At 40.4% G+C, this 47,049-nt stretch carries 37 protein-coding genes and 2 pseudogenes; 5 read left to right on the forward strand and 34 right to left on the reverse strand.

Translation table 11 applies throughout. The features are described from left to right. The 5 genes from WYK_RS14470 to WYK_RS24960 form a co-directional block, all read right to left on the reverse strand. Positions 1–3,272, reverse strand: a 3,272-nt coding sequence (locus WYK_RS14470) for a hypothetical protein (RefSeq protein ID WP_040375189.1), incomplete at its 3' end; no start/stop codon positions are given. A 593-nt stretch (positions 3,273–3,865) separates the two neighbouring features. After that, positions 3,866–5,878 (reverse strand): penicillin-binding transpeptidase domain-containing protein, encoded by a 2,013-nt coding sequence (locus WYK_RS14475; protein WP_040375190.1) that lies wholly within the window; start codon positions 5,876–5,878, stop codon positions 3,866–3,868. Between the two features lie 121 nt (positions 5,879–5,999). Further along, entirely contained in the window at positions 6,000–7,463 is a 1,464-nt protein-coding gene (locus WYK_RS14480; protein WP_051387538.1) for a hypothetical protein, read from the reverse strand. Positions 7,464–8,128: 665 nt separating this feature from the next. Further along, the gene (locus WYK_RS14485) at positions 8,129–8,428 is read right to left on the reverse strand and encodes a hypothetical protein (RefSeq protein WP_040375191.1); all 300 of its coding nucleotides are present in this window, start codon (positions 8,426–8,428) and stop codon (positions 8,129–8,131) included. A gap of 238 nt (positions 8,429–8,666) precedes the next feature. Next, a complete protein-coding gene (locus tag WYK_RS24960; RefSeq protein WP_161629139.1) occupies positions 8,667–8,822 on the reverse strand; it encodes a hypothetical protein in 156 nt (51 codons plus the stop codon). Positions 8,823–9,016: 194 nt separating this feature from the next. Here WYK_RS24960 and WYK_RS14490 point away from each other — a divergent pair, with 194 nt between their 5' ends. From WYK_RS14490 to WYK_RS14500, 3 genes are all read left to right on the forward strand, one after another. After that, positions 9,017–9,940, forward strand: a complete 924-nt coding sequence (locus WYK_RS14490) for a helix-turn-helix domain-containing protein (RefSeq protein ID WP_040375192.1) — start codon at positions 9,017–9,019, stop codon at positions 9,938–9,940. A gap of 413 nt (positions 9,941–10,353) precedes the next feature. Further along, on the forward strand, positions 10,354–11,973 hold the full coding sequence (locus WYK_RS14495; protein ID WP_040375193.1) for a hypothetical protein: 1,620 nt from the start codon (positions 10,354–10,356) through the stop codon (positions 11,971–11,973). Beyond that, positions 11,963–14,959, forward strand: coding sequence for a DEAD/DEAH box helicase (locus WYK_RS14500; protein ID WP_040375194.1), 2,997 nt, complete (start codon positions 11,963–11,965; stop codon positions 14,957–14,959). Before WYK_RS14495 ends, WYK_RS14500 begins: the two co-directional genes overlap by 11 nt. A gap of 108 nt (positions 14,960–15,067) precedes the next feature. Here the strand turns inward: WYK_RS14500 and WYK_RS14505 are convergent, their stop codons facing one another. From WYK_RS14505 to ssb, 8 genes and pseudogenes are all read right to left on the reverse strand, one after another. After that, entirely contained in the window at positions 15,068–18,811 is a 3,744-nt protein-coding gene (locus WYK_RS14505; RefSeq protein ID WP_040375195.1) for a S8 family serine peptidase, read from the reverse strand. A gap of 206 nt (positions 18,812–19,017) precedes the next feature. Then, positions 19,018–19,919, reverse strand: a pseudogene (locus WYK_RS14510) (ABC transporter permease). Positions 19,920–19,930: 11 nt separating this feature from the next. Next, positions 19,931–20,935, reverse strand: a complete 1,005-nt coding sequence (locus tag WYK_RS14515) for an ABC transporter permease (RefSeq protein WP_040375196.1) — start codon at positions 20,933–20,935, stop codon at positions 19,931–19,933. 95 nt (positions 20,936–21,030) lie between these two features. Beyond that, positions 21,031–22,653, reverse strand: coding sequence for an ABC transporter substrate-binding protein (locus tag WYK_RS14520; protein ID WP_040375197.1), 1,623 nt, complete (start codon positions 22,651–22,653; stop codon positions 21,031–21,033). A gap of 53 nt (positions 22,654–22,706) precedes the next feature. Continuing rightward, positions 22,707–23,675 carry an ABC transporter ATP-binding protein gene (locus WYK_RS14525; RefSeq protein WP_040375198.1) on the reverse strand — a complete coding sequence of 323 codons (969 nt, stop codon included), beginning with the start codon at positions 23,673–23,675 and terminating at the stop codon, positions 22,707–22,709. Then, on the reverse strand, positions 23,656–24,660 hold the full coding sequence (locus WYK_RS14530; RefSeq protein WP_040375199.1) for an ABC transporter ATP-binding protein: 1,005 nt from the start codon (positions 24,658–24,660) through the stop codon (positions 23,656–23,658). The genes WYK_RS14525 and WYK_RS14530 overlap by 20 nt, the downstream gene beginning before the upstream one ends. 276 nt (positions 24,661–24,936) lie before the next feature. Further along, positions 24,937–25,248, reverse strand: a complete 312-nt coding sequence (locus WYK_RS14535; protein ID WP_040375200.1) for a hypothetical protein — start codon at positions 25,246–25,248, stop codon at positions 24,937–24,939. A gap of 15 nt (positions 25,249–25,263) precedes the next feature. Continuing rightward, complete coding sequence (gene ssb, locus WYK_RS14540; RefSeq protein ID WP_040375201.1) at positions 25,264–25,626, reverse strand: single-stranded DNA-binding protein; 363 nt, start codon at positions 25,624–25,626, stop codon at positions 25,264–25,266. 268 nt (positions 25,627–25,894) lie between these two features. Between ssb and WYK_RS14545 the strand changes: the two genes are divergently transcribed. Further along, the gene (locus tag WYK_RS14545; protein WP_040375202.1) at positions 25,895–26,335 is read left to right on the forward strand and encodes a YwpF family protein; all 441 of its coding nucleotides are present in this window, start codon (positions 25,895–25,897) and stop codon (positions 26,333–26,335) included. Positions 26,336–26,369: 34 nt separating this feature from the next. Here the strand turns inward: WYK_RS14545 and WYK_RS14550 are convergent, their stop codons facing one another. The 8 genes from WYK_RS14550 to WYK_RS14585 form a co-directional block, all read right to left on the reverse strand. After that, entirely contained in the window at positions 26,370–26,642 is a 273-nt protein-coding gene (locus WYK_RS14550) for a hypothetical protein (protein ID WP_040375203.1), read from the reverse strand. Between the two features lie 715 nt (positions 26,643–27,357). After that, positions 27,358–27,789 (reverse strand): 3-hydroxyacyl-ACP dehydratase FabZ, encoded by a 432-nt coding sequence (gene fabZ, locus WYK_RS14555; RefSeq protein WP_040375204.1) that lies wholly within the window; start codon positions 27,787–27,789, stop codon positions 27,358–27,360. A gap of 95 nt (positions 27,790–27,884) precedes the next feature. Then, on the reverse strand, positions 27,885–28,154 hold the full coding sequence (locus WYK_RS14560) for a DNA-directed RNA polymerase subunit beta (RefSeq protein ID WP_326238830.1): 270 nt from the start codon (positions 28,152–28,154) through the stop codon (positions 27,885–27,887). 36 nt (positions 28,155–28,190) lie between these two features. After that, positions 28,191–29,027, reverse strand: a complete 837-nt coding sequence (locus tag WYK_RS14565; RefSeq protein WP_040375206.1) for a flagellar hook-basal body protein — start codon at positions 29,025–29,027, stop codon at positions 28,191–28,193. 33 nt (positions 29,028–29,060) lie between these two features. After that, entirely contained in the window at positions 29,061–29,894 is an 834-nt protein-coding gene (locus tag WYK_RS14570) for a flagellar hook-basal body protein (protein ID WP_040375207.1), read from the reverse strand. Between the two features lie 312 nt (positions 29,895–30,206). Then, positions 30,207–31,208 carry a rod shape-determining protein gene (gene mreB, locus WYK_RS14575; RefSeq protein ID WP_040375208.1) on the reverse strand — a complete coding sequence of 334 codons (1,002 nt, stop codon included), beginning with the start codon at positions 31,206–31,208 and terminating at the stop codon, positions 30,207–30,209. A 366-nt stretch (positions 31,209–31,574) separates the two neighbouring features. After that, entirely contained in the window at positions 31,575–31,847 is a 273-nt protein-coding gene (gene spoIIID, locus WYK_RS14580; RefSeq protein ID WP_040375209.1) for a sporulation transcriptional regulator SpoIIID, read from the reverse strand. Positions 31,848–32,357: 510 nt separating this feature from the next. Further along, positions 32,358–33,200: a M23 family metallopeptidase gene (locus WYK_RS14585; RefSeq protein WP_040375210.1), complete on the reverse strand. Its 843-nt coding sequence runs from the start codon at positions 33,198–33,200 to the stop codon at positions 32,358–32,360. Positions 33,201–33,408: 208 nt separating this feature from the next. Between WYK_RS14585 and WYK_RS14590 the strand changes: the two genes are divergently transcribed. Next, positions 33,409–33,846, forward strand: a complete 438-nt coding sequence (locus WYK_RS14590; protein WP_040375211.1) for a VanZ family protein — start codon at positions 33,409–33,411, stop codon at positions 33,844–33,846. Between the two features lie 50 nt (positions 33,847–33,896). On the opposite strand, the gene spoIID is transcribed toward WYK_RS14590, so the two are convergent. The 13 genes and pseudogenes from spoIID to WYK_RS14655 form a co-directional block, all read right to left on the reverse strand. Further along, positions 33,897–34,931 (reverse strand): stage II sporulation protein D, encoded by a 1,035-nt coding sequence (gene spoIID / locus WYK_RS14595; RefSeq protein WP_040375212.1) that lies wholly within the window; start codon positions 34,929–34,931, stop codon positions 33,897–33,899. Positions 34,932–35,145: 214 nt separating this feature from the next. Further along, complete coding sequence (gene murA / locus WYK_RS14600) at positions 35,146–36,444, reverse strand: UDP-N-acetylglucosamine 1-carboxyvinyltransferase (protein WP_040375213.1); 1,299 nt, start codon at positions 36,442–36,444, stop codon at positions 35,146–35,148. Positions 36,445–36,476: 32 nt separating this feature from the next. Further along, entirely contained in the window at positions 36,477–37,229 is a 753-nt protein-coding gene (locus WYK_RS14605; protein WP_040375214.1) for a YwmB family TATA-box binding protein, read from the reverse strand. Between the two features lie 164 nt (positions 37,230–37,393). Continuing rightward, entirely contained in the window at positions 37,394–37,633 is a 240-nt protein-coding gene (locus WYK_RS14610; RefSeq protein ID WP_040375215.1) for a DUF1146 family protein, read from the reverse strand. Between the two features lie 231 nt (positions 37,634–37,864). After that, positions 37,865–39,379: an NADH-quinone oxidoreductase subunit NuoN gene (nuoN, locus tag WYK_RS14615; protein WP_040375216.1), complete on the reverse strand. Its 1,515-nt coding sequence runs from the start codon at positions 39,377–39,379 to the stop codon at positions 37,865–37,867. 6 nt (positions 39,380–39,385) lie between these two features. Continuing rightward, positions 39,386–40,900 carry an NADH-quinone oxidoreductase subunit M gene (locus tag WYK_RS14620; RefSeq protein WP_040375217.1) on the reverse strand — a complete coding sequence of 505 codons (1,515 nt, stop codon included), beginning with the start codon at positions 40,898–40,900 and terminating at the stop codon, positions 39,386–39,388. Beyond that, positions 40,897–42,765, reverse strand: a complete 1,869-nt coding sequence (nuoL, locus tag WYK_RS14625) for an NADH-quinone oxidoreductase subunit L (RefSeq protein WP_040375218.1) — start codon at positions 42,763–42,765, stop codon at positions 40,897–40,899. The genes WYK_RS14620 and nuoL overlap by 4 nt, the downstream gene beginning before the upstream one ends. A gap of 32 nt (positions 42,766–42,797) precedes the next feature. After that, positions 42,798–43,112, reverse strand: a complete 315-nt coding sequence (gene nuoK / locus WYK_RS14630) for an NADH-quinone oxidoreductase subunit NuoK (RefSeq protein WP_040375219.1) — start codon at positions 43,110–43,112, stop codon at positions 42,798–42,800. Next, positions 43,109–43,635 (reverse strand): annotated as a pseudogene (locus WYK_RS14635) (NADH-quinone oxidoreductase subunit J). The gene nuoK and the pseudogene WYK_RS14635 overlap by 4 nt, the downstream one beginning before the upstream one ends. Next, the gene (gene nuoI / locus WYK_RS14640; RefSeq protein WP_040375220.1) at positions 43,632–44,054 is read right to left on the reverse strand and encodes an NADH-quinone oxidoreductase subunit NuoI; all 423 of its coding nucleotides are present in this window, start codon (positions 44,052–44,054) and stop codon (positions 43,632–43,634) included. Before nuoI ends, WYK_RS14635 begins: the two are co-directional and overlap by 4 nt. Positions 44,055–44,112: 58 nt before the next feature. Next, entirely contained in the window at positions 44,113–45,123 is a 1,011-nt protein-coding gene (nuoH, locus tag WYK_RS14645) for an NADH-quinone oxidoreductase subunit NuoH (RefSeq protein WP_040375221.1), read from the reverse strand. After that, on the reverse strand, positions 45,123–46,223 hold the full coding sequence (locus tag WYK_RS14650) for an NADH-quinone oxidoreductase subunit D (protein WP_040375222.1): 1,101 nt from the start codon (positions 46,221–46,223) through the stop codon (positions 45,123–45,125). Before WYK_RS14650 ends, nuoH begins: the two co-directional genes overlap by 1 nt. Positions 46,224–46,226: 3 nt before the next feature. Next, a partial coding sequence (locus tag WYK_RS14655) for an NADH-quinone oxidoreductase subunit C (RefSeq protein WP_040375223.1) occupies positions 46,227–47,049 on the reverse strand: 823 nt, incomplete at its 5' end.

The following is a 47,049-nucleotide window of genomic DNA, read 5'->3' on the forward strand; positions in this document are numbered from 1 at the left end:
AAAGTTAATTTTTTACCGCCATCAGATAAATTTGAACTTGCAGGTGTCACTGACGTTCCATCTACACTTAGACCAAGTGATCCACCAGGTGTTGCTGTAACTGCTTCTGAAAAAGTTATTACTAACTTAGGAGCTTGTTGTGTAACTTCATTAACTCCACCAGTTAAAGTAATATCAGCTCCTATTAAACCAGTAGCTAAAGTTGTTGTAGCAGTTGCAGGAGTTGCAGTAGATACGAAGCTAGCTTTTAATTGGGCTTGTGTTACTCCATCAATTGCAGTTATTACTTCTCCAATTGTAGATTTGACCGAACCATCAATTAAATTATTAGCAGCATCTACTGTTAATACTTTAGTTGTCGTATCATATGAAGCTTTGATTGCATCATTTGTTTTATCTGTATCTGTTATTTTTACTTTAACATCATTGAATGCAACACCATTATTTGGTGCAGTTACAGTAAATGTATCAGTAGCACTAACAGTATGATTTCCTTTAGCCTTTACTCCTGTAACACCCGTAACACCTTCAGTATATTCAGATTGCGCTGTAACCTTAGTCGCAAGGATACTAGACACAGCTGTTGTAAAAGCAGTATCTAATTGAGTTTGTGTATATCCAGTGCCTGGACGTTTATCTAAAACTTCTTTAGCAACAAGAAGTCGATCAGATGTTGAAAGAGGAGCTAGTTTTGCCGCATACGTTGGATTAGCTAATAGAGCTTCTACAGCAACATCATCCTTTGTTGCAGCATTGATGCGATCAAGTGTAGATGCTTGACCAATAAATTGTATTGTAGCAGCTTTAACTGGTAAAATTCCATTTGCACCTGATACATTTACACTAACAGTGCCTGGTGAACTTGCATTAACTTTAATTATCGCTTTACCATTTGCATCTGCTTTTGTTGAATAAGTTTTAGTATTTCCAAGATTTTGTCTTTCCTGTAAAATAGTTCCATCTGCATTTTTAACTACTACTACATTGCCAAATGTAGAAGTGACATCGAATGTTACATCATATTCAGTGCTTGCAGCATATGGGAAACCATTTTGATCTAAAGATTGGTAAGTAATTGTTGCATCTGTGTCTGCATTTGTGCTTGTAATTGCTGCTCCAGCATCGTTTGTAACAGAAAGTACTGCATTTTTAACGTTAGCAGCCGTGAAGTAAGTTACTTCAGCAACAGTTTGAACATCTGCTTTGTCGAGTGAAACAGTAGTACCAGAAGTATTTAAGAATACAGTTGGTTTTACGAATGTATCAGTTCCTGAACCAGCTACTCGGAAAGTGACTTTACCATCTTTCCCTACTACTAGTGCTTTTTCATCGCCTGCACCCACTGTTGTGAAGTTACTTTGTCCAGTTGAGAATAGAACACTACCTTTAATATTACCCGGTTCAAAAGCAACATATGCTTTTGTTCCTTCAGGAGCTAATTTACCATCTTTATCTGTTACAGTAACTGTATAGGTACGACCACCAATTGAAGTTGCATTGTATGCTAATGAAGCATTTGATTTAATTGGAGCAGCGTTAGTTACACCTTCAGCTACTACCTTAAGACCAAGTACGTTAACTAATGAGAACTTAACAGTTGGTGCAACTGCTTGTAAATCCGCAGAAGAATATTCAGTAGTAGTACTAATGTTACTTGGTAAATATACGATAGGTGTTGCAGATAAACTAGCACCGTAAATTGTGAATGTACCTTCTCCATCTTTATCAGTTGTAACAGTAGCTACTTTATGACCTCCAGTAGTAGTTTCGTAAGGAGTTATAAAGTCACGCGTTGCTGCATCAAACACTTTAATATCTGTAATTTTATCTGGAGTTACATCTAGATTTTCTTTGATAGCAATATAATAAGTAGAGTTAGCTTTACCAGTTACCTTATATGACTTTTTAGTATCATTAGCCAAGTCATTACCTGCAGTAATTTCTTGAACTGCTAGAGATTTTGTGAAATATACAGTTGCTGTTGAGTACACTGAACGATTACCAGTTGCGTATACAATTACATTGTCGTCGACTGCACTGTAACGAGTGTAAGAGTAAGTAACTTGACCGTTTACATCAGTATATACTTCATCAGTAAGTGCTCCATTTAAACCACCAGATACTGATGCTGGAACGTTTACAGTTACAGGAATACCAGCTTTAGATTGGCCTTCTGGAACGGTTACTGTAGCTTTAACTGTTACTTCTTTACCAATTGTTCCTTGAATAGAAGGTGTAGTCACTTTAATAGCTGTTGGAATGACTGCAGATACACCTTTGAATGTTCCAACTTTAATTGCACCAGATTTAATTGTATATTCTTTAGCGCCTTCTTGAGTAGAAGTTGTTAGAACAACTGTTTTGCTGTCTGTTTGTTTTACAACAGCACTAGAGATTGTTAAGCCTTCGATCGAGTATTTAAGTGCATTAACATTTTCAACTGCTTTTTTGTATGTTACTTCAACAGTTGTAGCGTTAAGTGCAGTGATTGAACTTACTTCATCAGTTATGCCTGCTTTTGCATTGTTTTTGTATGCAGCGTCAAGCAGGTTTTTCACTAGTGGAGTATTGCGTTTGTCTCCAGTAGCTAATTTATCAACTGTTGGTTTTGTAGCAGCAATAATTGAAAGAGCTCTTTCTAGATTTGTTACGGTCAGGTTGCCGTTTTCAATCTCTTTGTACGCATTGTATACTTTTAGCTCATCTGCAACTGTTGCAGCTTTTGCCAGTGCTGGTACGTGGTATTTAGCAACTAGAACTTTACGTGTGCTTGGTCCGTAAACCGCTTTGACAGCTTTTTCGAATGTAGCAGCAGTTTTTACTAGTGCAGCTTCTGCAGCTTTTACGTCTTTCGCTTTGCCTGAAGCAACTGCTTTATCTAGTGTTTTCTTAGCTGCGTTAAGGTTAACGTCAATTGCTTTCACATAACCTTGAGCGCGAGTAAGTAAGTATTTTTTAGCATTTAATTTCTTAGTGAATGCTGCTTTTTGGCTCTTCGTTCCGCCATCTTTAGCAATTGCTGCTACAGCTGCATCGTATGCTGCTTCTGCATTTGTAGTCAATTGACGAATTTTAGCAGTAGCTGGAATCTTGCCTTCAAGACCTGGTTTATGATAGCCATCATAAGCAGCAGCCATTTTAGAAATTGCTGTGTTTACCACTGTGTTCACGTTAGTTGTTTTAACTGCAGCTTGTGCTGGTGCAACGGCTACGAAGCCTGAGGCCGCGATTGCTGAAGCTGTTGCGATTTTAATTGCTTTCTTTTTGTTCATTGAGTAATAGTTCCTCCTTCGAATATCTAAAAGTAGTGCATCAGATCAACACGCTTCTCAAAAAACGTGAATTCCGATGGCTTACAAAACTAACAACCTTTGTACCACGTACAACCAAACTCTACAAAACTATGTAGATATGACTGTCTTACTCTAGTGCTAAATACATACAAATAATGATTTCGTATAAATTACCAAATCATTACTGTAAATCAATAATAATACATTAATTCGTTAATTTCCAGTTTTTTATTCAAAATTTTCCCTTTTTATTAAATAAATATTACCAATTCGTTCTATAAAACGATTAAAATGTTCTCATTTATTACATTTATTTAATTTATTTGTTATTTTATAATAATAGGTTTAAGTAGGTTAATAGTATTAGATTCCTTCCTGGTACGTTTTATCCAGTTTTTACCTAGTAGCTTTATTATGCAAAAACACCTTTTACTCAAGATATCAATATGCATGGAATAAATGTGAACGTTTCCCTATAACGACAGTAATTATTTATTTGTCGAAATATTCTGATATTTATTTATAAAAAAGACACCAGCTTCTTCGCTGATGTCTTCCTTCTATTATAATAGTTATTCCTTAAAGTACTTTTTCCAAACTGGTTTCATCTTATCTACTACAAAGTGGCTGCCGCCTCTTCCTTTGACGTCTTCCATCATCCAAGACATCAGTAATTGGGGATTCTCGGTATTGACTCCGACGAACCAGCCGTTTTCAGTTCCGTTGCTGCCTTTGTTTAGTTTGGTTTCGGCTGTTCCTGTTTTCCCAGCAATCGCAACCTCAAGGTCATCGAGTGTATGACCTGATCCTTTCGGGTGCTGAACGACCTGTTCTAGCATGGTTAACATGCTCGCTGCTTGCTTTTCAGAAACCACATTTTTCTTCCATACTTGGCTTTTCTTTTCCCCATCCAATAAAACAGGTGAAATCATATTTCCTTGGTTCACATAGGTTGAATAGGTAAGTGCTAAGTGAAGCGTACTCATTTGAATCTGGCCTTGGCCATACCCGCTGTCAGCTAAACGACCTTCACTGCTGATTGTACCGATCCCAGACTTAGTAATTGGGTAGTCATAGGGAATCGTTTCTTCGAAGCCAAAATCCTTCAGCCCTTTTGTAAACTTAGCTGTACCCAGATTTAATGCTTTTTGAGCAAAGTAAATATTATCTGAATAGATCATTCCGTCCGTCATATTGATATCCTTGCCAGGTGTCGCCACACGAGTAATGGAATGATCTTTCCAATTTGATTTTTTCCATGAAGTTCCTGAAATCTTGATTGCTTGCTTTGGATCCACGCCATTTTTCATTGCGATTGATCCTGTCAATGCTTTAATCGTCGAACCTGGAGCGTAAACAGAGCTAAAGCGATTAAGCAATGGCTTGTCTGGATTTTCTTCCCATGCCTTCTGCGTACTGTTTGAAATACCTAGAATGTATTGATTGGGATCAAATGATGGACTGCTCATCAGCGCCAAGGTCTCGCCCGTTATCGGATTGATGGCGGCCGCTGATCCATTTTCATTTTTATACTGTTGATAAATCTGCTTCTGCAGCTCCGCATCGATGGTTAAGGTAATCGTCTCACCTTCAGCTGCCGGCTGATCGGCAATTACTTTTTCTTCACCATTGCTGGCTGCAATATACACTTTCGCTCCCGCTTTTCCCTTAAGCCGGTCTTCAAGAAGCTGTTCAAGTCCCCGCTTGCCGATTTCATCTTGTGCGGTGTAGCCTTTATCTTTATTTGCTTTTAAATCTTCAGCAGATACGTCGCCGATATAGCCAATTAGGTGGGCAGCGACTTCTTTATATGGATAGACGCGGTCCTGGACTTCGTTAACCGTTACTGATTGAATCGCTGCAACTTTTTCTTTCACTGCCGTATCTTCCAAAGACAGTTTTTTGATTGGTACTAAATAGTTAGGCTGTACCCATGATTGATTTAATTTATTTTCGATTTCATCTTTTGACATTTTTAACGCGCTCGACAGTTGAGAGAGAATACCCGCTTCATTTCCTGCCATTTCCTCCGGAACGATTCCGACTTCATATACACTGCCGTTCATCGCCAATCCACGCTCATTCCGATCGACAATTTCACCGCGGATGGCTGGATAGGTTTTTACCGATACCTTTTCTCCTTCCTCAAGCTCAGGAAAGATGTAACTTGGATCCCATTTAACATACCAATTGGTTTCATCTTCTCGTTCTTCTTTAACAAGTGTGGCTTTATGATCAAAGTTAATGTCTCCCGCAACCGAATTCATGCTTACGGAAAATGGCAGCGCGACTTTTTTCTTATCTTTATGGTCCTGCTCTTCTGTCGGCTGTTTATACGTTACCTTTACTTGCTTGGCCTCAATGCCTTTGTAAATTTTTTCATAACGCTCGGCAAATTCAGCTTTTGACATATTCTTTTTTGTATCTTTGGATAAGTACGTATACATTTCAGTGAATTTTTGTTCATTCCATAGCTTCGTGTAAGCGGCTAACCGTTCTTCTGGCTGGGGTTCTTTATCAAAACAGCCAGTTAGAAGTAACATAATCGCTGCAGCCAGTATCGGAGCAAAAAGGTGTTTCTTCATATTTACCTCCCTGTTACTAATGATGTCTTCCTTCTATAGTATCAAATTATTAGAAAAAAAAGTGAATTAGTGGCGACAAAACGACAAAAACCTGCCCCATAAGTATGGGACAGGTTACTAATTAATATATTCTTTTTCGTCTACTATGTCTTTCTTTCAGCCAGCTCCGGACAAACACGAATCCAAGCGAGAGTGACACCGCCACACCTGAAATCGTTACGAACAGAGCGACAAACTCGTAAATACTAAATTGACTCATCTTCGACCAAGGAATATCCCCCTTCAGCTGATCCGTAACCAAGTTCATTCCAAAGATCCCGGATATAGTGGAGTAAATCGTCAGAATCTCGAGTAAGTAACTACTCCGCTTACCAGATAACTTATCTTGATTTTGGTATAAGTCTGATAGTGTTTCTTTTACATCTCGGTAGAGGTCTTCTATTTTAAAGTTTTTCCTAATTAATTCAAAAAGCTCCTGCCCCGTTGAGGTACTGTTGATTTGCGGGAAGTAATACTTCGCTGAGAACTCGGTAATCATGACAATCAGCAGTTCGGTATCGGATTGATCTTTTTCGATATTAATCTGCGAATTTTCATGTGTGAGTTCGAGCAAGACAATTTTGTAATAATAAAACAGCAGCAAGGAGTAAAAATGTTCTCCATACATTTGACCTGCCAATTGCTGCTCGAGCTCATCACGTACTTTGGTCACACAGATAAATGCATCATCACCGACAATATAGTACGTCTCATCTCCCCAGCGATCGTACACGTTTTCCTGACAATACCGTTTGATATAATCTGGATTTTTCGCCCCGATAAAGGGCAGCCCCTCACTATCATACCCATTCATGCCGACCGCTCGATATAAATCAATTTCTCTTATGTTACTATCCTCTTCCAATACAATATGGCCAATCACGTACATTCGTTCATCCACGAAGAATGGGAGACTCCCAAAATACGTTTCATGACTGCTCTCGGATTCTATATAATCTTTCAGAACGGTTAAAAGTTCATTAAAAATGAATTTTTTCACATTGGTGTACGGTGCACTATCATCGGAACAAAAAATCTTCGTGCTCTCCTCATCCTGAGCAATCGGCTCAAGAACGCGAAAGATATCACCAAATGCCAAAACAGCTGAATAATCCATTCCTTTTGGCAGCGTAACTCGAATGTTCATAAGCCCAATGTGAAAAGGACAGATAAAGATATCGAATGAATCGATGGTAAAGTCCGTGGTGAGAAAGGTTGAGGAAAGTGTAAACTTTTGATTGATTTTTTTTGTGAAGCGTCGAAGTCCTTCTCTTTTTTTATACGTTGCGGGAAACACAATAGGTTCTATATTCGGCATAAAATACTTTTCCATTGAACGGTGGGAAACAGAATCACTTCCGTAAAATCGGTTTTCCTGTTCCATATTTTCTAAATCAAAAAACACAAAGCCCTTTTCAAGCAATTTCTCTGCAAAGCCTTCAATTTTTTCTTCTTGGAGTAAAAACGGAAAGACAAACTGGAGGTTCGCTTTACGTGTGGTGAGATCCTGAGCCATTTCTGGATTCCCTTTTTCTATTTCAGCCATGTTCTCAACCTTCACCTCTTCCTAATTCTATATATCATCAATTTACCCTGACATGATGAATTCAAACGAAGGAAAAAATCCCATAAAAAAATCCCGCAGCTAAGAGCTGCGGGCCACCAGAATGTTCTTTTTTCCGAAAAACATTCTCCATTCGGGTACTAGATTACTTGAAAAAAGCCAGATATCTGGAATCGTTTTGTTTTCACAAAACAACTTCCAATAAAGCAAATATGTAACGTTCTGATTGGAAACCACCAATCAGGGTAGTTCTATTTAACCATACCTCTTTCCTATTGGGAAACAAGCGAATACGCCGATATACGACAGGTATTAGGTAAAAGGAATGATTATCCTCCCTTTATTCGTTGTTTTTCAACAAAAATATAACTTTAGGCATATTTTTCTTATATAGAGGTTTCAGACCTCTGCCGAAAGGGTAAAAGAAATTATTATGCAGGAACAAGAAAACAGCAAAGGAGAACATCGATGAATATTGAAATGTTAAAATTGCGATCTCAGAATAAAAGCCAAGTGAAGCTTACTGCTTTATCAGAAAAGTCCACTACCGACCGAGAAAATATGAAGCAATTTGTAAAGACAAGAAAAAGTTCAAAAAAGTAACACTCATGGTCTGATAATCAGAAGCCGTGAGTGTTTTTTTATGCTTAATAGACCAGATTATACTGATTGATGCATTTTTTAATTCCTATGATGTTTAAAAAGTGCTGAATTTTTCTCATTGAGGATTCATGGTATTCTTCCATAATCGAAAATTCCCGTAAGTAGGCGATTTTTTCTTTCTGTTCACCATGGATTGCATAAATCTCTTCTTCTCCCGATTCTTCACAGGTGTAAATAATAGCTTCCCCAATTTTCTTCGACTCCCTGACAAAGGAAAATGAAAAGACAATGGCGCATTCATCATCAAAAAACGAGGGATTGACCTTCATATTAATATCAAGCATTATTGTAACACCTCTCTCCCATTTATTATTTTTAGTATAACAAATAATGAATTTTTATGTATCCTTGTTCAAGTTCTTTTTCTAGGTAGATATCGCCATTTTCTGCTCTAACACTCACCTTTTCAGTACATAATATAACTCTAGGCATACTCTTGGAAGAATATATAAACAAAAAAATGAATAACAAAAAACACACCCTTCCATCGAAAGGTGCGTTTTTTAAAGGTTAATTTATCGATTAATGTACCCCTGGTAATTCGTGAACACCTGGCAGCTCATGTACGCCTGGTAATTCATGAACACCTGGTAACTCTGATGTCTGTGCTCCGCCGACAATGACTGCACCGGCTACTAGAAGAAAAGCTACCATAAAACCTGCGAATTTCTTTTTCATAGGTAATTCCTCCTTTTTCTTCAAAAAATATTGGATTTAATAGAAATAAATTCTATAGTTATATTTAACCACACTATTAAAAGGGTTGAAATCCGGATAAACCATGCTAAAAAGTATCTATCTGCAGGATATGAATGGTTTACCTTCGTTTTTATATATAATTATAACTCTAGGAATATTTAAGGGGAGTTAATATGGACTTTTCAGCTGTAGGAAAGAAAATAAAAGAACTTCGAAAACAAATTAAACTCTCGCAGGGTGAACTTGCAGAAGGAATTTGTACACAAGCGCAAATTAGCAAAATTGAAAAAGGGGATGTTTACCCCTATGCCTCGACCCTTTATTTAATTTCTCAACGGCTCGGGGTTGATGTGAACTACTTCTTTGATATTGGGATGACTCCAAGACTCGATTATGTCGAAGAGGTCATCTATCAGTTAAAACTTGCACGGCGCAATATGAACTATACCGAAATGTATCAGCTTGTACGAACCGAGGAGAATAACCCATTGTTTACGCAGCATACAAAGAATCATCAATTGCTGCTTTGGCATAAAGGAATCTATCAGTACGAGGTAAAGGGAGATGTGGGAAAAGCTGTTTCCTTAATAGAAGAAGGTCTCGCTCTCACCCAAATTAATGACAAGATGTATTCTGAAAGAGAAATTGAAATGACGAGCAGTATGGGTGTGATTTACTTAGCGGATCGACAATATGAAAAATCCTATGCCACTTTTCAAGACGCTTTGCTTCATATAAAGTCTCTTCCACATGTTAGTGATAAAACGGTCAAGACAAGGCTTTATTATAATTTTGCCCGTTTGCTGACTCGTATGAATCAATATGATGAGTCGATTGCCTATTGTCAAAGGGCAATAAAATGGTGCCTTGAGCAGGATCAGCTCTACTTGCTGGCTGAACTGCATTATCAGTTAGGCTATAATCTTGAATTGCAGGAAAACTATACAGAAGCCTGTACCAACATGAAAAATTCTATTTTCCTGTTTGAACTGCAAAAGGATGACCGTTTCCCTGCTTTTATAAGAAAAAAGCTGGATTCCTGGATTGAAGAAAAGAAAATTGAAGATGACTTGACTATCGTGCATCTTAATCGATAAAACGGCTTATAGAATGGGGAAACCCATTTTATAGGCCTTTTCTGTTTTCCTGATTATAAAGAATTTACACCTGAATAATTCATGTCTCACGCCCATTTCCCTTTTCCCTTCAAAAACGTTGGGCAAATGAAGTATAATAGAGAGATGGGAAATGGAGAAAGTTCCATATTTTCATGGAAATCTTCATTATGAAATACGTGCGAGATTGTTTCTTATAGATAAGAACGATTTAACTTTCTACGGTTTCTTTGTTAAAACCTGTAAAATTCGGCATCATAAGTTGAAGACTTCGAATAAAATGGTTACTTTTTAACGATAACTGAAATAGGAAGAAAATTATTTGCTATTCTCGTTTGGGAATTTTATATATACGTTTTTTAGATTCTGGGGACTGACCCTTTGGAGGTGCTTTTATGAAGGATGAGTTGGTGTTTTTTGGTGAACTGTTAGATGAGGCACTTGAGCCGTCAAGCCGTGAGGACCAAGCAATTGTCCGGACTGGTCATTCACTGTATGGGCAGGAGATGGCGGACGTTACCGTAGAGAATGAGGCATTCATTGAAGGCCGCGTTCAAGATCTTACTCCACATGAAGTGGAGCTGGATCTTAATGTTCTTCATCACAGTAAATGTTCGTGCGGTGCCGACTTAATCTGCAGCCATCGCATTGCTCTCTTTTTCGAAAGCTTTTCTTCCTATGGCAGCGTCAGCGACTGGATTTCTAATTGGAACGGCAAGAAGAAGCAAGCGCCGTTTATTCCAGCTGGTATCCCGATTAAAACAGCCAGTCAAGTTTTTAAAGAAAAAGCACTTCTTGAAAATGATTATTACATGTGGAAAGACTTTGCTGAGACTTCCTTTTCTGAAATCGTGGTTAATCAATTGCAGCCTCAGCCGTATATTATGGAAGGTCACATGCGTCAATACATGAAGCTATTAAAATCAAAGGAACCCTTTGACCGGAATTGGCGTGTTTTTTATCAATTTGCTACCGACCTGTCTACGCTTTTCTCTATTCTAAAACTGTTGAGTGAGTATAAATCAGATCCTCAATCGGTCCGGATGTTTTATCCGCTTGCTGTTGATATTGCCGAAGAACTTCACGGGAATGTTCTCTATTTAAGTAACCAAGCCCGGCCATTTTCCTTTGATTCCCTTATTGAAGGACTCACAGAAGATACAAGACGCCTTCTGGATGGCGATGATGGCATTGAATATGAAAAAGTGGAGTTATACCGTGAGCTTTGGACATATATGCTGACGACTTCGTCCAGCCGGAAAGCTGAATTTGACCGTCTAGAAGCCAAATTAACTCAGAATGATTTAGACGAAAGTGAGAAGCGTTCTTATACGATTGCCTCTATTCATCTAGCCTTGCTGGATAATCGTGATTCGACCGCAGTTGATATGTTGAAGAGTTTAGGAACAAGCGATTGTCCTTATCTTTTTTACTGGCTTGATTATTTTACTGACGCAGATACGCCTGCACGCTCCATCCCTTTCATTGAGTTTTTAATCGCTCATGTTCAGGGATATTTAAAGAGTGCCGGCGACTATTATAAATGTACTGATTTTGTCCGTACCTTCACACGCCCTATTGCGTCCACCTGTTCGAAACTGAAGCGTAATGACTTACTCGAGAAGTTCTTCAAAGAAACGCTTCCCTACAGCTACTGGAATTATTCCACCCTGCTGTTTGAACTTGGGCAGTATAAGAAATGGGTTGAGATGCAGATCTATTCTGGTGTCACCATTGATACAGTCGGGCAGGATAAGCTGAAACTAATTGCAGCAAGTGACCCTGCACTGCTTTTACCACTTTATCACCAAGCCGTTCAATATACGGTCAGTATGAAAAACCGGCCGTCTTATAAGCAGGCTGTCCGTTACTTAAAGAAAATGAAGGCACTTTATAAAAAAATGAAGCAAGAAGAGCAATTCCAACAGTATGTCAGCTATATTTCTGACAACACGAAGCGGCTTCGGGCCTTCCAAGAGGAATTGCAAAGGGGGAAGTTAATTGATGTGGAATAACGGAAAAGTCACGGTCAAGACGGCTTCTCTTGGCAATGGACAATACACCATTGCCGCGATGGACGAACAAAATGCCTATATTTCCTCTCAGACAATCCGCCGGCTGTTGTTCACCTGGGATGATGCAAGCTATTATGGAACCCGTTTGACAGAAGAAACCATTGATGATATTCCGGTATTCATTGTCGATGCTTGGGGTCTGCTTAATTTCTTTGCAAAGGAAAGCTTTAATTCATTTATTGATTGGGAATGGACAGAATTATCCTCTCTTTGTCTTTCTGCTGCGCCTGTTTTATATGAGTCAATTGACGAAGGGATTCCGTTTCCTGACTTTGCCAGTCTTCAACAGCATCAGATCGCATGGTCACTCCCGCAGGAGGTTGAGGAAGAATTCGTCCCTGATTTTTGGAAAGAGAGCATACAGCCTGATCTTTTTATGGAGCAAGAGGAATCAAAGCAAACATTTATTGAACGTTGGTACAATGATGCTGCGAATACGTATCTTACCAAGTATTCTCCTGTTCGTACCAAGTGGACTGAGGCAGTAAGTGCTCTTCAGGAAACACGGCTCTCAGCGGAAGAGCTCCAAGCCTTCTTCACACCAGAAACATGGCAGCAATGGCTCGGGATTGAAAGCGACACGATGCCTTTCGTTATTGGTCTGCGGTTAACGGAGCCGTTAGATGGTCAGGGACCTTGGGACTTCTCAGTTTTTCTGCGTTCTAAAAAGGATGATTCGATGACAGCGGATTATCCATCTAAACGTCTTCCTCGCGGCTGGAACAAGTTCGCCAAAGATGTGGATAAGAAAATCAAATCGTGGTTAAAAATTGTCCCCTGGATGGACAACGCCGGCCAGTTTAAGGCTACATTGACGGAAAATGAAGCATGGGAGTTTCTAACAGAGTCCAGTGAAAAACTATTGTTCCTCGGAGCTGAAATTCTTTTACCTTCTTGGTGGAAAGCCCTTCAAGAATCACAGATTCGATTAAAAGCTAAAGTGAAAAGTCAAACGAGCCGAGGCCCTTCTTATGTAGGTCTTCAAGCGCTTATGGACTTCGACTGGCGTTTCTCGATTAACGGGGAGGACTTATCGGAAGATGACTTCCAAAACCTCGTGAATGAAAAGCGCCGATTAATCTACATCCGTGGTCAATGGGTGAAGCTTGATCCTGCGTTCATTAAACAAATTCAAGTCTTAATGGAAACGGCCAATGAAAAAGGATTAGCGCTTAACGATTTGCTGCAGCAGGAGTTATTAACCGACACCGATGATGGGGATGAAGAAGATATTGCGGGAATGATGCGGATTCAATTCGAGTTAAATCAAGATTTGGCACGAATGGTCAGCACCCTTCGCGAAACCAAGAACCTCCCTATTCTTCCGGTCCCAGATGCCCTTCAGGGTGAACTTAGACCGTATCAAACCATTGGAATGAGCTGGCTGTTATTTCTTCGTGAGCATGGATTTGGTGCTTGTCTGGCCGATGACATGGGTCTTGGTAAAACCGTACAAATGATTTCATATCTTCAATATGTGAAAGAACATGAAGAATCTGTAACGTTTGTCGAGGCGGATACGGAGGAAAAACAAGAGGAATCTGCACATCAGGTAATTGTCGAAGCAGATGTTGAAAGCAGTGATATCGAGGACGATACCGACGAACAGGAAGAGGTACTCATTGAAGAACCTGCCGTAATGATTCCCGTTAATACCGCCTTGATTGTTTGTCCGACATCGGTTCTTGGCAACTGGCAGCGCGAACTTGAACGGTTTGCACCTGAATTGAAGGTCCATCTTCATTATGGCTCCAACCGCTCTAAGGGACCTGCCTTCACACAAAAAATGCAGCAATACGATGTGGTTTTGACCTCATTCGGCATCACCCATCAAGATATCGATGAACTCAGTACTCTTTATTGGAGCAGTATTATCCTGGATGAAGCGCAGAATATCAAAAACTCACAGACTAAGCAATCGCGTGCTGTTCGTAAGCTGAAGGGACGCCATCATATTGCCCTTACCGGTACACCGATGGAAAATCGCCTTAGCGAACTTTGGGCTATTTTTGATTTTATTAATAAAGGATATCTCGGTTCATTAAAACAGTTCCAAGATAAATATGTTTCCCTGATCGAACGTGAAGAACAAAAAGATAAAATCAAGGAATTGCAGCGCTTAATTCAGCCGTTCTTACTAAGACGGACGAAGAAGGATAAAGATGTGGCACTTAACCTTCCAGATAAACAAGAGCAGAAAGAGTTTGTGCCGTTAACCGCGGAACAAGCTTCACTGTATGAGCAGCTGATTAAAGATACCTTCGATAATATTGAGAAGCTGTCCGCTTTCGAACGTAAAGGGATGATTCTAGCGATGCTGACGAAACTGAAGCAGCTATGCAACCACCCCGCGTTGTATCTCAAGGAAGAAGCTGAAACCGATATTGTCCAGAAGGCGAAGCGTTCCGGTAAGCTCGAAAAACTAACCGAAATCACTGATGCCGTGCAGGAACAAAATGAAAGCTGTCTCATTTTCACCCAGTATATTGGGATGGGTAATATGATGAAAGAGCTGCTTGAAAAGCGCTATGGTCATAAGGTTCCCTTCTTAAATGGCAGTAATAATAAAAAACAACGTGATGAGATGATCGAACGCTTCCAAAACGGCGAATTCCCGATCTTTATTCTGTCCCTTAAAGCAGGCGGAACGGGTCTTAACCTTACCGAAGCCAACCATGTTATCCATTACGACCGCTGGTGGAACCCAGCTGTTGAAAACCAAGCCACCGACCGTGCCTACCGCATTGGTCAACAACGCTTTGTCCACGTGCATAAACTAATTTGCACTGGAACACTGGAAGAAAAAATCGATAAAATGCTTGATAAAAAACAAGCACTTAACGATGAAATCATTTCAAGCAGCAGCGATAACTGGATCACCGAACTATCTACTGAGGAAATCAAAGATTTGGTTTCACTAAATTAACAAAAATAACTAACGCCGCAAAGGTCTGAATCCTTTTGCGGCGTTCCGTTATGAGTAGCAAAAAGGCTGCCTCCAAAGTGTCATAGACCTTTGGAAACAGCCTTTATTTTATTTTTTTCCTTTTTTCTTACTTTCTTTCGTGATTTCTTCTATTTTACTTGTTTGGTTGCCTGCCAAATCAGTTACCACAAATTCAAATGTATTTTTCCCAGGTTCGAGCTCAAGTTCTAGTTTCTTGATTGTGTGCTCAAAGCTGCGCATTTCATATGCACCCTTGAATTCATGATAGTAAATCTCACTTCCATTTAGAATAAGACGGATTTCATCAAAATTATCCGCTACTGTTACATCCACCGTCGGATTTTTATCTTTTTCTTTCACATTCTTCTTAGGCAGTCCCTTGATGGATAACTTAGGTGCTTTAGAATCCACTAAAAAGGTTCGTTTAAATGAAGAAGTGTTTCCAACTGTGTCTACAGCTTTAATCACTAAGCCGTGAACACCATCCTTAAACTTCTTGGTATATGAAAATTCATATTGCTTCTTTGCTTCGTTATACGTGACTGGCACATTCTGTTCGTCTAAGGTAAATTCCTTAATCCCCGTTGATTCTTCTATATATCCGTTAATTATTACATCACTTTTATTAGCAATGCTTAATGTTTCTGGACTGGTTATATGCACTACTGGTGCTGTTTTATCGGCTGGAAGTTCCGATGAACTTACTTCAGTTGTCTTCGTATTGCCGGCAAAATCAACCGCCATGACCTGAATTTTAGTTCCCGTTGGTTCCGACAGTGTATATTCAGTAGTTGATGGGTTGAGCATTTCAGTTAAAATCGATTTCCCATCTACTAAAATATCATAATAGGCAAGTCCCGAACCGTTAGGATTATCTGCTCCATGAAGCGTTAATACATTTTCTTTCTTACTAGCTTCAATGGTCGGTGCCGCTGTATCTACCTTCACTGGAATATCATACGTCTGCCATTCAGCATTCTCGTAATCTATGATGGTTTTTATTTGATAGTAAAATTGCCCGTCCGCAGCACGTTTATTATTAATATTTCCGTCCCAGCGATTCGCTACGCTAAGTGAATAATAAGAACTGCTTCCGCTATCGTAGTAATTTTTTCTTACACTTTTTTCTGTCCTAAGCTTACGAAGCTGTTTCCCATTGCTATCTTTGACGCTGTATTCTACTTGTTTCGCATTTCTCAAGAATGATAGGATGGGAAGGATATCATCCTGAATACCGTCACCATTAGGTGAGATTGCAATCTGCTCCTTACCAAAGGCAGCGGATATCGGATTGTATCCGAGATACGTAAAGTCTTCACCTGAAGTCGATACAGCACCGCTCATCCCATAATAAGATCCGTCTTCATACTTCATGGCATCGATAATCGGCGCTTTATTCCAGTCTCCCTTAAAACCAACGTATGGTACATGAAGCTCTGGATTGGTATCCGTCGGATCGTTTAATGTAACAAATCCCTCTACAAAATAGCCATTAGGGAACACTGTATCAATCGCTTCTTTTGTTTCTAAATCATCTCCATATACCTTGGCACCTGCTAGATCAACCATCACCTCAAGGGTGACGGTACCATTAGCCGGTACATTGACTTTTCCTGATTCGCTGCCATTTATTGTGATCTTCGCATCAAGAATCTCCTGCGCTTCTAACTCATTGGCACTGTAGCCTAAATGCCCATTTATGACAAAATCAGTTTGGATATTTCCTGTCACATCATATTGGACAACCTTATTGCTGTAGTTTTGTGCTTTTAGCGTAAAACCAAACTGGTTTCCAACTTCCTTAAGAGCTGCTTTTGCTTCGTTTGTGAATGCTTCTGTCACAACTACAGGAGTGCTAAGTGCTGAGTGAAGCTGCATGATACCCGCTCCCTGTCGACGCGGAGAGTAAGGGATGTCCCATCCAAATGCATCATTGACAATTCCTTTATCATTTATAGGACTGGCTGTATTCATCATGATATTTTTCGTTAGGTTTACCTTTTCGAAGTCCTCAAGTTTGAACTCATTTTCCACTCTCTCGAGGATCAAAGCTGATCCGCCCGCAACATGTGGTGCTGCCATCGATGTTCCACTCATCATCCCATATTCATTATTATTTAATGTCGAATAAATTTGGCCGCCTGGTGCTGTGATTTCTGGTTTGAAATCTAAGTTCGGCGCTGCCCCCCACGACGTAAATGTACTCATCTTGCCTGCAGATGGATTGGCTGATTTTTGCTTTTTCCCTTCAAATGAAATGGAAACGTTTTGACCACTAGACAATGCCGACATAATGGCATCACCATCCGTTTTCAACATAAACAGCTGCGGGATTTGAATGGCTGTTTCTGTTGCCATTGAAATAAATCCATCCGTATTATTATAAATAAATACTCCTTCCGCACCTGCTGCTTGAGCGTTCAATGCCTTTTCGACAAAGGAAATATCTCCTCGTTTAATTAATGCATACTTCCCTTTCAGATCCACTTTTGCAATCTCTTCAATTGTTCCGAGTCCTGCGTCGACAATCTCATAGTTTTTCTCTGTAACGTCATTAGGATGTACACTGCTTGCTGACATAAATGGTGCATCAGCCTTTGCTCCATCAATGGAATACGTCACTGAATCTAAATCAATATAATTATTTTCACTTGATGCGACCTGCAGTGAGTCATAGGCAATACCAGGTGATCCGACAACACCAATATCAGGATTTGAAGCTAATGGGTTTGCATAGCCATTCCCCATATGTGCCGAATTCCCGGCTGAGATAGACATCATTATTCCGTTATTAACTGCGCGTGTAATGGCTTGTTGCTCTGGATCATCAGGGGCTGTAAATCCAGCTGTTGAACCAAGACTCATGTTCAAGACATCAGCTCCGAGAATAATGGCATCGTCAATTGCCTTTACGTAAATATCAGCCCATGTGGAACGCATCTCAGGATCGTTGCCAAATACCTTTAACGCCAGCAACTGAGCCTCAGGAGCTATTCCTTTTATCCCGCCATTTTCTTCATCTCCATTTGCACCAGCTGTCCCCGCCACATGCATCCCATGCATCGAAGCTCCTGCTGCTGAATCTACAATGTCTTGGTTATCATCCATATAGTTATAACCATACGGAACTTTTTCAGTATAAAAGATTCCCGGCAGATTGTTATTTGTTTTCAAATCTGATATATCACTTTTAGTCAGTTCCTGTTCAACTCCATCTGAAAGGACCATATCTCGATGAGTTGGATCGATACCTGTATCAATGATCCCTACAACCATCCCCTCACCACGAAACCCATAATCACGCCATGCTTCTTGAGCTTGTACCAGCTCCTTACTGTAAACCATTTCTGGTTCCTCTTTTGGGCGTTGATATTCATTCACCACTTTGACACTCTTTACCTCAGATATATCTAGAAGACTATCTATCTCACCATAAGCCACTTCTCCGCTGAATCCATTTACCACTGTCGTAAAACTCTTCAGCTCTTTAAATTTTACTTTCTTTTCGCTTACCTTATTTTTCACTTTTTTATGTCCGGCAAGTTTTTCTGCCTTCAACTCTCTTTTTTTACTCTCTTTTAAATCTTTATACCGCTTTCCTTGCTTCTGTGCATATTGAATGGCTGGTTCTTCCTTCATTTCGATAATGACCCGTACCTCTTCATTATCTTTATATTTCTTATCAGCATCCTCTTTCTTAACTTTGAGAATACTGTTCTGGTTTTGTTGACCAGGATTGGAATTGGTTGGTTCCGTTTTAATTGGTGCAGCAGTTACTACTGATGCGAAACTCATTAATATAATGCAAAAAAAAGCCAAACTTTTTTTCATAAACAGGTTCCCCTTTCAATCAACAAAAAAGTTCCGAATTATCTTACTATATTAAAATTACCATAACTTACTAGGTATTAATAAGGTAGAAAAGTAGGTAGTTTTCTGTTTTATGCTAGGTAAATAGGTTGTATTTTGTCGTAAAATGTATTTTCACAATGAAAAAAGAACCAGCCGAAAAGCAGCTGATTCTTTTTAATAATTATTTAATTTTTCATTCGTGGATCTAATGCATCTCGGAGGCCATCGCCCATAAGGTTAAAGCCGAGTACGGTCAGCATTATAGCAAGACCTGGGAATAGGACTGTCCAAGGTGCTTCCAGAATAAATTGCCTTGAATCTGCAAGCATTTTCCCCCATTCAGGTGTAGGTGCTTGTGCACCCATCCCCAAAAACCCTAGTGCAGCTGCTTCAATAATAGCTGAAGCAATAGCAAGCGTGCCTTGTACAATGATTGGTGCAATACTGTTTGGCAGGATATGATGCACCAATATACGTGTATCCCTCATGCCTATGGCCTTCGCTGCTGTGATGTATTCTTCTTCTTTAACACTCAGCACACGAGACCTGACCAGCCTCCCAAATGTGGGGACATTAATGATGGCGATGGCAATCAGGGCGTTACGTAAGGATGGCCCTAATACCGCCACAACAGCAATGGCAAGTAAAATACTTGGAAAAGCCAGCAGGATATCAAAGAAACGTGAAATGATGGCATCCACCCATTTCCCATAATAGCCGGCAATAATGCCGAGGGCTGATCCAACTATGACGGATCCCGCCACAGAGATAAAACCGACCCAAAGGGAAATTCGTGATCCGTAAATGACACGTGTTAGAATGTCACGTCCTAAATCATCTGTTCCAAACCAGTGCTCTGCTGATGGCGCCAGATGTTTATCGCCAAGTTTCGCATCGTCAAAGTCATAAGGAGCAATTAAATTTGCAAAAATGGCAAGTAAAATAAAAACACGACGATAGCCAGTCCGACAATGGCGAGCTTATTTTTCTTAAAGTTCTTCCAGGCTTCCTTCCAAGGAGTGACTGCTTTTTCCTCCGTCACATCAGGATTCAGCATTGGAGGTGGGGTGCTGATAATTTCGGCCATAATTCTGCCTCCTATTTGTACTTAATTCTCGGATCGATCGCTGCATAGAGCAAATCGACGAACAAGTTGATCATGACGAAAAGAAAAGCAACAACTAATATTCCTGACTGGATAACCGGATAATCCCGATAACTAATCGCATCATAAATATAGGTTCCAATACCTGGCCAGCCAAAGATGGTCTCTGTCAGAATGGCACCGCCAAGCAGCAATCCTGTTTGAAGTCCGATAACGGTAACTACAGGAATTAAGGCATTTTTTAATGAGTGGCTATAAACCACCCAAAACATTTTCACTCCTTTAGCACGCGCGGTTCGAATGTAATCAGAACGCATCACTTCAAGCATGGACGATCGTGTCATCCTAGCAATAATTGCCATTGGAATAGTCGCTAAGGCAAATCCGGGTAGAATTAAATGTTTAATTACTTCAAAAAATTGATCAAACCGGCCGGCAATCAACGTATCGATTAAATAGAGATTCGTTATGGCCTGCACAGGGTCTCGAATATTATCTCTTCCTGAAGTAGGAAGAAGATCAAATTGAAGGGCAACGACATACTGTTCCATCAAACCCAGCCAAAAAATCGGCATAGATACACCAATTAACGCAACGATCATTGCTATGTAATCAAACCATGAATTCTGAAACCAAGCAGAGATAATCCCTGCATTTACGCCAATGAATACAGCAACGATCATCGCTACAAGAGCTAGTTCCATCGTAGCTGCCAAGTACGGCCAGACTTCTTGAGAAATAGGCTGTCTTGTTCGTAATGACACCCCTAAATCCCCGCTGAATAACCCTTTTAAATAACTCCAAAATTGAATATGCCAAGGCTTGTCCAACCCAAGATCTTTCGTTAACGCAGCAACAGCCGTTGCAGTTGCCTGCTGCCCTAGTATGGTTTGAGCAGGATTACCTGGAATTGCTCGAATCATCATAAATACGATCAAAGCCATTCCTAAAAGTACAGGAATTAATGAACCTAACCTACGTATGGTATAAGAAAACAACCACATCACCTGCTTTCTCTATGAATGAAAACGTTCCGTCGTTGGCAATGAAAAAAACGGGAAGCATGAAAGTATCCATACTCCCCGATGGTGCTTTAATTATCGATAGATACATCAATAAATGATTGTGAACCTGTTGGATGCGGTACAAAGTCTTTAATTCCTGCTATTCCAGCCAATTGCGGCTTAGAGTGTACAAGCGGAACCCACGGTGCATCTTCATGGATAATAACCTGTGCTTCTTGATACAGCTCATTACGCTTGTCTTCATCAGCAGTAGACTGAGCTTCAAGTAATAATTTGTGAACATCTTCATTCACATAGCGAGAATAGTTATTTGAACCAATTGTGTCTTTATCAAGCAATGTATAAAGGAAGTTATCTGCGTCACCATTATCTCCAGTCCAGCCTAGCATAAAGGTTGGTGCTTCACCTGCCTGTACTTTTTCAAGATAAGTAGCCCACTCAAACGTCACAATATTTGCTTCAATATTCACTTTTTTCAGATTGGCTTGAATCGCTTCCGCAACTTTTTGTCCATCCGGCATATAAGGACGTGCGACCGGCATAGCCCAAAGATCCATTTTGAAGCCTTTTTCATAACCTGCTTCTTTCAAAAGTGCCTTCGCTTTTTCTTCATCGTATTCATAATCTTCAATACTATCGTTATAACCGCTGACGGATGGCGGCATTGGATTTTTTGCCGGCTCAGCCGTTCCTTCGTAGAAATTCTTGATTAATTCTTCTTTATTGATTAAATGAGAGATTGCTTGACGAACTTCTTTTTTATTAAATGGTTCCATCTCTGTGTTAAATCCGAAATACCCTACGTTCATGGATGGGCGTTCGAACAACTGCAGCTTACTATCGCCTTTTACTTTGGCCATATCACTTGGATTTAAGCCATCCATCAAATCAATTTCACCCTTGATTAGTGCATTCAAGCGAGTGGCATTTTCTTTGATTACTTTAAATTTAACACCAGCAAGCTTCGGCAGACCTTCTTGCCAGTAATCTTCATTTTTTGTCAATTCAATCATATCGTTTGCTTTCCAAGATACAAATTTGAATGGACCCGTTCCTACTGGGTTTTTAGTAAAATTATCGCCATCCTTTTCAAAAGCCGTCGGACTGGCAATTGCAAAAGGACTCATTGCGATATTTTTCAAAAACGGTGCTTGTGGACGGTTCAAAGTAAAGACAACCGTTTTATCGTCTGTAGCTTTTACTTCTTTGATTACATGCCCTTCGTCACCCTCAAAACCGCCAAACATGGACGCGTAATAAGCAAATTTAGCTTCGTCTTTGCTTTGTGCCCAGCGCTGGAAGTTCTTAACGACCGCTTCAGCATTAAAATCCGTTCCATCGTGGAACTTAATTCCTTCATTCAGGTTGAACGTGTATGTCAGGGCATCTTCGGAAATCTCCCAGTCTTTAGCCAGTTCTCCCTTAATTTCTGTACTATCCTTTTCATAACCTACGAGCGTTTCATAAATCTGCTGGGTTACGATAAACGCTTCCCCTTCTGTTGTGATTGCTGGATCAAGATCTGTTGAATCGCCGCCTCGTCCATAAATCATAACAGCGCCTTTATCGCTTGTATCCTTGCTGTCTCCATCCTTGGTACCTGTAGACGTCTTAGAATCGTCTCCACAGCCAGCCAGAATGACTGATAGCAGTAAAAACATACTTAAGAATAACCAACCGGTTTTTTTCATTTGATTTCCCCCAATTTTTTTAAATTATAATCGCCAATGTATGGTACGAGCAGTCATTCATATAAATGACAAGCTACATAATGGCCAGATTCATATTCTTGCAGAACAGGTTTTACGGATGAACAAACTTCCATCGCTTGAGGACAACGCGTATGGAATGGACAGCCAGCCGGCGGATTTGAAGGGCTTGGCACATCACCTTGAAGAACAACTCGTTCCTTTTGATAGGTAACATCGGGAATCGGGACAGCAGACAACAGGGCTTGTGTATAAGGGTGAAGAGGCTTTTCATAAAGCTTCTCACTCTCCGTAATTTCAACCATATTCCCGAGGTACATGACACCTACCCGGTCACTAATATGACGAACAACCCCAAGATCATGTGCAATAAAGAGATAGGTCAAATCAAATTCCTTCTGCAAATCCTGCATGAGGTTTAATACTTGTGATTGAATCGAAACATCAAGTGCTGATACGGGTTCATCAGCAATAATCAGCTTGGGATTCACAGCCAGTGCACGGGCGATCCCGATTCGCTGCCGCTGACCGCCGCTGAATTGATGCGGATAGCGTTTTGCATGATAGCTGCTTAAGCCTACAACCTCAAGAAGTTCCTTGACTCTTCGTTTCCGTTCTTTCTTATCCTTCATACCATGTACAATCAAAGGTTCTTCGAGAATTTTCTCGACCGTATGGCGAGGATTAAGGGAAGCAAAAGGGTCTTGGAACACCATTTGCATTTCACGGCGAAGCTTTCTCATCTCTGAAGCAGATAGATTGGTGATATCTTGGCCTTCAAAGTAAACCTTTCCTTCACTCGGTTCAAGAAGCCGCAGCAACATTCTGCCCGTCGTTGATTTCCCGCACCCGCTTTCTCCGACAAGTCCAAGGGTTTCTCCTTTATTAATCGAAAATGACACGCCATCCACCGCTTTAACCTGGCCAATGGTTTTTCCAAGCATGCCCCCCTTAATTGGAAAGTGCATTTTTAAATTGTCTACTTTAACTAATGGCTGAGTCATGGATGCCGGCTCCCTTCCCGTCTTCATATAGCCAACAGCGGACTTTCTGCCCATTTTCATGATTGGTTAAGGCTGGCGTTTCACTGATACAACGACTCATGGCATGGGCGCACCGCGGAGCAAATTGACAGCCTAGATTTTGGCTTCCTGGCTTCGGTACATTGCCGGGAATTGAATAGAGCCGGTCCTTTTTCACACGCATATCTGGAATCGACTGAATTAACCCTACCGTATAGGGATGGAGTGGATTTTGGAAGACAGAACGGACATCGCCTTCTTCTACAATTCTACCGGCATACATAACAATGACACGCTGGCACATTTCCGCGACTACTCCTAGATCATGGGTAATCATTAAAATCGCCGTGTCCGTTTTCTTATTTAAGTCCTTCATTAATTCAAGAATTTGGGCTTGAATCGTCACATCAAGTGCTGTTGTTGGTTCATCGGCAATTAGAAGCTCAGGCTCACAGATCATGGCCATTGCAATCATTACCCGTTGTCGCATCCCCCCGGAAAGCTGATGCGGATATTGTTTCAGCAGTTCTTCCGCACGACCGAGGCCAACTAATTTAAGCATTTCAACTGCTCTAACAGCAGCTTGTTTCTTTCCCCATTTTCTATGTACACGAAGCGATTCAGTAAGCTGCTGTCCGATTGTAAAAACCGGATTTAAGCTTGTCATCGGCTCCTGAAAAATCATGGCGATTTCGTTTCCCCGGATTTTTCTCATTTTCTTTTCGGAGGCATCCGCAAGGTTATCTCCTTTAAATAGAATTTCTCCTTCAACCTTGCCTGTTCGAGCATCGACTAAGCCCATAATGGATAATGAGGTGACGCTCTTCCCACATCCGGATTCCCCAACAACTCCCAGTACTTCGCCTGGCGACACATGAAAGTCGATTGAATTAACGACCGGAATGGACCCATCATCGGTTTGAAAGCTTGTCCTAAGCTGTTTAACTTCGATAATTGGACTCTTCATTTATCGGCTCCTTTCTCCTGATGACTACGTTATTTCCTCATATTGTCATTATCCCATTATTTTTACAGATAGACAATAATATTTCTGAATATTTTATATATATTGAATAGTATTATAAGTGTTAATATCTATAAAATAAAGATATATTTGCCATATAACGAAAAACGGCTGCCGGGAGCAGCCATTTCAAGTGGATTTTATCTTTTCTTTGTGCTGACTGCACCATGAGGAGTTGCGGGGAAACAGAGGACACACATCAAGCGGGGAAATTTTTTATTAAAGAATAAGGGCAGGACTGGTTAGTTCGTCCACTCTTTGTTCCAGTTTTTCAAGTCTTTGAAGAATCTCAGCATTCTCTTTTATTAATACTTTATATTTTGTTTCTAACCGGGCTGCAATCATCTCCAGCTGCACTAGCTGATATTCAAAATTCGTCGTCTTCACTTGGGTTTTTGCGATAAAACTAATGAGGTCTCCAGTAATTTGTTCCACTCTTTCAATGCGCTGTTTAGGCGGGAAAAATACCGAAGTTTCCATTCGATTGCCGATCTTTTCATCCTCTGGAGTAATTGGCTCCATCCTTCTCATACACTCACTCTCCAGTTATAATTCGATGTGTTCAAACTCTTGCGGCTTACTTTCAGCCTGCTTTGGTCCGACAAACCTGACCATTTCTGCAACTACTTCTGTTACATAAATTTTTTTCCCTTCTTGATTTTCATAATTTCTTGTTTGAATGCGGCCGGTAACTCCAATTAATGAACCTTTTCGACAATATTCAGCCGTATTTTCTGCCGTTTTACGCCAGAGTGTACACTGTACAAAATCCGTTTCATATTCACCGACATGATTCTTAAAGTTACGGTTTACTGCAAGAGTTACATTCGAAACGGCCTTTCCCTCCGGGGTATACTTGAGTTCTGGATCTCTTGTCAGACGCCCTACAATCGTTACCTGATTAATCATCTGTTCAACTCCTTTCTGATCTTATCTTACTTGAACGTAAATTATTGGTAAAATCGCTGAAATATCTTTTCATTTCGCTTTTTGAATGCAAAAAACAGTTTTTAACTCCTTTAAAATATCATTATTCGACCAAAAGCGATAACAGCCGGCCATTTTAATACTTTTTTCAAAAATTTTAAAAAATTCGCAAAGTCCTGCTTCTTAATGAGATTGCTTGCGTTCGGTTATGCTATAATTACAAAAAAAGGATGCAGAACGGAGGTCTTTTATGAAATCATTTAAGTTAATTTCGGTTCAGCTAATCTCAGAGGATAATCAGTTGGTTAACGTTGAGTTAACCGATGGATTAATTATCAATAAAGAGGATGATAACAACACATGGATCGTTGAGTCTTTCCTTACAGAAGAGGGATTTAATAAAATCAAAGATGCCCTTCCTGAAATTAATCAAGAAATTATGATTCAGGCCGTGATCACCAAAAAGGATAATGATCCTGCTTTCATGAAGACCGTTTTACGAAAAATTAAACCAATCAATGGTCATGTCAGTTTACTTTTCGAAGGTCACCTGCAAAAGTCGCGAAGTAAATACGCGGAACTTTTATTAAAGGATCTCATACAGCAAGGTATTGTCGGCAATGAATTGATTGAACATTTTAAAGAAAAACTCCGTTCACGTCCGCAAGTTGTCCCTTCCTTTAAAAAATAAAAAGGCAGGAAGCGAAAGCTTCTGCCTTTTTTCGTTATTTTTTGTCGTCATCTTTATCTAAGACATCATTATCATTACCTATTCCACCATTATCATCGACGCCTTCATTCACATCTGGTACAACTTCGTTGTCGTTTGTGTCTGTATTTAGATCGTCATCTGTGTTATTCATATCATTGTTATTTTCTTCCTGAATCGTATCATCTTCTGGCGGCGGGTTATTTGTGTCGTCGTCATTTCCACACCCTGTCAATAGCATGGCTGATAGGACAGATCCCCCGATTACACTAAGCAGTTTTTTATTCATCCAATCAAAACTCCCTTCTACTTTTTCTGATCCACAAACTACATGGGTCTGAAGCTAGTTTGCCCGACATTCTAATTATCTTGCAGCAATTAATACGGTTATTTTAGCCAATTTCTGTAGAACAATGGTGAAGTGGTTTCGCTTATTTTTTCCCTTTTAGTACAGATTATCCGGAGTTAACAAAAAAATAGACAGCTTCACAGCTTGTCTACAGTCTTCATTTTTAGTTTTTAAAATACGGCTGTTGATTTCCGTTCCAGGCGTTTCGCTTTCCGCGGGCGGGCGGTTGAGCCGCATCAATGCTTACGCTCCTGCGGGGTCTCACCTGTCCCGCTGTTCCCGCATGAGTCTTCACGCCAACACTCCAATCAACGGTCTTTCTAAATTTAATTTGGATTTTAGTCCTCCATTCAAATGAAAACACGTGCTACCCAAGAGCAGATTTAGGTGGAGATCAATTCAAATCGGGGGAATTACGAAGAAAACTCTTTCCGAATCCGTTCGAACAGGAAGAATCAAAGATTATTAAAGTGAACACAAGTAATCCTGAAAGCAGATACAATGTACTTATTAGAGACTTAGTTGCCTTGATAAGCAGGGAAAATTCCATGAAATGTGTTTAAAACGCCAATAGAGGTACGGAATGAACCATTCCGCACCTTTTTGTCTACAAACTGAGACTAGCTTCACAGCTCGTCTTTTTCTACTATGTAGTTTATTCTTTATCGCCAAATGCAAACATAATTTCTGTTTCACAGGCAACCTCGCCGTCTACAGTAGCAATGGCTTTGCCTTTCCCTACTGAACCACGGATTCGAGTAATTTCTACTTCTAAGCGAAGCTGATCACCTGGTACAACTTGTTTTTTAAAACGGCAGTTATCTATTCCAGCGAAGAATGCGAGACGTCCTTTGTATTCCTCTTGACGGAGCATAGCCACTGCTCCAACTTGGGCTAATGCTTCGACGATTAGTACACCCGGCATTACTGGGTAACTCGGAAAGTGTCCATTGAAAAATGGTTCGTTAGCTGACACATTCTTGATTCCTACTGCTCTTTTTCCATCTTCAACTTCTAGTATTCGATCAACCAATAAAAATGGGTAACGATGCTGTATAATTTCCTTTATTTCCATAATATCAAGCATAAATATCCCTCCTCAGTCAGTTCTTCACTTTCAGAATACCATGAAAGAGACTGACATTCAAAAAAGGCATACGGCCTTTAGAGCGGCTTATATCACTATTCCTCTTTATTGACAAGATCGAGAATATGAGTCCAGGTCGATTTATCAAAAATCTCCATAGCGTCTCCGCCGCCCATTACTCCATATCCAAACATGGCTCCTAATGTAACGGCTAATACAATTAAAAACACGACAATCAAAACCCTCAGCCAAATCGGCAGTAGTCGGATTCTAATGCGCCTATTTGGTTTCGTTTCTTTTTGAGCTTCTAGCTCTTTTTTATATGTTTCTCGGGTCATCGTTTTTTCTTCCATACTGATTGGCACTAGCTCCTTTTAATCAATTTGGTAGTTCGAAACCAGTTACCGAATTCCATTTACTAAGCCGGACATTTGGTCAGCCATTGAAATCGCTCTCGATTGAAATTGATACTGGCGCTGAACATTTATTAAATCGCTCATTTCTTTTGAAAGGTCCACATTCGAATTTTCAAGTGAGCCTTGTGTGAGAGAAATCTTTTCACGCAGGCCACCATTCAGCGTGTCGAAAACTTCATCTTCTTGAACGTTTAAATCACCTGGAAAACTCAATAAGTTCCCACTGATTTTTTCCATGAATTGTGGTTTCTTTATTGAGACAACTCCTAGATTGAATGTCTGAATACTGCCATCATCCTTAGCTGCAGATAACTGACCATCTTTTGAAATAACAAGGTCCTTAAGGCTGCCGGTAATGATAATTGGATCTTGATATTCATCCAATACTGCATTTCCATCCCCAGTAACCAGCTTCAATTCATCACTGTTCCCCGTGGGTGTCAGGTAAAAAGCACCATCTCTTGTATAGGCAGTACTTATCCCCTTTTCATCCTCCGTACGTACCGTGAAAAACAAATCCGGCTTCGTAAATGCCGCATCTAAATCACGGCTCGTTGACTTTAACGTACCTTGTGTAAGCACCTGCTGCGCTTGACTCATTTTAGCACCATTGCCTTGGCGGATTCCGTTGGGCGTCTGTCTGCCTATTTCTGAAGCTTTATCCCCCATATTGTTGAACTGTTGAACAAGCAAATCATTGAAGCTGGTTTCGCTGCGCTTAAAACCCGTTGTATCGACATTCGCGATATTATTGCCGATACTATCCAACTTATGCTGAAGCTGGCCTAGTGTATTCGTTGCTGTAATCATCATACGATTCATTGCCATTCTCCTTTTTTCTTACGTTGGCGGTTATCAGCCTAGCTTACCAACTTCATTAACTGCTTTATCCATGCTGCGATCATAGGCTTGAAGCATTTTTTGATTCGCTTCAAATGAACGATACGCTGCCATTAAATCTGTCATCGTCTGTGATTCATCAACATTTGAGCCCTCAATGACACCTTGATTGAGTGTAAAAGAAACTTCTGCTTCAGTATAGGCATCCGTTAATTCGTCCTCAGCAGCCCGAAATAAGCCGCCACCTTCTTTTACAAGTGAATCAGGGTTCTCAGCAAATGCAACGCCTAAACGGGCAACAGCTTGATTGTTCTCCGATATACTGCCGTCTTGATCAATGGTGAAGTCATCACTGTTCAATTGGATCCGCTCATTATTTTGATCTAAAACGTAATTCCCTTCAGATGTGGTTAAAAACCCTGTTCCATCAAGAGTAAAATTACCGTTACGCGTATAACGCATTTCACCGCTGCTGTTTTCTACAACGAACATGACCGTTCCCATCTTACCGTTTGCATCCGCAGGCATCGATCCGTTAATCAGAGCGATATCCGTTTTTAATTCGGTTTCCTGAATATCTCCTTGTGAGAATAACGGCGTTACTTCCTGAACATACACTCCAGTACTTATTGAACCAACATTTTTATTGATCGGTAATTGTAAGGAGTTATCTGTTGCTACCGTTTTACTTTCCATCCGCTGCAAAAGCATTTCAGGAAAAGATCGTATGCTAGACTGATCTGCTTTAAACCCGGTAGTGTTTGCATTAGCCAGATTATTTGTCAGCATTTCGGTTTGGCGCTGCTGTGCAAGCATTCCGGAAGCTGCTGTGTAGAACCCTCTTAACATCCCATTCACTCCTTTTTCTTAGACCAATTTATCTCTGGTATGGAATCGTAACTTGACTACATTCTTCTCCGATTCTTTTTTTCTCTACTATACATATCGGCAGTTAGCAGATGAAGTTTATCGAAACAAAAGAAATATGAATAGATGTTTTCTAAACAGGACAGACATCGTAAGAAAAGAAAGTTAATGGTAAAGGAATAGTGATGAAAGCAACTGCTATTCAAATAGGGTCCTGGATCCATTAGCAGATCCCCACCAAGGAAGGTGTTGGATGACTAATGAATCCGTAAGGACCCTTGTGCAATCGTAATGTTATCCGAATTTATGTCTTGGCAGCTTGTCCATATTATCAAGCATAATACCTGTTCCGATTGCTACACAGTCCATTGGCTGTTCTGCAACAAGTACAGGAACTTTTAATTCTTCTGCAAGCAGTAAATCAATCCCGTGCAGCAATGCTCCACCGCCTGTTAAAATGACACCGCGGTCGATAATATCAGCAGAAAGTTCAGGTGGAGTCCGTTCAAGCACACTCTTAGCCGCTTGTACAATGACAGCTATTTGCTCACGAAGTGCTTCTTCAATTTCTACAGAGTTAATCGTAATTGTTCTAGGAAGTCCGGATACCATGTCACGTCCGCGAATATCAATTTCTTCATTACGGGAACCAGGAAAAACGGTTGCCACTTGTATTTTGATATTCTCTGAAGTACGTTCACCAATTAACAGCTTGTATTTGCGTTTGACATAGTTCAGTATTTCATTATCAAACTTGTCTCCAGCCATTTTTATTGAAGATGAGGTAACGATATCACCCATTGAAAGTACGGCAATATCCGTTGTACCTCCACCAATATCAACAACCATATTCCCGCTCGGCTGGAAGATATCCATTCCGGCGCCAATTGCTGCGACTTTAGGCTCTTCTTCAAGGAATATTTTCTTACCGCCGCTCTTTTCAGCAGCTTCTTTGATTGCTTTTTGCTCAACAGATGTAATATTTGTCGGGCAGCAAATTAGAATTCTTGGTTTCGAAAGGAAACCCTTTACATTTAATTTATTAATGAAATGCTTTAACATTGATTCTGTTACATCAAAATCAGCAATAACTCCATCCTTCAAAGGTCGGATAGCAACAATGTTCCCAGGTGTACGTCCTACCATTTTCCGGGCTTCTTCTCCTACTGCAAGAACACGATTTGTATTCTTATCAATCGCCACTACCGACGGTTCATTCAACACAATTCCTTTACCTTTAACATGTATCAGAACATTCGCTGTTCCAAGATCTATTCCAATATCTCTAGCAAACATTTTATAAATCCTCCTTGAATCCTCATAAAAAAAACCAACTTCTGTCCTAATTAATTATTTTATCACACCGTATAGTGTAGAAGAAGTAGGAATCTAAAAAAACGGCGAAAATTGTCATTTATTTATATATTTTCTAGTTTATTGGGATTGTTGTATACTCTTCTTTTGATGAGTCTTTCCTAAATCGCCCATTTATGTGTATGAAAAACAAAAAACCGGTATCGGCTGTAAATTCCTTTGTAGTCTCTTTAGAGAGTAACACTTTTTTCTAAGTGTTCCCATTTAAAGATACCACATAAAAGAAAATCACTTTGCCTGTTCCGGTTTTTCTTGGACATAGTTTGTTCTCTTCAGTCTTTCACCGCCTCACTTTACAATTTCTTCTTCTCGATCTGAGCGCTTATATTTCAGCTTAGTTGCTTCCCCGCCCCGTAAATGACGAATCGATTTATGATAATCAAGAATATCTTTTACCAATGTGGCCAGCTCGGGATTAATTTCAGGCAGCCTTTCTGTCAGATCTTTATGAACTGTACTCTTCGATACCCCAAACTCTTTCGCGATAACGCGAACCGTCTTCCTTGTTTCCACGATATACTTACCAATCTTGATAGTTCTTTCTTTGATGTAATCGTGCACACCACTCGACCTCCCCAAATTGGATGTGAGAAGTGTGAAATGAGATTCGCTTCCGACTATAAAAACAATCGCTGCCTCAATAATTATCAATAACGTACACTTCAACTGGATTTATCAATTGTATTAAACGATTCCTCACCTCAAACACTCTCAATGTACGGGTTTGTTTCAGTTTATTAGCTTGGTTAACGATATATGCACGATTTGGGCAATAAGGACAAGGTCTTATAAAACTAAATTAATATCTCTATTTTTTCATAGCGTATTCGACATCATTTCAACTATTTCCCGAGAAATTTGTAAACTATTAGCAAAAAAGGAATGTTGTTTACTTATAGCCCAAATGAGGGTATCTATCCTCCTTTCTTTAGTCTATTTGACCAGTTGTTCAATTTAGACCATATTTCTAAGTAGAGATGCTAAAACAAAAAAAAGAACCTGTCCTATTACCAGACAGGTTCTTTCTCTCAGTTGTTGTACATGCGGGATACATGTTCGTTTTGATCTATTTTAATTATCTTGGTTACCAGTTGTATCTTCTTCATCTTGGTTTGTTGGATCATCGGTTTTGTCTGAATCAGGGATATCTGTCCCTTTTTCTAATTCCGTGTTTTCATCTGCGGGTACAGCACCTTTGTCACTGTCATTGCTTTCAGCTTTAGTGTCTGAAGGAATGCTTGTTAGTTGTTTATCCATAAACTCGATTGGATTAACAGCTACACCGTCTTTGCGGATTTCAAAGTGTACATGAACACCAGCGTCTTCATTAATTAGACTTTGTCCAGCAACAGCAAGTTTTTCACCTTGCTTCACTTTGTCTCCAACTTTCACTTCGATATCTTGAATGGATTGATATCGAGTCACTACACCATCTTCGTGTTCCACTTCAACAAGATTTCCATTTAAAGAATCGTCTTCAACTTTTGTTACTTCACCACTGATGGAAGCAACGACGTCAAAAGCTTTGTTATCTCTTGCAGCTACATCGATTCCTTTATTTGGCTCATATCTATTGTTGTAATAAACGAGTGCTGCTTCTTGTTCTGCTTTGTCAGCATTTTTATCATAGAAATTTTTCTTAATGACCGTGGCTGAAGCGTCGGCTACTGGCATCTTAATAGATTCAAGTTTGCTGTTTACCTCAACGGAAGGCTGATTAAAGTCCTTAGCCGTTTCTGCCGTTTCTTTGTCTTTCCCATTTTCTGCAGTTTGATTATCGCTATTTTGATACCAAAACACAGCAGACAAAATAATAGCGGCACTTGCAAGATAAATAGCTGGCATTGTCCAACGTTTTTTTAGTATTCGTTGGAATCTAGATTTTTGAGAAGTATTCTTTTCTTCCTCTCTCATTTAAATCACCTCTGCAATCATTGTGAACAGATTCCAGAGATTCTATACCTATCTCATACTTTTTTTTAGATTTATTTTTTGTTATCTTGTCTATATTTATGCATAGAACATTTTACCAGGTGTTTTTTATGCAAAAAGAGAAATTCCCATTTCCACTTTTTCCTGATAAACTATTGTTAATCTGACTCGTAAAGGAAGTTTTTTTAAAATGAAATCATTCTTACGTATTGTTCTTTCAATTATTCCATTTATTTATATGGCGCTCATTTGGTATATGTCTAGTAACCCTGATGATTTAATTCTTGATTTGCCTTCCTCTGCTACAGACCGGTTCATCAAAGAAGCTCTTCATCTAATCGAATTCGCCATTCTTTATGTATTATTTGTTGTGGCTCTTGCGGCTAATCATAAGCTCACAGCCGCTGCCAGTTTAACTGCAGCGATTATTGCAGGGCTTTACGGAATCATTGATGAACTCCATCAATCCTTTGTTCCCGCCCGCTCAGCCACCCTCATAGACGCAATAAAGGACATTGTCGGTGTGTTGGCCGTTTATTTTCATATTCAGTATCATTATTTTAAGCACCAAAGAGGATTTTTAACGGTTATTGAAAGAATCCTGCCTAAAAAGCTGCGCGACGCATAAATAAAAGACCCTCCACATATTCGTGTGGAGGGTCTTTGCGATACACTGATTTATTTTTTAGCCGTGACTGTATTGAGCATAGTGGCGGATGATTGGACCTTAACACCCTGATAATAGTATTGAACGATCTCTTTATAGTTTTTTCCTTCTTCAGCCATACCGTTTGCTCCATACTGACTCATTCCGACTCCATGGCCATAGCCTTTCGTAGATATAACAATTTGATCACCCTTGCGCTCCCAGGTGAAATCCGTAGAGGACAAACCTAATTTTTCTCTAATTTGCTGTCCAGTCAGTTTTTTTCCTCCAATTTCAACACTTGCTACTCGTTTCCCTGCAGTTCGACTCTTCACCGATCCTACGGTCTCTCCTGTTGGCAGCTTAACGCCTAGCTTGTTTTCAAAGTTCGCAAGAGGAATAACTGTTTTATGGTGAAACTCTGGTGATTCTTTATCCCAAGGGCTTGAGACACTTTTTAAATAAGGATACGGACTGCTCCAATAATCTTCTGAGTTCTCTGTATACCCATTGCTTGTTGAAAAGAAGGTGGCCGTTATCGGTTTTCCATTATAGGTTAATACTTGACTTTCCGTTTGTTTGACTGCATTTTTTACTTTTTTGAGGTTTTTTGAATAGTTCGTTCCCCAGGCTTTCTTTAGTTCGGCATCGTCCTTGTAAACTTGGTGCAGGACCGTATCTGTAACGTCCGCTCCCTTAGGCACCCCTAATCGGTTCCCGCTGACCAGTTGATTCACAATGTATGTCCTTGCCGCTAAAGCTTGTGCTTTTAATGCCTCTAATTCAAATTTTATGGGCATCTCTGCTGAAACTACCCCTACCAAATAGGTCTCTAGTGGAATGTCTTGAATTTTCTCCATCGATGATCGATAGACAGCCACGTCAATCTCTGGTGCAGAATCGACTTTTTTGGCTTTCTTTTCACCGGTTTTCTGTTCATTTAAGTTCTCCGCTAGTTTTCCGTCTGAAGTATCTGATGAAAAGGGAAGTACAAGTACGGCTGGGATGATTATAACTACAAACGCTACTACTAAGAATAGATTGACCATCGGTTTAAATGCTTTCAATATCCATATGCCTCCCTATACAACCTGTAGTGATTACATAGTGTCCTTGACCAAACAATTCGTTCTCCCCTCCTAAGACAAGTGGTTTCTGGCCAAGAGACGTTTTTTTATCCACTACAACTATATGGGGCAGGCCGTATAAATATGTCTGTAAACATAACAAAAGACCAGCTCACATGAGTGAGCTGGTCTTTTGTGAAACTAGTAAATTATCTTATGCGTTCATATCGGCAATTGTTTTTTCTGCAGGTGCTTCTACGTTTACACGTTCAATTTCTGCACCAAGAGCAGCTAATTTACCATGGAAATTAACGTATCCGCGGTCAAGATGCTTCAATTCAGTCACACGTGTGATTCCATCAGCTACTAAACCATTTAGAATTAACGCAGCTGCTGCACGAAGGTCGGTAGCAGCAACTTCAGCTCCCTGAGTGTTAGATGGACCATTCAAAATAACAGAACGTCCTTCAATTTTCACATCAGCATTCATGCGGCGGAATTCTTCCACATGCATGAAACGATTTTCGAAAACAGTTTCAGTAATCATACTTGTTCCTTTAGCGCGTAATAACAAGGCCATCATTTGTGATTGCATATCAGTTGGGAAACCTGGATGCGGCATTGTTTTAATATCAACCGCTTTTAGGTTATCTTTCCCGATGATGCGCAGACCATCTTCTTCTTCATGAATTTCTACGCCCATTTCTTCCATTTTGGCAATTAACGAGCTTAGGTGTTCAGGGACAGCTCCTTGAACAAGAACATTTCCCTTTGTTATTGCAGCAGCGACCATAAAGGTACCGGCTTCAATACGGTCAGGAATAATCGCATGCTCTGTTCCAAATAACTGTTTAACCCCTTCAATTTTAATTGTTCCAGTTCCTGCGCCTTTTACTCTTGCACCCATTTTATTCAGGAAATTAGCAAGATCGACAATCTCAGGTTCCTTCGCAACGTTTTCAAGGACTGTGGTTCCCTCAGCAAGTGTTGCTGCCATCATAATGTTTTCAGTAGCTCCAACGCTTGGGAAGTCAAGATACACTCTTGCACCCTTCAAACGTCCGTCTACTTCTGCATCGATAAAGCCATTTCCAACTTTAACGCGGGCTCCCATTGCTTCAAAGCCCTTCAAATGCTGATCAATAGGACGTGAACCGATTGCACACCCTCCAGGTAGTGCTACACGAGCGCGGCCATTTCTAGCCAATAAAGATCCCATTACTAGAACTGAGGCACGCATTTTACTTACATATTCAAACGGTGCTTCGTCTAATAAATCTTTAGATGCATCTACAGTAACTTGATTATTTTGAAAGGCAACCTCTGCATTAAGATTGCGCAGTACTTCATTTATTGTATATACATCGGAAAGCGTCGGCACGTCTTTAATGATACTTTTCCCGTCACTTGCTAATAATGTTGCAGCGATAACCGGCAAAACGGCGTTTTTTGCTCCCTCTACTTTAACTGTACCGCTAAGCCTTTTTCCGCCGCGGACGATGATATTTTCCAAAAGTATTCCCCTCCGCGTCCATTTTCTCTATATTAATATTCAAACGTTACGATTGGTGTGCCGACTACAAATGTAGTCTTTCCACTCAACCCTTCTGTTCTCAAGGCAAGTTGCAAATTCAAATGATGTTTTTTTTCCAGGTATTGATCAAACAAGCTGGTTTGTCCTGAAACTGATATGAAATTTGGTTCTTTCATGCTTTCGATTGTTTTCCCCTTAAATACACCTAACAGCCTTGTTATCTCTGAGGTTAAAACCGTATCCATAGTATCACTGATTGTCCCTTGAATACAAGAAAAAATTAGCGGTTTTTCACGAAATATGTCATCCGTTCTTTTTTCAAATGTAGTTGTGAAAAAAGATTTGGCTTCGTGATCCCAGTGACTGCCCTTAACCTCATATATGATATACGTTACCATTTGGTTATTTTCGCGGGTAGACATCAAATTAATAATTTCTTTGTTTTTCGTTTCAGCATTCGTATATGTTCCAATCGCCTTCCAACCACTGGCGTTGTTCTCATGCTTCCAGATAAATAAAGGGAAATCAGCTTTGAGCTTATTCACTTCACTTTCAAAACTATGCTGGTCTTTAATACTCAACGTTCTTTCCCTAGCATAGACTGACCACGACTCAATAGTGAGATTTTCTTCTTTCTCAATCAATTCAGTCATTGTAACTATGTCCGTTTTATCCTTGGCCATAATCGTACTATTCCCAAACAACATCGCTATCAAACCAAGTATCACTATGTATGAAAACATTTTTTTTATATTACTAGACATGTTTATTACCCCTCTCCTTATCTCTAGTTTTTCCATAGAGTGGGAGGGCATACTTAGTACTTATCGTCAGTTACTGACAAAATTTGATACTCATGAACGTTTTTTCTAAAATAAGACATTTACGTTACTTTCTTCACAAGCAATGAGAAAAAATAAATACGTTCTTAGTTGCTATACAAAAACGGCAGCTGATTTGAAAAGCCTAGGTAATCCAAAAAGAAGTTGCTGACAGTTGATCCAATGGCAATGGTTAGCAGGATATAAAGTACTCTTGCCTTCAGCACCGAATTTGATCTTAACAATTTATCAAAATTCAAGGCTTGAAGTGCCCACCAAGTAATGGCAATGAAAAACAGGTGTGCTGTAATTCCAATCAAGGCCTGTTGTCCAAGAACTGAAAACATTAAATCCCTCCTAAAAAGACACCCGATTACCATTCTATCACATTACTCATGTGAATTTGGAATAAAAAAGGAAAATTCTTCAGAATTATCTCTTTACCCACTCTTCCCACTATACACCACGAAGATCGAACATACAAAATACAGATTCTCCTATTTTTATTTCTCCCCTTTTCAGTTCTCTATTCACAAAAAAAACCTACAGCGTCTTGTCTGTAGGTTTCGTCTTTGTTATTAAAAATCGAGTAAATCACCAAAATGCTGGTGAAAAAAATCTAATGCAATGTTCGGTGCAAGACCGAACAAAATGGTCATTAGGACACAGACAGCTACAAGAATGTTTATCCCTGCGGGTACTTTAGGTTTTGTTTGTATGATCGACGATCTGAGAAATAATTGAACTAGAATGCCAAAGTAATAGATATACGAGATCACGGTTGTTCCAGCCATGATTGCGGCGAGTACATAAAAACCTGGATCTACAGCAAAGGCTCCGAGGAAAATCGATACTTTGGCAATAAACCCTGCCGTACCAGGTATTCCAGCCAGACTCAGAATAGAGATCCCCATTGCCACAGCCAGCCACGGGGAGCGCTGATATAAGCCAGTCAGCATGTCAATTCCCTCTTGCTCTGTATTGCCTGAAACAACTTGAATGACTGCAAAAGCACCTAAATTCATAAACAAATAAGCGAGTAAATAAAACCAAAACGTGTCGAATAGGAAGTATTGACCACCCAATGTCGCAAATGCTACTAATAAATAACCTGCGTGGGCAATACTCGAATAAGCAAAAAGCCGTTTTAGGTTTCGCTGCCTTAGGGCAACTACATTCCCTATGATCATCGTGATGCCTGCCAAAAAGGCAATGTAAATGGAATTACTTTCAAAAAAGCTGAACGCACCGACTGCGTCTCCCCATACTTCTCGATACAAACTGAGCAAGATTCGGAGAATAATAGCAAATCCAGCTGTTTTAGACACTACACTTAAAAATGCGGTGACGGGTATTGGTGCACCCTGATAAACATCTGGAGCCCACATATGAAAGGGTGCGGAAGCAATTTTGAAAGATAACCCAACAAGGACCATGAAAAAGGCGAGCCCGAATAAGTAAAGAAATTGGGTATCGACGGTTTCCTTCATAATGATACTCATAGCCTTGAGATTTGTAGAGCCAGTCAGCCCGTAAAGATAGCTCATCCCAAACAAAGTGATCGCTGTCGAAATACCTCCGCTGATTACATACTTCATTGCCGCTTCATTGGAAGCCGTATGATGCTTGCGTATTCCCGCTAATATATAAGAAGAAATCGACAAAAGTTCCAAACCGATGAACAGAGTAATTAAATCTCCGCTCGACGTCATAATCATGGCTCCAAGTAAGGCTGTAAGGAACAAATAATAAAATTCTCCGCGCTGTTCCTTCATCCCCTCTTTGGGTTCATAGCTCTCGGCAAGCAGCATCACAAACGCTGCACCTACAAGTAAAAGCATTTTAAAGGCTTTTGCAAATGAATCAAGTCTAAATGAATCATCGAGGATACTGACCACTTCTATCGGCAATACCGCTAGCAGGGACAGTAAGGATAGGAGAATTCCAATTAATCCAATCCACGCAAGCCTTCTTCGTTTAATATATGGCGGCCAAAATAAATCTAAAAGCGTTAGTAACACAGTTGTACCAAGGATGATAAACTCAGGTATCATGGCTTCCCAGTGATAATTCAGCATGGTCTGAAGATCCAATTTTCATCACCTCCCTATCCCGATCATGATTGCATCGAGTGTACGCTGCAGCGGCTCTCCGAGAAGAGATGGATATACCCCAATACTAACAATCAGGAGCAGGAGGATACCTGCTGGGATTTGCTGCAGCCAATTAAGATCTGTAAGATGTTCATATTTTTCTTTTTCTTTGCCAAAGGTTATGTCCAGCACGGCTCGAAGCATATAGACAGCTGTCATAACGATACCGATTGAACCAATTGCAGCAAGCCATGGTTCGGATTTAAATAATCCTAAGAAAGCCAAAAACTCACTGACAAACCCGGACATCCCCGGTAAACCAAGGGAAGCAAATGAGCCTGCGAGGAGCCATCCTGATAATCGAGGGACGGTTTTAGCCAAGCCTCCGAGATCTGAAATGAGTGAGGTATCCGTCTTTTCCTGAATAATTCCCACCAAGTAAAATAACAGGGCAGCGATTAATCCGTGCGACACAACCTGAAAGACAGCTCCCTGAACTCCAGCTGCTTGTAATGAGCCAAGCCCGATCAACACAACTCCCATATGTGAAATTGAAGAGTACGCTAATACTCGTTTGAAGTCTGTCTGAATGAACGCCATAAACGCTCCATATAGAAAGTTAATTACACCAAGCACCGCTAAGTAAATAGCAACAGATTTGAATTGTTCAGGGAAGATTCCCATTCCGAAGCGGATCATCCCGTAAGCCCCTATTTTCAACAACACACCTGCATGAAGCATCACGATTGGGGTTGGGGCTTCAACATGTACCATAACCATCCAGCGGTGCATTGGAAAGATTGGCAGTTTAATAGCAAAAGCTGCCACTAATCCGACTAACAGGGCATACTTCATGGTTGCGGAGATAGGAGCAATAGTCGGCACACCGCCAATTGTAATGATATGTGTTAACGCTTGAATATTCGTGGTTCCTGCACGGGCGAAAAGAATCATAATCACGATTAGGAGAATGGCTGAACCAATCCCGTTATAAAGTAAAAAGCTATATGCTGCTTTTTCTTTTTCTGCAAATCCCCATTTACCGACTAAAAAGAAGGCGGAGATCAGGGTGAGTTCAAAAAAGAGGAAAAAGAGCACCAAGTTTTGAGCCGTAAATACACCAAGCATTCCAATCTCTAGAAACAGAAGCAGGACAAAATACCCCTTCCATTCTTTCTTAATGCTGTGTGAGGCGAACGCAGCAAGAGATGTTAGCAAAGCCGTCATCAAAACTAAAACAAGCGAAAAGCCGTCAATGGCCAGTTCATAATCAACTGTAAATAATTTCGCATCATACTGTGAAAGATTCCCAAATCGTATCCAATTATTCTTTATCGTAAAATCAGCCAGAGAAGCCCCGCTTGCATAGTATTGATAAAGAATCAAGGAAACCAACAGAGGCGGCACTGTTCCAATAAAGCCAAACATCTTCAGGTTACTTTCATGTTGTTTGGATGTGAGTAGAAGCAGTAAAATTCCCAAAATAGGCGAAAAAACAAGAACTGAGAGCAGGAATGTCATCTAATTAACCCTCCTGTCAGCGCGTAGATAATGACTAAGACCGCTAAACCCGCGAATACGGCCACACCGTATACTTGCACTTGACCAGATTGAAGCCTAGCCCCAGCCGAACCAAGACTACGAATGGTTCCTGTTACTGCCCATTCGAATCCTCCTATAACAAAGCGTTCGATATATGAACAGAAAAGAGCCAGTCCCTTTACTGTTTTTCCAACTGTAAAGTAGTACGTTTCGTCGATAAAGTACTTATTGATAAGGGTAGTATTGATAAATGATCCTTCTTTAATAAGAAAGTTTCGGGAAATGGTCTGCTTCACATAGATTAAATAAGCTAGCAGGATGCCTGAAAGAGAAAAGACTGCCGCTGCCGCCATAATCCATGCAGGTCCTTCTGAATGAGCAGGCACAAGGAGAAATTTGTTGCCCTTAACCAGAAACTCTCCTAAATAACTTCCAAACCAAGGAGTCTGGATATATCCTGAGCAGACAGCCAAAATGCCTAATATGCCCATAGGCAGCACCATTGAAAAAGGTGATTCCTTACTGACAACTTCAGTCTTAGGCTGGCCCGTAAAGATAAGGAAAAAGAGCCTGAAGACATAAAATGAAGTTAAAAAGGCTGTTATCATAGCAATCCAGAATAAAAGAAAGTTTCCATTGACCCAAGCCGATACGAGAATTTCATCTTTACTGAAAAACCCTGATAAAAGCGGCACACCTGAAATTGACAGAGCACCAATTAAAAATAAGGGACTTGTCAGCCTCATTTTTTTCCATAACCCGCCCATTTTATAAATATCCTGTGTATGTATAGCATGAATAATGCTGCCCGCGGCTAAAAACAGCAGGGCTTTAAAGAAAGCGTGTGTGAGCAAGTGAAAGATTCCTGCCGTATACCCTGCAGTACCTAAAGCAAGCATCATATATCCAAGTTGACTGATTGTTGAATACGCAAGAATCCGTTTAATATCTTTTTGAACCAGGGCAATAGATGCAGCAAAAATCGCTGTAAATCCGCCTATCACTGCTACTGTCTCCATAGCTGTAGAACTCGCTGAAAAGATTGGAAATGTTACTGCGACTAAATATACACCTGCCGCAACCATTGTCGCTGCATGAATTAATGCAGAAACAGGCGTTGGACCTTCCATTGCATCGGGGAGCCATGAATGAAGGGGGAACTGACCTGATTTCCCGACCGCTCCTGCGAAAAGTAACAGCGCAATAAGCGTTAACATTCCTCCTGATATCTCTCCAGCTCCAATGCTGCTAAAGATTTCTTGAAAGTCAAAACTGCCCGTTTTCCAAAATAAAAGGATAATCGCAATCAATAAACCAAGATCCCCAATTCTGGTCATAATAAAAGCCTTTTTAGCTGCCTCTTTGGCTTCTTTTTTATAAAAATAAAAGCCAATCAGTAAAAATGATCCTAGACCAACCAGCTCCCAGAAGAAATACAGCTGTAATAAATTGGGCGAAAGGACAAGTCCAAGCATGGCAAAGGTAAAGAATCCGAGGTACGTATAAAAAATGGAAAAACGCTTTTCCCCTTCCATATAACCCTTTGAATAGATTTGTACGAGACAGCTGACCAGCGAAACCATAACCAGCAGCAACGTATTCAGTGCTGTCACTTCAAAGCCTGCCGTTATGTTCACCTCACCCGTTACAAGCCAGACTATTTCCTGTTTATAGGTGGGTGCATCTATTCGCTCAACTAAAACAATGACTGAACAGATAAAGGATACGAGTACCGCCAAAATCCCGATATAGGCCGCTGACTCTCTCAGCTGTTTGCCGAATATAAGCAGAATAACACTAGAAAACAGTGGAATCAGCGGTATAAGCCATGCATTCTCCATCATCGGTGTGTATGCCCCCTTTCATAGACCGTTAACTAATGCTTCAACGTATCCATTTCGTCAATATTCACGGTTTTCTTCCTGCGATATAAAGCCATCAATATGGCCAATCCTACGGCCGCTTCTGCAGCTGCTATGGTAATCGAAAATAAAGAAAAGACCTGTCCAGTTATCGATGGTGTTACGCCAAGCCTGCTAAAGGCAACAAAATTGATATTTGCAGCATTAAGCATGAGTTCAATCGAAATTAATACAATTACCGTATTACGTTTTGTTAACGCACCATATAGGCCGATACAAAATAGAACAAGTGCAAGAACAAGGTAAGCAGATAGAGGTACCTCCGTCATTGGCTTTCCCCCTCTTCTTCATCATCCGGTTTCTTTGCCAATGTTATTGCTCCAACAAGTGCCACAAGCAAAACCACTGAGGCAAGTTCAAACGGAATAACGTGTTTTGAAAAAAGTTCCACGCCAATTTGCTCTGTATTATTTTCATGTAAGGTACTTTCCTGACTCGCTATATCCAGGTTATAGATTCCTATATACACGGCATAAGCAAAGCCTGCTATGGCAAGCAGCAGCACCCCGTGTTTCCAACGGTTTTTTTTGTGCTTGCTTCTGAATCATTATGCTTAGTTAACATGATCCCGAACAGCATGATAATCGTAATAGCTCCTGAATAAATTAAAACCTGCACAACAGCAACAAATTCAGCTGAAAGCAGAATAAAGATTCCGGCAATGCTAAGAAATGATAAGACTAGCGCAACTACCATATGAACGACCTTAGTCAGGTTTAACAATAAAACACCACCAAGTATGGCAGCTAGCGCAAGAATGATAAATGCGAGAATCTCACCAGAAAAAGTCATACCTTATTCACCTTCCGAATATTTTCATCATTTTCATCGAGCCACTCCAAGTTTTTAAATAACTCATCCCGACTATACTCTGCCAGTTCAAAATTATTGGTCATGACAATGGCTTCGGTCGGACACACTTCTGTACAAAGATCACACAAGATACAAATTTCAAAATTAATATCGTACGTATCAATAATTTTTTTACCTTTCTTAGAAGAATCGGGATGCTTAATTCCTGTCAACTGGATGCAATCTGTTGGACATATGGTCACGCATTGATTGCAAACAATACATTTTTCTGGATAGAACTTCTGGATGCCTCGAAAACGATCAGGAAGCGGCAGCGGTTCATTCGGGTATGCATAGGTTACTTTTTTTCGCGTTAGGTTTTTCAGCGTATAAGCCAATCCTTTTGCTAAACCAATCATGTGCAAATCCCTCGCTTTTCTTGTTTTTGGCGAATATCTACATATCCAGTTTCTTTCCTCAGAATATATTGGGAAACAACTCTTTTAATATAGCAGTTACCATAATATTCGCAAGTGCTATAGGCAGAAGCACCTTCCAACCAAACTCCATCAGCTGATCTGATCGTAATCGCGGCAGGGTAATTCTTATCCAGATTAATAGAAAAACAACTGCGCTGAACTTAAGGGCGAACCAAACAGCGGCTGGAATAAAGCCCAGGAACGGAAGAGAATTCCAGCCTCCTAAAAATAATACAGTGGTCAGGGAGGCCATAGCAAACATATAGACATATTCACTTAACATAAACATCGCCCAGCGGAAGCCTGAGTACTCAACAAAATAGCCTGCTACCAGTTCAGACTCTGCTTCCGGTAAATCAAATGGTACGCGATTCAATTCAGCTACCGACGCAATGATAAAAATTAAAAAGGCGACTGGCTGCAGAACAATAAACCAAAGATTTTCTTGAGCCGCAACAATCTCATTGAGGTTGAGGCTTCCCGTTAGTAACACCACACCAACGAGGGACATCACAAGTGGAATTTCATACGAAATCATTTGGGCTGCGGCACGCATTCCACCGATTAGGGCATATTTATTATTAGAAGACCAGCCAGCAGTGACAATCCCCACTGTCGTAATCCCCGAAATCGCAACATAATACAACAGACCCACACCAATATCTGCAAACTGCAGCTTATCCGTTAACGGCAAAACCGCTAACACCATAAATGATGGAGCAAAAGCCAAAATAGGCGCAATAATAAATAGTGGACGGTCAGCAAGTTTTGGAATCGTATCTTCCTTCAGCAAGAGCTTTAACACATCTGCAACTGTCTGAAGCAGCCCCCATCTCCCGCCAAGCTGATTGGGTCCAATACGCATCTGCATCAGCCCCATCACTTTTCTTTCTGAAAGAATGGCATACGTGACAAAGCCCAGAACAACAAATAAAAACAAGACAGCAAGTAAAAGGAAAATCGTTGCATTGAGGAGGCTCGGTTCTGATATTAGCAAGTCTTGTATCACTATCCATCCACCTCTCCCAAGACGATATCAATCGCCCCTAATATAGTCACTAGATTGGCCATATTCTCTCCTTGTAAAAGTTTTGGGAGGATTTGCAGGTTATAAAAGGATGGCCTTCTGAATTTTAAACGGTAGGGTTCTTTTTTTCCTTCACTAGCGATATAGCAGCCAATTTCCCCGCGTGGTGACTCAATTCTCACAAAGCCTTCACCTTTTGGCACCTTAACAATTTTCGGAACTTTGGCCATAATCGGTCCATCACTTGGAAACTGTTCCACACATTGCTCGATTATTTTTAAGGATTCTTCTATTTCTTCAATCCGGCAATGATATCTTGCCCAAGCATCACCGCTTTCACGGACAGGGACATCAAAATCAAATCGATCATAAATTGAATAGGGTTCGTCTTTACGTAAATCCCATTTAACACCTGTGCACCTTAAGTTAGCTCCGCTTAATGAATAATTAAGGGCATCTTCCTTAGTATAGGCGCCGATCCCTTTCACCCGGTTCATAAATATTTCATTGCCGGTGACCAGCTGATGATACCCTTTGAGTTGTTCCCGCATATACGGCACAAAATCACGGACTTTTTCAATCCACCCCTCAGGCGCATCCCACTTTACACCTCCTACTCTCATATAATTAAAAGTCAGTCTTGCACCGGAGAGTTCATTCAAGAGATTAATAATCATTTCCCGCTCACGAAAAGCATACAAAAATGGACTAGTTGCACCCAAGTCCAGCAAAAAGGTTCCCCACCAGACTAGGTGACTGGCAACACGCCCAAGTTCCATGGAAAGGACACGTAAATATTCAGCACGATCAGGTATCTTAAGATCCATCATGGTTTCCACCGCATGACAAAGGACATAATTGTTCGTCATGGCGGCTAGATAATCCATTCTGTCGGTGTAGGGAATAATTTGAGTATACTGTAAATTTTCTGCGAGCTTCTCCGTTCCTCTGTGAAGATAGCCTATCACTGGTGTTGCTTCTTTAATAATTTCTCCATCTATTTTAATAACGAGTCGAAATACCCCATGTGTACTTGGATGCTGCGGACCGACATTTAATAGCATTTCCTCTATCCGTATCATAGGTTATACCTCCACATCATACGGTTCATAATCTTTACGGAGCGGGTGGCCGACCCAATGTTCACCAAGCATGATTCGCTTCAAATCCGGATGACCCTCGAAAATAATACCCAGCAAGTCATAGGTTTCACACTCCGGCCAATTTGCCCCCTGCCAGAGATGCACGATTGACGGAATCACAGGTTCAGAACGGTTCAACTTCACCTTTAATGCAACCGGATGGTGATGTTTATGAGAATACAAATGAACATACACTTCCATATGCGTTTCAAAATCGGTCCCATGCAGTTCCGACAAATAATCGAACCGTAAATTTTCATTGAATTTCAGATATTGGGCAATTTTCAGGTATGTATCAGGCTTTGCAACTAAGGTAGGAACGTCCTTTGATAATTTGTTAATATAGGAATCTTCTAATGCATCGCTGCCGATATTTTGTGAGATGATCGCAATATATTTATCTAATAGTGGCTGATTAATCGATGGTGAAGCATCTGGGGTGGGGTCAATATCCGTACTGACTTCTTTTGCTTTGGCTCGGGCTGCGGCCTTTGCTTTTGCTGCAGCAACGGCTTTTTTCTTTGCAGCCTCCTCGCTATCTTCCATGTCGGGAGAACTTTCTTTCGCTTTCTTTCGGGCTAGCGCTGCAGCCTTTGCTTTTTCCACGGCTGCTGCTTTTCGTTCTTCTAAACTCAGCTCTTCACTCTGTTCAGAACCTGCCTTCTCTTCTTCTTTCGCTTTCTTTCGGGCTAGCGCTGCAGCCTTTGCTTTTTCCACGGCTGCTGCTTTTCGTTCGGCTAAACTCAGCTCTTCACTCTTTTCAGAA

This window comes from Peribacillus psychrosaccharolyticus ATCC 23296 (assembly GCF_000305495.1).
Taxonomy (GTDB): Bacteria; Bacillota; Bacilli; order Bacillales; family DSM-1321; genus Peribacillus; species Peribacillus psychrosaccharolyticus.

Bases quoted from the DNA above. Each gene is read 5' to 3' on its own strand.
- nuoI (WP_040375220.1), bottom strand. From the start codon at position 44,054: ATGATTGGTTTAGCAAAAGGATTGGCTTATACGCTGAAAAACCTAACG.
- fabZ (WP_040375204.1), bottom strand. From the start codon at position 27,789: ATGCTTGATATTATGGAAATAAAGGAAATTATACAGCATCGTTACCCA.
- WYK_RS14605 (WP_040375214.1), bottom strand. From the start codon at position 37,229: ATGTCTAGTAATATAAAAAAAATGTTTTCATACATAGTGATACTTGGT.
- WYK_RS14610 (WP_040375215.1), bottom strand. From the start codon at position 37,633: ATGTTTTCAGTTCTTGGACAACAGGCCTTGATTGGAATTACAGCACAC.
- WYK_RS14530 (WP_040375199.1), bottom strand. From the start codon at position 24,660: ATGAAGAGTCCAATTATCGAAGTTAAACAGCTTAGGACAAGCTTTCAA.
- WYK_RS14570 (WP_040375207.1), bottom strand. From the start codon at position 29,894: ATGTTAAGAGGGTTCTACACAGCAGCTTCCGGAATGCTTGCACAGCAG.
- WYK_RS14565 (WP_040375206.1), bottom strand. From the start codon at position 29,027: ATGAATCGTATGATGATTACAGCAACGAATACACTAGGCCAGCTTCAG.
- WYK_RS14550 (WP_040375203.1), bottom strand. From the start codon at position 26,642: ATGAATAAAAAACTGCTTAGTGTAATCGGGGGATCTGTCCTATCAGCC.
- WYK_RS14480 (WP_051387538.1), bottom strand. From the start codon at position 7,463: ATGGCTGAAATAGAAAAAGGGAATCCAGAAATGGCTCAGGATCTCACC.
- WYK_RS14585 (WP_040375210.1), bottom strand. From the start codon at position 33,200: ATGAGAGAGGAAGAAAAGAATACTTCTCAAAAATCTAGATTCCAACGA.
- WYK_RS14505 (WP_040375195.1), bottom strand. From the start codon at position 18,811: ATGAAAAAAAGTTTGGCTTTTTTTTGCATTATATTAATGAGTTTCGCA.
- WYK_RS14500 (WP_040375194.1), top strand. From the start codon at position 11,963: ATGTGGAATAACGGAAAAGTCACGGTCAAGACGGCTTCTCTTGGCAAT.
- WYK_RS14525 (WP_040375198.1), bottom strand. From the start codon at position 23,675: ATGACTCAGCCATTAGTTAAAGTAGACAATTTAAAAATGCACTTTCCA.
- nuoK (WP_040375219.1), bottom strand. From the start codon at position 43,112: ATGACGGAGGTACCTCTATCTGCTTACCTTGTTCTTGCACTTGTTCTA.
- WYK_RS14495 (WP_040375193.1), top strand. From the start codon at position 10,354: ATGAAGGATGAGTTGGTGTTTTTTGGTGAACTGTTAGATGAGGCACTT.
- nuoL (WP_040375218.1), bottom strand. From the start codon at position 42,765: ATGATGGAGAATGCATGGCTTATACCGCTGATTCCACTGTTTTCTAGT.
- WYK_RS24960 (WP_161629139.1), bottom strand. From the start codon at position 8,822: ATGAAAAAGAAATTCGCAGGTTTTATGGTAGCTTTTCTTCTAGTAGCC.
- WYK_RS14475 (WP_040375190.1), bottom strand. From the start codon at position 5,878: ATGAAGAAACACCTTTTTGCTCCGATACTGGCTGCAGCGATTATGTTA.
- WYK_RS14620 (WP_040375217.1), bottom strand. From the start codon at position 40,900: ATGACATTCCTGCTCTCAGTTCTTGTTTTTTCGCCTATTTTGGGAATT.
- ssb (WP_040375201.1), bottom strand. From the start codon at position 25,626: ATGATTAATCAGGTAACGATTGTAGGGCGTCTGACAAGAGATCCAGAA.
- WYK_RS14650 (WP_040375222.1), bottom strand. From the start codon at position 46,223: ATGATACGGATAGAGGAAATGCTATTAAATGTCGGTCCGCAGCATCCA.
- WYK_RS14545 (WP_040375202.1), top strand. From the start codon at position 25,895: ATGAAATCATTTAAGTTAATTTCGGTTCAGCTAATCTCAGAGGATAAT.
- WYK_RS14520 (WP_040375197.1), bottom strand. From the start codon at position 22,653: ATGAAAAAAACCGGTTGGTTATTCTTAAGTATGTTTTTACTGCTATCA.
- WYK_RS14490 (WP_040375192.1), top strand. From the start codon at position 9,017: ATGGACTTTTCAGCTGTAGGAAAGAAAATAAAAGAACTTCGAAAACAA.
- WYK_RS14590 (WP_040375211.1), top strand. From the start codon at position 33,409: ATGAAATCATTCTTACGTATTGTTCTTTCAATTATTCCATTTATTTAT.
- mreB (WP_040375208.1), bottom strand. From the start codon at position 31,208: ATGTTTGCTAGAGATATTGGAATAGATCTTGGAACAGCGAATGTTCTG.
- WYK_RS14535 (WP_040375200.1), bottom strand. From the start codon at position 25,248: ATGAGAAGGATGGAGCCAATTACTCCAGAGGATGAAAAGATCGGCAAT.
- WYK_RS14485 (WP_040375191.1), bottom strand. From the start codon at position 8,428: ATGCTTGATATTAATATGAAGGTCAATCCCTCGTTTTTTGATGATGAA.